We start from the raw sequence: 57,671 nt of genomic DNA, 5'->3' as shown, positions 1-57,671 counted from the left end.
CTTACAAGGACTACTTTATGTTGTCATAAGATACAAACAAACAAACGAGATTAAACAAGCTAACGGGTTTAAACGTTACACTTGCCAAATGGTAAAAAAGACGTCATACCGTCAATATAAAAATAATTTTAAAAGCTTGCAAATATTAATAAACATAGAAAATATATAAACTCAAAGCACTTGATAGCTTATAACAGGCGACAAGTGCTTTTTCGTATTTTCATATCCCGTACAATACTTCTCACAAAAAAGTCCTCTATTTCCATCGTCTATTCTTCCCTTTGTATATTAGTCCATGTATAAAATTTAACATATAGTAAACTAATTAAATAACTATAATCTTCTCAATTTATGGTATTTCTTTTAAAAAACAGGAAATGATCTATGTGGAAAGGGAATTAAAAGAGTTAATGCCCCTTGCTAGACATTCAACTAAATTCCATGCATGGCATTAACCACGTAACAGCTTCTGCTTTAATTGCAGAGATTGGGGGTTAGACGTTTTCTAAATACAAATAAATTAGCACGATTTGCGGGGATTGCGGCTGTTTACTTTGGGTCTGGCGGAAAGGTAAGGAACATAATAAAAGCAAGCAGGGAAATCGGGTGCTGCACGTTTTATTTTACAACTTGGCAGTACAACAAGTACAAGTAGCCAAAGGAAGCAAACTTCCAAGGAATTCAGTTTTCTATGCTTATTACCAAAGAAAACAGCATTCCAGAAGATCAGCTCGGCGATTCCAAAACGTTAGAAGATATATTCCCCGCAATAACAGTGATGGATGAATTTTTAGTAGGAGACATCATCACCATGGTAGAGAACCCTTCACCTGGACCCATTGCGGAGGCAGCGTTATTTACAGTTGTCAGACCAATTAAAATAATAGATAAGATTAATGATGGCTTCAAAGATAGGAAAAAGATAGAAAAGAATGATGGTAAGAGTATAGGAAAGGAGAACAAGCTAGAAACAAGGCACTAGAATTAGTTGGAGATTTAGGGCCAAACTCACAGCCATATACAAGTACGATAAAATCAAGTGATGCATATGGTCAAGTTGTTGGTAGGCAGTCTGCTGACGGAAAAGTAAGGTGGAGATTAGATTATGACCCTAATAAGGGGACGCATATAAATATTGAGGAATGAGATTGTACGTAAATTACCTGCCAATGATGTTGAAATTGAAGTAACAATTCAATTAATTTCAAACATATATTCGCTCAGGTAAATCAGAATTTAACTTAATTGGTCTAGATGCTAGTGAATATCCCAACAAAAGCGGATGACACAGTACAACAGTTGATTGAGTTCGATTAGGTGAATTTATTCAAGCGGCAAGTACGCTAAAGATTAATGGTCAGGGACAGGTTAGAAGTATATCTAACTTATCCAGGCATTTTACTGCTAACATTTTGCAAACAAAATTATTTCCTAAAGTTCTTGAAAATTCAGGAGTAAAAACTAAAAATGTTTGGCTTGAAAAATATGCCATAGAAATGACTCCCTTGGGATACATTAATACTATCCAACTAATTACAACTTCCTTATGATAAAATTGAACCAGGTAATTTCATGCATTGCAGGGTTTATTGTCCTAGTAAGGCTTTTTTATAATATGTTTATAATTTTGGTCGATATTGTCTTGATACTTCAGGATTAGCCAAAAATGAATGTCCCGTTATTAACTGGTAGCAAGATGATGAGGATGGGACAAATGAATATGAAAATTTCTGTACACTTTTATTAGAAAAGTTCTCCAAATAAAATTCTAAACTTTGACTGGGTGCTTGTTTCACTTGAGCCAGATCTAGCTGGATACATAAAGTAAGAGTTTCTAGAAGGATGCTGGAGCAGTACCTAACACTGATCGGCAACCTGACAGAAGCTCTCACGAGTGAGGTTAACAATATGATGGACAATATCAGTGATATCGTTGACTTGCCACATTGTGATGATAGTGCTAAAAATCATGTTTTTAATAACTCACATATAAAGGATGGCGGAGTTGGAAGATCTAATCCGGACTTCGAACTAGCTCAAGTATGGCAAAGATTGATATATGGGAAACAAGTAGATTCTGATATACAATTATTACATGACGAAATTTTCGAATCAAAATTTGAGAGTATATTCCAGATAATGATAGAACAGCTCAGGACAAACAATAAAATCTGGAAGGCCATAGAATTGGGAGAAAAACAATGAGGAGTGAAGATTCATGGCAGTTTTTATTTTAATGTTGAAGGAGTTTGAGGATGAAGAGAGGGTAGTATATCAATATGGACCGAATGAAGATTTAATGGGTCGAATTGAATATGATAAAAAAAATGAAGTAATCAACCAACTATCGCAAATTGATTCACAAGAGTTCGTTGATGAATTCTTCTTTAAGAGAGCAGGAAGACGTCTTTCAAGAATGATTATTAAAGAGAATCAAAATTTTGTTGATCGAACAACTATTGAATCTTGATACTTGCTTATGATTTTAGAAATTTTAGCAAGAAATATAGCACAGAGAAAGAAACTTGATTGGCTTTTGCCTTTTAAGGTTTTTACTTTTAGATATTTGGGATTAAAAGTAAAATGAGTTTTGAATCAAAAACGAAAGGTATTTTTATTTTTCTCATTTTTTTAGGTCAGTTCAATTGGCTAAAAACCTTTTAAGGTGGTTTATGATCTACTCCAGGTACCTAATAAATTGCTTATCTATACGAGGCTAATAGAACTCTTATAATCCCTATATATTGTATTATCAAATTATTTAGTACGTAAAACTTTAAAACGTATGACTATAAAGTATTCTAATCTCATAAATTAATTTTCATTCAGTTGTTCCGTCAGTTGAAGTCAAATACTCTTTGTACGGTCTGAAGGACATCAAACGAAACTTAAAAAAAGGTAGATTAGGGAGATGCTACGATAGCTTCTTGGATCGTCATGGTCTTGTGGGGGAGTCGCAAATAATTGCAACTTCCTTTACAGATTTACTTGAACGATTAATTAGTAATCAAGGTAAATATTGGTATTAGCTAAGAAATGATTTCGTTTATCTAGATGATGCTTGTGAGAACGTTGAGTAAACAATAATTACTATACAAAATAATTAGAACCCTGTTTAGCAAAAAGTACGTCAAGGTTACTTTTTGTGAGAGGCTCCCCAGTGCTGTATATCCTGCTCACAAATGCTAAATTAGATTTTATTTTTGTAATGCTACAAGATGTATTATCAAATAATAAAGTACGTACATTTCTTTCCTGGAGTAGACGGGAAAACGGAATTTGGAGGAAGTATGAAAAGAACATATTCTAATTTAGATCTACGAAAACTTGATGATAGGTTTGAAAATGAATTTTCTTTAACTTTTGAAATTGATACACTTCCTAAACAAGTAGAAGAAATGTGTTTAAAGGATTTTAATAGATTCGAAGAATTAATATACAGCAATAATTACAAATTAATAATATCTATTCCATGTATACCGGTTTTAAAGATATTGAAAAACTTGGAAATTATTGAAGAAAACAATTCTTTTAAACTAGTAAAAGTTACAAAACAAAATTTTAATATTGAAATTAAACAATTCCTCATTGAGAACGAATTTTCAGTTACATTTTTTTTACTGAAAGAGATGAATAAAATAAGTTTTGTTTTACCTAAAACAAGTGGGGAAAGAATCAAGTTACACGATATAAATAGAAATGTTATATATTATTTTCAGTTTGAATTTGAAGTATGTACTATAATTACATGGGAATAAGGGCTATTAAAGGAAGATGCATTGGTTGAAAGGTCTTATCATGGCCTTATAAACTTTTTATTTTGAAGAGAGATAAATATCCTTTTGTATTTTGTCATGAGAATCTTTGTGGTTGGAACAACATTTTTAAAGACAAGGAAAGGTAGAGAGGATTTTCGTTATATGAGAGATAAACAATTAAAAAAGCTGAGATACCTAAGTGGGGGAAATATTTACGGGGGAAATGGGTTGAATGTTTTGCAAACCACCTTTCAATAGAAGAACAAAAAGACATCTGGCTGGATAATTTTCTTTGGCATTTATGTAGTTGGGAAAAGGTTAAACATCTCGAAAAGGAAGAAGATTGGAATGGTGAATGGACTTTTATCATGACACATGAACCCGAATGAGGTCCCTACTTTATAAGTAAGAATTGAAGGTTATTTACACATAAACAGTTCAATGGTTTGTATACAAAAAATAAAAAATATAACTTTTATTAACCATGTCAACCCAAAAGTTAAAGAATACTATATGTAAAATATTTTTAATTCATATAATTTCATAATTTCAACTAGACAAGTTAGTTGAATAAAAAAACTACAGCTACCCCAAGCTTTAAGGGTTTGCTGTAGTTTTTATTTTTCCCCCAAAATTAGTCAATTGCTATTAAATCAAGATATTTCCAATTACCATCTGAATCTTTTTCCAGCAAATAAGTAAAACTATATGCAATGCTTTCCTCTTGGTATGTTTCAACTTCATCATGAGTGACAAGTGCTATACCATCAATTATAAAATGAGTTTCAATACCTAGCGTCTCATACCGTAAGTCAAAGTCAATGAATGTACTTTCTATTTCTTTTTTGAGATTCAAGTAATCAGGATAATCTTTGCTATATAGACCAAATAGCAGCTCAACATTTTCTGCATTTGTATATTCTGTAGATGTTTTAAAAAACTCTGTTATTTCTTTTTCTTGTGATAAGAAGTTTGAGTCCTTTCTAATTATTTCATAATAAATTGTATAAAGGTCCCCAGCAATTTCTTCATTTTTTATCATATCCTGCAGGCTGAAAAATGTAGCAACATTTGACTCTATTTTATATTGAGGAGCTTTATTAGCAATCAAGCTCTCTAAATTATTTAAATGAATCTTTGTAGAAATTACATATTTCGATGTTTGAAGAGCTTTTACACCTGGCTGTTTATATTTTGTAAGTATCGCCTCTCGTGTTGATTTTCCGTAAACATGATAAAGAATCTGAGCTTGTTTACGAATTTCCGTTGATAAATCATGGTATTTTTGTACAGTTACGTTAGATGTCGGGTCTGAAGAATATAGGTTGTTGTATTGATCTGTTAACCGCTCTATTTTCTTTCCAGAAGTAATGGCATCAATATATGAAGTAGCTCGGGAAAAGTGAATACCAGTATTATTGTGTAAGCGATTTTCAAATTTCTCTTTGTCTTTTCCATTATACTTCTCAATTTCAAAATAAGCTTTCCAGTAAGCATTTTTCGTTAAGTTAAAAACTTTCATATCTGGATTTTTAATTTCCTTCGTAAATTCATATGAAGTTTGCCACTTTAATTCACCTGCATGTTTCTCTGCAGTCTTCAACAAAGATTCAATTTTAGATACTGAAGTAGCTTCCGCATTGGCAAAAGGTACTTGTGTACTAGCGAAAATAATAATTGCTACTACAATAGATAATAATTTTTTCATAATATTCTCCAATTTTGATAAATAGTCTTATATTATATGTATAAGCTTTATAAAGTATATTATATAAAAATAATATTTACTATATTTACAATAAATATAATTTTTTAAGTATAAAGTATCCTGGTGATATAACCAGGAAATAATACCTAAATTTATAAGTGTATTTAGAAAAACCTTAGCTTAAAGAGAAAGAATATACACTATTAATCCAGGGATTAATTTAATAAAATCTATTCGTAGAGTTTGGAAAATAGCTATTGAGCAGAGGTTTAAGTTATTTTTAAAAAGGGTTTTTATATAAAAGCTAGTATTTCAAATGTTTTTTTAGGGTATGATGGAGGATATAAATGAATTCTACAAAGAATGAAAGTTCCATAAAATGAAAGTTTATAGAAAGTGTTATATATTATTTTTTGAATAACATTTATTTTGTTTAGATGGTTTTTTTAATCATGCAATAATAGAGGAATACCGGGACTTAGGTATACTTGGGTTTATTTCATGTTTATATGCGTTTCCTTTATTTCTACAAATATTAAAATGTCGTATGAATCTGTTTATCCACCTAATCAGTTGGATAATAAGTTTGTTAGTTTTGGTACTTATTTTTTATATAGTTACGTGAAATATAACCTTTAATGAGGAATGGAGAATTTTATAATATAAACAAGGGGTATCAAAGAAGAGTATTTCGTATATCTTAAATCAGCTTCAAACATGTTAATACGAGTAAGATAAGTATAGAGATAGGGGATCAATATGTACACCGATTCAGAAATAAAACGATTATTTACAACAGGAGAATTCGCAAAACTTTGTCATGTGAAGAAACAGACGTTATTTCATTATGATGACATTGGGTTACTTTCTCCTGAGGTGAAATTGAATAACGGTTATCGTTACTATTCATATGATCAATTTGAGTTATTTCATATAATTAATTTATTTAAGGAATTAGATATTCCACTTAGTGAAATTAAAACGCTTGTACATCAAAAAAATCCTAAAGAAACTGTTAATGTCTTAAAAAATAAATCAATAGAGATTGAGGACAAAATAAAACAACTAACATACTTACAAAAGATACTTGAAGTGAAAATCAATCTTGCAGAGCAGGCGCTTGAAAAAGATTTAGTCAGTATCACTATTCAATACCTTGATGAAGAGCGCTATATGTTAAGTGAAAATATACTGAATTTAAGTGAACGTAAATTCATTGCGAAATTATCGGAATTTATCCATCACATACAATCCAAGCATTTAGATTTGGGCTACCCTCTAGGCGCAATTTTGCAAAAGCAACAGATTTTAGAGAAAGATTTTTATCATTATAGTCATGTCTATATGAAAGTGAGTGAATATACAAAAGAGGACAATATTCATAAACGGCCAGGTGGCTATTATGTGATTGGATATCAGATTGGTGATACAGCTGAAGAAACTTATGCAGGCTTAAAAGAAGCTGCTGAGCAAAATGGCTATGATATAGGGTCTAATGCATATGAGGAATACGTATTTGATGGCATATTTTTCGGTGAGAAAAAAGTGCAGGTGACTAAAATATGTTTACAATTAATAGAAAAACAAAAACAAAATTAGCAGGTGTCTTGTTGTGAATTCAACAGGACACCTTTTGTTTAAGTGGAAAATATAAGAGTTTCCTTGACTATACGGTTACCGAATAGTTTAAGTTTAAGGGGAAGGCAATATAAAAGAAGGGTTTTGACATTATGTTCACAGAAATTCGTGACATTACAGATTCAAATAAGCAAGAAATTTTAGGTTTACACATAGCAGATGAACAGGAAGGATTTATTGAAACGGTAGTTCAATGCTTAAATGAAGCAAAAGAGGATCCGAGGTTTGTTCCAGTCGGTTTATATAAAGAAAATGTCCCAATAGGATTTGCGATGTATGGTCCATTTCAATACCCAGATGGTATGAGAGTATGGCTAGACCGCTTTTTTATCGATGAACATTATCAAGGAAAGGGCTATGGCCGCTATTACTTCAAGTTACTCATTTCATTTCTAGCCGATAAATATTCATGTGAGCGAATTTATTTAAGTGTTTATGAAAATAACCTTGTAGCAATTAAAATGTATGAAAAGTTTGGTTTTAAATTTAATGGAGAACTTGATGTACAAGGAGAAAAAGTAATGGTATTGAATTTGAAAAATATGCAATGGTAATTCCTCGATTCACTTCTCTAAGAAGAATTACTTTAGAAAATGCTCACCAGTCACAGTTATGACTGTTGAGCATTTTTGGATCGTGTTTGTGACATATCCCTCTTTTCTTCGTAATATAAGTAAATGAAAAATAATACGGAGGGTTTTAATGATGAAGAAGGTACTAATATTTACTGATATGGGAATCGATGATTCTATTGCATTATATTACGCTCATTTAAATAAGGATATTGAAATTATTGGTGTAGTTGTAGATTATGGTAATGTATCCAGACAAAAAGCGTTAATAAACAGTCAGTATTTATTTCAAGTTTTTAATCTTTCCAAGGATATCCCTATCATTCGTGGAGCGGAATTCCCTTTGACCGGGGAACAGCCATCTTACTATCCTGAAATACACGGTCCGCATGGTCTTGGTCCCATAACGCCAAATCAAGTTCAAGGAATTTCTGTAGGTCAATTTTTAGAAATAGAGCAGTTGATAGAAAAATATGAAAATGAGTTAATAATCGTTAATATGGGACGCCTTACTTCACTTGCTACGTTGTTTATTCTTAACAATTGCCTAATGAAGAAAGTGAAGGAATACTATATAATGGGTGGCGCATTTTATGTTCCGGGTAATGTAACATCTTACGCAGAGGCTAATTTTCATGCTGATCCTTTAGCTGTAGAAATCGTTCTTTCTAATGCTCAAAACACTACGGTGCTCCCATTAAACGCAACTAGTAAAGCTATCATAACGCCACAAATGATTAATTATATAGACTACTTTGATAAAAGCAGAGTTCTCAAACCACTTTTGAAGTTCTATAACAGGGTTTATATGACGCGAGATCCTCATCTTAAAGGAAGTCCCGTACATGACGTATTGACCCTTATGGCATTCACACACCCAGAATTTTTTTCGTTTTTCTCGTATTCAATACAAATTGAAAAACGTTTAGAAATTGCTTCAAGAGGACAAAGTATATTGGATACAAGCTTTAGTGACAAAAGAAAACATCGCGTAGCACTAGATTTAAACTATCGAAACTTTTTTAATCACTTTCTCTTAATCATGTCAGGTAAACAAGAAGAGTATAATACAATTTGAATTAAATTGTTCATTTATTCGAATACGCCATTTCTCACTAGTTTAAAATCAACTTTTACATTTACTTTCATAGTTTTAAACAACTCATGCCACTTTTCAGGGGTAAGCTTGGAATTTCTTACTGAGCTTCTATACGATTCACCAAATCCAAAAACATCGGATTCATATTTTTGTCCGATAGAAATTACTCTTGATATTTCTTTTTTTAGGTTCTTACTAATACCTTTTTCAAGCTCTTCTACTATTTTGGGGTTGCCTACATCGATGTCTGATCGAAGCTCCAATAACCTTCCCTTAATGGTAATGTTTAAGTCGAATTCAGGAGTTGTCGAATTGACTAATTTCAATTTTCTGTCGGTCTTTACGGTATCAAATGCTAAAGGAATCTCATCAAAAGAATTTTTCATTAATGAAGGGGAGATATCTTCTTCTTTTAGCTTGGTTTGAAAGTTTCCATGCTTATAATTATCTCTGATTATTTTTACAAAAAAACTATCTTCAGCGGAAAGCCTGCCTGACATATTACCATCTTTGAAAAAGGCAATGCCAGATATTTCAACAAATTCTTCATCTCTTTTAATAATTGGCATAACAATGTTTCTGCCAGCCGAGTAATAATCACGCGCTACTACATGAAGGGTTGATGAAATCATGTATTCAGATTCAATGTTTTGTTCTAATAACCTGTATATATGTTGTCCAATATCTTCAATGTTTTCATATTTATATTCAAGTAAGGATGACATTGGCCCTTCAACAACTGCCATGTAGACCCCATTGCTAACACTAGCGTTTTCTAAATGGGCATCAATAAAGTAATGAATATCATCCTTAGCTATCTCTTCGCTGAAAAGAATAACTCTCATCTGTCCTACCATAATTTTTTTAGAGAGCTTTCGATTTGTTTTTACACGAGCGCCTTTACTTGTTGCTTCCTCTGCCGTGACAACCTCCACATTACTTTGAAATTCTGGACTCACTTCACGAATAACTGCTGTAGTTTTAATATTTTCTTCTTCACTACCGATATCATAGCCAACTAAAGTGGTTAATCCGATTCTATCAAGAATATTTGTCTCTGCACACCCGGCCAAAATAATGCATAGAAAAAGTGTTATTAAATAGAAGCTCAACTTTTTCATTCTTCCTGCTCCTTTTTAGTTGTGAATTTCTTTTTCACCACAGCGATTAAGTATAAGAAAATAGGATAGACAAAGACAATATAAAAAGCATATTTGGCAAATTCGTTGTTAAAGGTATTGATTTGAGTTCTGCTTTGAACAACTAAAGTACCTATTAAAGCAACAAAAGAGAATAGCCATACGAATTTATTCCCGCTAATTTTTACTATTCGTGTTGTCGCTCTATAAGCTGCCCAAACGTAAAAACATAGGTTTGGTATAATAATCAGCATCCAGTAACAAACAGCAACATACTCAAACCTTTCAACAAACGGAAAACTTATGAAGCTAAATAAGGTTAAAGTCGCCCAAACTGTTTTAAGTAACTTTCCTTCACTATAATAAGTAATCGAAATCAACATAATAGAAAGATACACCAATGTAGTAGCTAATAAAGCCAGGTGGGCATGCTTCTTCACCTTTTCTTTTTCCTTTATGTAAGGGTAAATACTATAAAGAATTTCGAAGCCAATAATAGTGAAAGTCATAGAATGAGCTCCTTTTAAAATAGAGCTTATTTTAGTTTCTAAAATAGGCAAGAGGTTAGCAGCTGTTGAATATTCAAGAGGAATTGTTAAAATTGGAAGTAGCCACAAAGACAATATAACGCTAAAAAAAGAAACCCCCACAATTACACGGAGCCCACCTGTAAAAGCATAAATCACGATTAACAACAATGAAGAAGAAATAAACCATGTACTTAAACCGGGGAATATCCATGTTTGGATTACTTCAATGTAGTTGCGTAATATAGAAAAGAAGGCAAAGCTACAATATATAAGATAGGTAGCATTCAATAAACTTCCTATCAATTTTCCATACACATCTTGATGGATACCATATAGGTCATCGGAACCGTATAACTCTAAAGTTTTTATCATAAAAAAAACAACAATATGTGTGGCAAGTCCTGCAATAATTATTGAGATCCAAGCGTCATGTTTAGCATCTTGATACACAACACGCTGAAATCCTTGTACCCCAACACCTATTTGAGCACTATGAATCACAAAGAAAAGTAAAAAAGCATTAAGCATTTCATTTTGGCTAATTTTTATGGAACTTTTCATTATTTCACCTTTTTTCAGGTTTTATAGGCTCTGTATCATATTTTTTCTTATTTTTTGCTTTAGTACTGGTAGGTCTTTTGCTTGTTAATGGTAAAGGCATTCTGATAATACTATTACTCCAGTCTTTTAGACGAGGAGGATAAAATGGAGCGGTATAAGGAGTCCCCATACTGGATTGTCTTAAAAGATGAATAAGGATAAAACAAAAAGCAAGCATAACGCCAAAAAATCCCCAGAATCCTGCTAAAATTATGATTGGAAATCTAAGGACTCTAATTACATTTCCCATCATGTAACTAGGAGTTGTAAAAGAGGCTAATGCACTTAAAGCAATAATAATTATTAATATATTGCTGGTAATTCCCGCTTGCACAGCTGCAGTTCCAATTACAATACCTCCAACGATACCAATAGTTTGGCCGATCTTTGTCGGCAATCGACCGCCGGCCTCTCGTAATAATTCAATAATGATTTCTAACAATAATGCTTCAAATACTGGGGGGAAGGGCACCAAAGCCCTTGATTCACTAAGTGGTACTAAAAATGCTTGCGGTATAACTTCATAATGAAAAGTCAATGCAGCAACGTATATGGGTGTCAAAAAAATAGATAATACAACAGCACTAAACCTTAATAATCGAAGAAAGGTTGCTATTTGCCATCTAAGATTTTGATCCTCTCTACTTTGAAAAAATTCTATAAACGATTGGGGACAAATGATTGCCATGGAACTACCATCAACAATTACTCCCACTTTTCCGTTTAATAGGGAATCGCAAAACCTATCAGGTCTCTCAGTAAGAAGAAACTGAGGAAAGATTGACATAGAGTTATCATCAATCATTTGTGTAAGAGCGGCACTATCTATCAATGCATCAAGTTTGAGGCTCGTAATTCTCTGTCTTAACGAGCTGACTATTTCTTCTGAGGCGATTCCGTTCATGTACAATAAAGTAACTGATGTGTTTGTTAGTTTGCCAACTTTGAATTTTTCTAAACTTAGATCGGGACTTATTATGTATCTACGTACAAGAGAAATATTTGTTGAAATGCTCTCATTGAACCCAACCTGAGAGCCAATTACTTGAGATTCGTTTTCCGGTGCCGACAAACTACGCGACTCATTTTTAGAGATGCTTGCTAGAACAACTTGAGAGTTCCCTTCCACATGAATCAATACTGTTCCATTTACCATTGATTGAATTGCTTCATCTAGGAGATCTGACAAGTCTATTTCAGGTATGGATAGATTAGCTTTAATGCACTCTGGAGAATCATAACTTTTTTGTTGCAACTCTCGCAGGATATGCTCATTTAAGGTCTGTCCATCCACAAGATTATCAATATAAATAATAACGAGATTAGGAGTAATGTCTCTTACAATCAAATCTGATGGATTGTTTGTTAACTCCCTTATTTCTTTTATAAATAAACTGTTTGAGGCAGAAATAGTTTTTTGCGTGGATTCTGTTTCTTTCCCTTTTTTGACTGAAGGAAGATTTTTAAAGAAAGACAGTTTAAATTTCATATCGTGTATTGTCCTCCTCCTATTCTAGACTTCATATTTAGAATAGGTTATAGAGGTATTATTTATACTTATGTGGTAATTTTCTTTAACTTTTAACTAAGTATTTATCTACTATCAAACCAAGATGTTATTTAAATTAGATAAAAGCCCACTTTCTCAATGTGAATTGAAGTTTAGTGGGGTAGGTTATCTATCTCCAGGCTATAGGAACGAGATTTGGGTATTTGGTAGTATTTGATGGTTGATATCGGAAGTCGGGAGTATAGATAAACTTGGACTAATGGGGTTAGAAGTGCAATGAATGGGGTTGAAGCTAATGGATAATTATGATAATCCGGTTAATAATATAATAAGTTATGAAAAACTCTTAGCTTTTTTAGAAGAGGGTAGAGAAATCGAATTTATTTACAAAGATAAAGAGTATTTTATTTCTCATTCTGCTAAAGAAGGTCGAGCGTTATGGTGTGGTAAAACAAGATTAAGTGAGTATTTTGCTATAAAAGATGTAAGTAAGTTGGAGGATATAAAAATAAAAGGTGAAAGTATAGCTGATTTACTTAAAAATAAAAGAGAAGAAATTAAGATTCAAACGATACTTTAATTAAAAAAATTAAAACCTTTGCGGATGTAGTGAGCCCATAATTTGGTTATGTGACATCTAAATCTAACTTGGGGTTTTTTTGCATTAAGAGTAAGTTAACCGAGGCATCAGAAATGATGCTTTTTTTATTTGCATGAAAGGTAGTATTAATAATTTGATCATATTACTACTCTTTTTAGAGACAAGGAGGGAATACAATGATAAATATGGAAAAGTATAGAAGTAGAATGTTAGTGGAAATCGCTGAGCTTCAGAAAATTATACATGAAGTCATTGATAGTATAGAAGTCGTCAAAATTTCTAGGCGGTTAGCTCATAAAATACTAAAACTACTTTAGAAATCATAAATATTATTAAGTAATTGGACTACTTGCGACAGTTTAACGAATATGATTTTCATATCTAATGAAAAAAAAGGGGGATTGATTTGAAAAGGTTGAAGAGTTTATCATATTGAATTTTAAAGTATAATATTTATTTTTAGTTCTGCATTTGGTTGGCAAGAAGATATTATTAGGAGGAAAGATGTGCAATGGATAATAAGTTAAGTTTTTCTAAAAAACACCCTATAAAAAGTATCATTCTGATTGAGGTCAGTTTTTTACTAGTGGTTTTTATAGCGGGTGCAATCGCAACAATAAAGCAATTAAGTTACAATTCTCCGATATTAATATCGTTTATACCAACAGCACTAGTGTTAATTATTTATTTTACATGGAAGAGAAAGTGGACTTATTTTGGTTTCAAACGAGAACTGACAAGAACAAATTGGATACCCTATTTACCACTACTTGTTATTTTGATCGTATTATGTTTACAAGGCTTTAGTTCTCAACCTCTTAAAACAATTATTTTCTATGTTGGCTTTGCTATTTTAGTTGGCTTTGTGGAAGAAAGTATTTACAGAGGAATAATGATTAAAATATTACTACCACTTGGTATCCTTCCAGCTATTCTGACTTCGAGTATCTTATTTTCTGTCACACACATGCTTAACTTGTTATCTGGACAGAGTATGGGGCAAACTGGACTTCAATTGGTATATTCTTTATTAATAGGTATTGTGCTAGCGCAATTATTTATTAGAACAAGAAATATTTATCCGTTAATTCTGTTTCATAGCCTTCATAATCTAATTCAATTTCTAGGTAGCGGAGGATCCAGTGCAATTCTTGATACGACAGTAATTATTATTTTAGTTGTAACTGCTATTTCGTTAGCATTATCTATGCGTAAAAAATTAGAAACAAAATTTGCCCTCATTAGTGAATGAATTATAAATAATATTTAGCACATACACTAATCTCTAAACTGAACCTCAAATAGTGGACACATGAAAAGTGGACCTTTCGGGGTTTTTGTGGTGTTTAGAAGGCAAATCTCGTTATACTATCATTAATAATTATGCGGTAACAGTATCTCAGGGTGGGCACTGCAAATACGCATTAAGTCCTAAACGACTTACACCTGGGTGATGAGGAGTACAATTTAGGACAATGCTAAAGAGAGAACAGTAGAAAACTTTGGAGCAATAACTTAGATTAAGGATAAAATACTATCTTCAAAAACTAAAGTAATAGAAATAACTGAAAAGACTGCCCCACGTCCAGTAAAACAATGAGACTTGATAATATTCAATATCATTATAAATAAAAATTCGTAGGCGAGCTTCTCTTATTTACTCAGATAACAAATGCTAGTGTTTAGGATTTAATATTGCATACATTTGATGGTCTTCCCAGCTTCCGTTTATTTCAACACTTTTTTTTGCTAATCCTTCATTGTGGAAACCAGCTTTTTCTAAAACACGAATAGAACCAATGTTGTCCGGCATTACACCAGCTTCTATTCGATGTAAGTTTAGTTTTTCAAAAGCGTATTCTATAACCAGATTAGTAGCTTCTGTAGTGTAACCTCTACCATTATGTTCTTGGTCTAAGGAATAGCCCAAAAGTGCGCTCTGACGTGGCCCACGGAAAACTTGAAATAATGAGATAGATCCAATAAGAACATCACCGTCGATTTTAAATATACCAAATTGATATCCGATATCCTTTTTTATATTTTCTGCCCATTTTTCAATTAATTCTTTTTGAGTTTCTATAGTCCAGTAATTTTCTGGAAGTGATACAGAATAGTTTTGTTGAAAAGCTCGATTTCTCTTTTCTAAATTTAGTAATTCTTCAGCATCTGAGAGTATAAATGGACGTATATATACATTTAAAGGTTTTGACATCTAATCTTCCTTTCTGTAAGAAATAAACAAAATAAATTATACCATAATGGAAAAAGAAGTAAGACTAATTAATTGATAAGCTTTTTTAGTTGTTATGAATTAGTCACTTAAATGTTTGGTTTAGTTGATTTATTTATAGGAGAATTAAAATCTTTAGCTGCTATAACAAAGCTAGAAAATGCGAATGAAGTAATTCAAAGACAGACTACGAGTATTTAAAGAGAGTCGCGATCCACCAATCTTATTAAATAAAGTAAATAAATTAGTTTATTTGTGCATGGAGTTAGTATGTAAAATATTTACTTACTTATATAAACTAATAATATAATGTGTTTAATAGAAGAGGTGTTTTTTTGAAATCCCACAAATTAATAATACTAATAATGTCTGTAATATCTATATTTTTAATATCTATATTTTTAATGTTTATATATTTATTATTCTTTTATGATGATTCACCAGACGAGTATAAAAAATATGATAGAGGAGTTACTATAGAGGTAAATAATATGAGTAATCAGACTTTGCCTGAACTTAATTTTTTATATACTGACGATATTGAAGTAGGAACAATAAAGGACTTAAAACCAGGGGAAACTATAAAATTGAGTGGGAGTAGTAAGGAGATAAAATTTAGTGATGTAAGTTTATATTTGAATTATTGTATTAATAATGGTGAAAAAAAAGTAGATAGTTTAGCATATATGTATTATAAAAAACCTTACAAAGTTGTTGTTATTATAAATGTTATTGGCATAGACAAAAATGGATTGTTAGAGTATGAGTGGAAAGGTTATAACGATTGGTCCAAATTCGGCCCGGAAATAATGAAGTAGAATGATAGTAACAAATAGTCCTGCTCACTTGAAACGTGGGTGGGGCTTTTTTTATATACTTTTTCATGTACAATAATATAAATGGTATAATTTTCTATTTAAAATAATGTGTCGTGTTTGCTGAAGAAGGTAAAATGTTTTTCTACAATGAAAATAAATAATTAGGAGAATTCAAATGAGAAGATTTTTTCTGTTATTGTTAGCGTCGGTAGTTCTTATGGGATGTACTCAAAATGCGGTAGATGAAGCAAGTTCAAGGTATTTAGAAGGAATAATAATATTTGATGATAAACACTATAATTTGATACATGGATACTATAATTACAAGGATGAAGAGGTAGAAATAAATAAATTGGACCCTTTTTCTCCAATGGAGGCAGCAGATCAATTTGATACTTTAGCTGTCGCTAAGGAGAGTAAAATAGAGATCTTACTTGAAGATAAAGCATCTCATATCACCGTTCATCAGTGGAATGAAAATGGGCTTATTGAGGAAGTCAAATTAAACGAGAATATATTGATGGTTCCAACAGAGGAAGGCTACTATATATATGAAGTAGTAGGAAAATGGAAAAATGGTGAAACTACTTTAGTTTTTGATATCGATGTTAAATAAAAAGTTGTGAAGTTTCTTAAAATCGATGTGCTTTTGTTAAGTATGACCAGCATTAATATTAAAATGCTTTAGTGCCTTAAGAAAATGGAAGGGAATGAACGTTGTGATTCACTTTGCAGAATTAGGAATTTTTTTAATCCAATACTCGCGATAATAATATGTGTATTCAAACCTTGCGGAGACGAGGATAAACATTGCAAAGATGGTTCTAACCTTGCGCAAAAGGAATCCAATGTTGCAGAGAATCCGTAGAAACTTGCAGACCTTGCGGAGACGAGCGTAAACCTTGCGGAGATTAGTTCAAACCTTGCACAAAAGGATTCCAAAGTTGCAGAGATTCGGCAGAACCTTGCCCAATCGTTTGGGATGAATTTGTATATCCACAATGCTAAATCCTTTATAAGATATTATGTTTCAAAAAGCTTTTATCTTTATTTTCGACAATGAATTACAAAGTCCAAGCAGTGCTATTTTTAATTTTAAAAGTTGGTGTACTTTATTCATTTAGTGAGTTGTGTACTAGTAGGAAGTCTTATAGTTTTGTTTAAAATAAGTTGTATTTCGTAAAATTTATGAAATCATTAAGTAAATTCATTTGATGTGTCAACATTATAGGAGGGATATTTAAATGAAAAAATTGTGCTTACTATTTATTAAATTATTAGTAGTTGGAGGATACTCAGATAAAGAGGAAATAGGTCAATTAACTAATAAATATGAGAACAGCTTGATGAGAATCAAAAGGTAATACAAGAGCAACAAAAAGCAATTAAGGATTTGAAAGACGAGATTTAGACATATAAACTAGTTCCACCCACTGACTATAGAACGACCTTACAGGAAACTGATCGTGAGGCTAGGAATATAATACGACTTATCTCAGAAGGCAAATTTGAAGAATTGAAGAGGGAATATAGTGTTGAATTTGAAATTAAAGATGATGCAATAGATTTTGGTGTTCCACAAAACAATCAACCATTTCCAATTGAATTGGCTTCAAATTACATGTATATTGCGAATTTTATTATAGGTACAGATGGAATGGATATAAGCTATTTTTATTTCTAGTCCATACAGTGATAGATACGTATTAATTCATATGTCATTTGAGAAAGACATGAAATTTAAATATATATTTGTAGGAGATGCCTAAATAATCTCACAGAGTTAGTAAATGAAACAGATAAATTGGGATTAACTGAAATAATCTCCTTAACTTCAATTGAAAAATTAAGATAGACTGGACATGATAGCTCTTATCTAGATGTATAACCACTTCGCGAAGTGTGGAATTTTTAAATTATAACTGCTCATATTAAACAATCATACCCAAGTACAGAACATCCACTAAACACCCATTCCTTCAAAATGGGTTTCCTCACCATTTTTAAAAACTTTCAGGTACTCATAGTCCCCTTTGAAATTCAATTTGTAAAACTTATATGTGCCTGCTTCCTCTTCAGAAATAGAACTGTCGTTCAGGTAAATGTTTATCGAATTTTCGTCCGTTTTGATATCTATATCTCCAAAACCTTTTCCATCATCCAAGAAATCTTGATTAAGATACAAAAAGCGTTTATTTTTAGAATCGTTGTATATATAAATACCAGTTCCTGTACCTTTTTCATCATAATCTACAATCTCAATAAAGTTTTTCACATTGTCATTAGTGTTTTCTAAATTAATTTCTGAAATAGTTACTTTATTCTCCCCGCATCCAGTTAAAATGCAGCAAACCATTAAAATTAGTAATAATATTCGCTTCAAACATCTCCAACTCCTTTAATTTTTTTACCGCAACCTTTTCAAAATCTTTTGAAAAACACCAACCAGTGATGGAAAGTGGTTATATTATTTTTATTAATCCTTCAATGTTTCATTCTGTTCATACCTGCTTGCAATTGTTTCTAAATCCAAGGTTTTATAATTTTCCCAATCAACCTCTGCGAAAGTATCAGCTTCAAATCTTATTGCTAATATTTGTTCAAAAGGTTTACTGCCGGATTGGTCATTAAAGGGTCGGGCATACCATTTAATTTCTACAGTATTCACTTCATCTAATTTGGATAATCCTGCTAACATTTCCCCAGTATCCTTTAATAAAGCGTTTTTCGAACCTTCATCAGCATCTTTGTCGTATATTTTAATTAAGTAAATACCCTCATCTTCATATATCTTAAATTCCTCTTTGGTAATGGATATAATAGTAGATTCAATAGCAGTAGGTTCATCACTTCCTTTACCACAAGCAGCTAAAAATAATATTGTTAATAAAACTAATAACTTTTTCAAACAAAAACCTCCTTGTATATATTAACCATAATGGTAATACACGGAAGAAGGGTTGTATAGTCATCTTTTTAATGCATGGGAATTATTGCTTCTGTAACAGTGGGATTTTGGGGGGAGCAAAGTACTGACTAGATGCAGAAATGGCTAAAGGATCTTCTTTTAGAAGTTCTAAAGAGTTGGGAGGCTAGTAGAAATAGCCTAATCTTACTTAAAGAAGAACATTTAAAGACATTAATGACCGCTGAAGGGTTAACTCACATATAAATCCCAGTCTATTAATCTGCTTCAAAGGTTTATGTTCGCTACAAGAAACTAGAGTTTTTAGCTGATTAAGCAAAAAAAGACAAATTCGTTTTCTTTTGAAATTACAAAATCTGCACTCTAAACTAGAAGAAGGGCCGGCTAGGATGACCAGCAGGTGAAACAGTTTCGTTTATCTCTTACGATTATTTATAGGAGGACTTTTCCTTTTATTGACGAATATTGTCATAGGAGGTGTAAAATGGTTGTTTCGGAAACAACATTAAATCCATTAAAAGAGATGATGGATCAAGTGGCCACGCAATTAATTTCTTTTATAATTGTTATGGCAATAGCTTACTTTATTCCTTTATTAATAATTAGGTTAATAAAAGTTCCCTGGTTTTTGGCACATATTATATCAGTTATCATTATGTGTATAGTTACATATTTTGCATTTATGAATATTTTTTTAATGAAATAAATATTAAATGGGTATTGGCGTGAATTGTAGGGGCTTTTTTTATTAATATAGGAATATATCTTTCAATAATGAATGCATAAAGCAAGGAGGAGAGGTTAAAAATGTTATTAGATTACTTACCTGCATTATTAGGAGCATTTGTAAATGCTCTGATTGTTATTTTAATTTTGGATATTTTCCTTAAACTATTGCTTAAGAAAGATAAAAAGACCACATTTTTTTATTCTTATTTGCTTTATATTATTTTAATTAGTCTAATGTCTAATACCGTGCTTTATATTAGTCCTTGGCCATATATAATATCTAGTACAGTTTTCTTTATAATATATATAACGTTTCAAAATTATAAAATGAAAAAGGAACCAAAAGAATTAAAAACTAAAATAAACAATTAATAGGCAAGGCATCCTTAAAACTAAGACAGAAGTTGAGAGTTTAGTTTATTTACCATCTAATAAACAAAGACGGTAGCACTTATTAGATGTGTTAAAGGTAATGGTTGTTTTAAAATACACATTAGGAACCAGTGCTAGCGCCTCTAATTGTATAGTGTTTTTCTTTTTTGAGATAGCTTAAGTACAAATTCATTCCTACCATCTATTCGGTAATGTTGTTTTGGCGTTGAAATTAATTTTGGTTATAATACAGTTAGTTAGAATTAAAAGGTGGTGCTTATAGTTGGAGAATCTAAAACGATTGTCTGATGCTTCATATACTCATGCAAAGCCAGTAGTTGGAAAGGCGATACTTTGCGTGGGGCGAGAAATTTCATCTTATCGCTAAGTTTTTCTAATCAATTGGCTTTGCCCCTTATTCCAATTTATAATAAGGAGCGAGCAAAATTGAAGTATGTAAATGCACAACAGGTCTTACCTGAAAAACTAATTGTAGAAATTCAAAAATATGTGCAGGGGGAGACATTGTATATCCCCAAGATGGAAAATGATTATCAAAAATGGGGAACAATTAGCGGCAGCAGGCAGCGTTTGGATAGCCGAAATACAGCAATTCGAAATGCTTTTGCTAGTGGTATTCGAATCGAGCAATTAGCTCAGGAATATCATCTTTCCGATGAAACGATAAAAAAAATTGTTTACTCACATAAGAAATAAAGTATACCCCATGTAGCTATTACATGGGGTGTTTGTATGTATAAAACGTTTCTAACCGATTCTTGGTCTATTAGTGAAGTCTTTTTTCTTTTAAAATAGATATAATCAACTGTGTAGGAGCGATTTAATATGATAGAAAAATTTATAAAAAATGAGCAGTTCAATTTTATTCGAAAGCAAGTAGCCTGGATTAAGGATAGTACGAAGCAACATTTACCACCGGGGGTACTAGCCTCTGTTTACGAGTTATCCAATGAAAAAATCTCTAACTGTGTGACAGCTTTGACGCCAGAGCAAAAAGAGCTAATGGATTTTTCAAGTTTTAAAACAGTAGAAGCATATGAGCAGGCACTGGAGCAATTACCTAATTATTTATTGGCATTCCCAACAATTAGCGAGCAACAATTGAAAAAGCTATTTCCGAAAAGTAAAAAATTAAAGCTCCCGGATCTTTCGAATATAGATTTACATCGCTTAACGTATTTAAGCTGGAACGATAGTCGGTCAAATAAAAAATATATATTGTATAAGCTAGATAGCCAATTGGTTGGAATCGAATGTTCATTTTCACCATCTACAAAGAAAAACATTTGCTCGATTTGTCATTGTCATGGGGAAGTCACACATTTTTCTACGATCACAAAAGCAAAAAAGGTCAACAATCCAGATTATTATAAGTCTATTGGTAATTTAATTTGTGTGAATAGTACCGAATGTAATAAAAATATTACGGATGTTAGTTATTTGGAAGAGTTTTTGCGAGAGTCATTGAAAAAATAAATAGTTTGTAAAGCTAAAAAGAGTTATACAAAGGGGGTTTTTATCATTTCTAACAAAGATAAACCTACGATTATGATATTAGGAACGTTTCATATGAGATATACACCAGATTTATATCGTATGGAGTTTGATGATTAATTTTCGAGCCGAGACTTTTTAAATCTATAGATGAAAAATATCGTTCCAATAATCTTACCAATATTGGAGATAAAAGTATTTATGAAGTCATTAAAGAATTAAACCAAAACCATAATGTAGAGAAACAGCAAGAAATGTATATGGCAGTTGCTAGGATTGGTAAGGGTGAGGAATATATAGGCATAGATTGGATCAGATGGTGGTATCAAAGGAATTTAATTATTTATTATAATTTAACGAAAATTACAAAGTTACCTTCGGATAAAACTCTGTTAGTCATTGGTTCTGCTCATGTTCATTTGATATCTCAATTTTTAAAAGAGAGTCGTTTGTACGAAGTACAAAATGTTAGTGATTATCTTTTATGAATTATAATTTGTAATTTCATGGTCTATTTATTTTAGAATAGTAAATCACTTACATTAATAAATTTTTATTAAATAGATTTACTTGCATATTATATTGTTTTACTTTAAAGGGGTATGCTTTTTCTAATTGAACTACAGAAGTAGTTTATTTAAAGAAGGTATCCCTTTTTTTGCACGTTGCTAAAACATGGAGAATCAAATAGCTAAATCATTACGGGATCCATTTTTACTAATATTATTTATATAACTTTGAATTTGATTTAAAAATTTTACTTTATACATACTATTTTTATTAATTTTGTTATCTTGCTATTACATTCTAAACATCTTATTTTTTCTATTTATGAGGTTAGAGTGTTTAAATTCAAAATGAATTAGAGAAGCGAGGATTTGCAAAGCTTCCAGCAATATTAACAAAAGAGGAATGCGACTTCATCATAAAACTTTATAGTGAAGAGAAGTCATACAGGACAACAATCAATATGACAAGATATCGTTTTGGGAAGGGGGAATACTACAAACATACCAGTCTGAGTATACTATGCTGAAGAATTGTAGTTTGATGTGGTTGTATCTTTCAACGAAGCAGCCTTAGATACGGTTGGCATAATTGCAAATATTTTTAATGTTAAAGACTTTTCTTTCAAAGCTAATATGATAACCGACAATAAAGACATGATGCATGATATTATAGTAGGCAGAGACTTTTCGATAGATTCGAAAGTTTGTAACAACATAAAAGATATCGAAATTTGGAGCTAAAGAGGTGGAGTCACGCATGAAATTAAATAATCAAATTAATACTTTGAAGTTAAATCGTTTTATGAAAACTGAAAATGAAATTCTGTTATTTGAAGAAGCATTAGAAGAAATAGGAAAAACAGATGATTATCATATAATTGCAAAGTTGATTGAAGTATTAGAGGATGACACAGAACATGAAGAAGTAATGTGGGGGCTTGTACACACAATAGAATATTTAAGTGAATTTTCTCCAAAAGAAGGTTTAAAATCACTAATAAATGCCATTCCAGATAACATTGAAAAATGTAGAGGGTGGTTAGAAATATTGCATTTTAGGATTTTAAACCATGATGAATATAGGAAACTATATGGACAAGCATTAAAAGAGATTGATGCTCAAAATCAGAAGATTGTATTGAACTTATTAAATGATATCAAGAACGAAGCCCCTGATAAATTTGGAGTCAAAGTTGAAGAGATAAAAATAATCTTGTTGTACTAACACTGCCCTTGATTTTAAAAGAATACTGCCCTGTTTGTTGAACTTATTAAACTAACTGGTGCTTTAGCTAAATATCTATTGTCTAGAACATCAAGAAAAGACATGCATTCATTTAAATCCTCTACTTTTTATTGATCTTTCGTTAAGTTATAAAATATTGTAATACTTATTATTCCCATGATACCCATCATTAAAGTTAAAACTATAGCAGGCAACCAACTACTAATAATCATAAAGATTCCAGCTGTACTAATCCCGATAATGGAGGATATTTCATAAAATGCTAGATAAGTACTACGTGATTCGTTTGGTACAAGATTAGCTAATAGAGTTTGTTTAATCGGCATATACATTATTTCACCAATGGAAGCAAGTAGCATTGCTAATATTAGTATAAATGGAGTTGTGTTAAAGCTAATCACAACATATCCTACAAAAAAGAAAAGAAGACCTATGAGGAGAATACTTCGATCCTTGAACTTTTGCATGACTTTACCGATAATAACTGTCAAAAATACAACAAGAAGGGTGTTTTCTGCTTTTAATAATCCTAAAAGATTCGCTCCATCAATTTCCCATGAAAAGTTAATAAAAAAAGGGACTGGATTCTTAATTTCTTTGGTAAGTCGAACGCCTATATAATTTGTCAATTGCTCTTCCACGGAGATTATAAAAAGGCTAGCGATGGAAAAAATGGTGAAGGCCCGTTGAGAAAATATAATTCTATAGGAATGAATAATTCTTTTAACACTAGAATTAGTTTTCTCATGGTTCGCTTCTATGTTAGGGGTATAAGTTTCCTGTATAAAGAAAAAGGTGATGAATACAGAGATTAAAGTACATAGTGCTACTCCCAAAAATAAATAAAATGGATAATCAAAAAATAAAAATGCGCCTATTAAACTACCAATAGCAATAGCAGTATTACGAATCCAATATGAATAAGTATAAACAGTTCTTCGATCTTCAGGAGAGGTTATATCGATGATTAAAGCTTGATATACTGGCAAAGATGATCCAGAGCTAAATTGAATAAATAGAAAAAACACAAAGGTGACGTAGGGTGATAAATACCAAGGTGAATTGGCAAATGCAACACCTATAAATCCTAAAAAAATTATAAGTTCAGCATAAAGAATAACTTTTTTTCGACCAATTCTGTCGGAAATGAATCCACCCAACAGTGAACCAATTACATTAGCAAACATAACAAATAAAAATAATATACCAGTAACCAAGGTACCTACCTGATGAGAAAGATAAATTATCAAATAAGGTATCACAGCCATGGTAGCTAAAGATGTAATAAATAATAGAAGCAAACGAATGCGAATTGTCAGATGAAATTTATTGAAGCTCATTTTTTTATCTCCTTTATTGTTGATTGATTAATCAATCGTTAATATGTTAAAAAGAATCTATTTGGAATTAACTCCAAATAGATGAATTGTTGAGGGTATAAAGCGATCCCACATAATGCTAGATACATTGTCTGTTGTATTTAAGCGAATACCGATTAAAAGACTAGTGTAAAGAGTAGCGACTATATAAGGATCTTGTTGTATAAATAGATTATTCTTTTGCCCGTTTTTGATTAATAGAATGACTTTTGCTTTAAATTCATCATGAAAGGCATCTAGTTTCTCAAATACTCTAGGGAATCGCTGATGCTGACCAACAACCTGAACAACCAATCCAAGATAGTTATTGATACCTGCATAGAGTCTAATATGAGTTTTTATCATATTTTCTAACTCATTTAAAAGGTCTTTTGCATCTGGATTAAATGCTAATACCTGGTTTGATAATTCCTCGAGTGGTTCTACAACAACAGTATAAAAGAGTTCTTCCTTATCTTTAAAATAAGTAAACACACTGCCAAAGCTAACCTTTGCAGCTTCAGCAACTTTTTTTATAGTTGTTCCCTCATATCCTTCCGTTGCAAAAAGGTAAGTAGCGGAATCTAATATTATTTGTCTTCTAGTCTGCATATTCAGTATTTGTTTTTCAGATAAAGGCATTATACTCCTCCTTAATGAATGATTAATCAATCGTCTGTTGTTAATATTATCTCTCTTTTTAATAGATGTAAAGTATTTTATTGCAAATTTTAACAAAGGTATTTGGATTGGAATATTTCTTAGTACCCATTTTCTTACTGAACGGACGGAACAGTTTAGTTCAACAAGAAGGTTGTGAATTTGAAAGGACATCGAAGTAGTTATAAGAAAAGTATTCAAGTAATGGGTTAATTGAATAAAAAGTTAAGGTCACCATCAAGTAAATCACTAGAGTGGAGTGTGGTTAATTGATTCTTGTGGTACCAACTTTAAGTGGAAAGTGATTTATTAATAGACTTAGGGTATGGTGAAAGAAACAGAATGATTTCTATTCACTCTGATTTTTATTAAAATGATGAAATGTTGCATTCTTTGGCAACACACTTTTAATCATTTTAATTTCATTTTCATTAGGATTCTCTATATTAATTTCAGAACCCCAATGTGAAGATTCAAAGAATAAATTGCCCTTAAATTTTAAAAGGATCGAAAACCATTTTACTTCTCCGTGATTATTTAAACTATCTTTTAAAATATAGTTAATTAGGTTATGATTTATATCCCCAACAAAACTAACCATTTTTAAACGGTCTAAACAAATTTTTTTTAGATCCGTTTTCAAACTTAATTCTTTAATAGTTTCAACTTCTTCGTTCCATAAATGAAATTCTATAGAGTCTGCAGATTTTATAAAATATTTAATGAAAGAAAACCAATATTTATAATCTTGCGTGCCATTTTCTTCTGAAAAATTTACATAGATAAAAAAATTATTCTCCATCTAATCCCACCTCATATTTTTAAGTTACTTAATGTACCATTCAATATCCTCTAGTTCCCTTTAGAGGTTGCTCCATAATCTGGCCATTAGTTTAATAATAAAGGCTCTAATTCTTCCATAGATTTATTTAAGTCAGCCAAGTTAATAATTGTTATCCAAGAGCATTAAAAATTTGGAACAATATCAATGGCAGTTAATTTCTTAACAAAAATATGACAATTTAACATAGCCAAATATTAAAAAAAAGTAAGATACAGCTTGCCCTGCCACTAAATGTAGTGGGCTTTTTTTATTTTCTAATTCATGTACAAAAATAATAAATGGTATAATTTACTATTATAGGAAACTAAAAGTTATAATTGAACATAATATAAAAAAAGCATTAAAAATTATTTGCACTTCTACCGATTTTTAATCTAAATGAAAGAGGATTGGTTTAATGCCTTTAGATGATAAAAAACTAAGACAGAAAATAATTCAAAGAAATTACAGAAAGGTTCTAAACCATAAAAGAAAGGTTAATCACAATAATAAAGGAGAAATACTAATTGTTTCAATCATTCTCTTCTTATACGTATTATATAACGTTGTAACAGGTCCCGGCTTATGAGTGATTGTTTAATACTGATATTGAATTTTATTTAAAGATGATGTAGACCTTTATGGGAAATATTTGTTTAATGAAAGGAGAAGATGAGTTACAGAAAAAAAAAGTTAAGCATGCCATCTCATTTAATAGACAACTCAAAGCGCTTTTAAAGTTAAATGCATGTAGGGAGGATATAATGAATAAGAATAATTTTCTAGAGATGATTGAACAATCAAATATTAATAATCATAAAAAGTATTTATCTCAAGTGTTGAGGCCAGCCTTTGATATAGTTAGGAATACAGATACTGAACTTCGAATGGGCGGCAGTCGTTTTGGAGGAGCACCTGATTTACCAATTGGTAGCGAATGGCCGATGTATGAGAAGAAACCGTATCGCTTCCTTGGCCAAATCAATTTTACAGAAATCACTTCAACTGAAAGAGGTCTGCCATCGAAAGGATTACTAAGTCTTTTTGTAGCAAATGACAATTATGAGGATGTTTATCTAGAAGCCTTTGAGGACGGATATATTCATGGTATCTATATTCCAGAAACAAACAATCTAGAGACGTTAATGCCTCCTCATTCAGATACTGGAAAGACCACAGTGATTGAGTTTTTTCCGACTATTGATATTCCTTATGATGAATACCAGATGAAGGACTGGCCTTTCGATGAAGTTGAGAGCGACATATACACTGAAATCCGGGATTCACTACATAAAAGTTCGGACTATCTTCTAGGTTACCCTTCTCATTATACACTAGCATATGATCCAACACCTGGGTCAGAATGGATCCCACTATTAACAGTTGATTCAGATGAAAGTCTTGAGTGGTGTTGGCATGACGGCGATAAATTAATGATATTTATTGAAAAAGAACGACTAAATAATTTAGACTTTAGTAGGCTAAAGTCAGATGCAGGCTAAAGAGAAATATATATGTAGATCTAGTGTCTTCTAATACTTTTGCTCTTTTTATAATATTTTTACACCTGTTGCTAAAAAATTATTCCAATTTATACTATTGACGGTTTAAATTAAACTTGTTATCATTCTCCTAATGTTTTTAAAAGAATAGATATACCTTGTATAATTTCAAGAATACGGCTTGAAAGTTTCTACCAGCTACCAATAAATAGCTTGTCTACAAGGAATGGGAAATTAATGATGTTTTTTATTCCATTTTTTGTAGAAAAGCTTTGGCCAATTAGTGGTCAAAGCTTTTTTTATATTAAGAGGATAATAAAATGATTTGGTTGGAAAACTAAATTCGAAGTCATTCCCTTTCAATTCTTAATTATAGGAAATAGGAGATTACAACAACATGAGAAACTTTTTTAAATTTACAGAACGGAACACTTCCTATAAGCAGGAATCACTCGCAGGGATAACGACCTTCCTATCTATCGCTTATATATTAGTCGTAAATCCTATTATTCTAAGCCAATCTGGGATGGATAGTGGAGCTGTATTCACGGCAACTGCTCTTACTGCAATCATCGGAACACTACTTATGGGTTTACTTGCTAACTATCCAATCGCAATTGCACCTAGTATGGGATTGAATTCATTTTTCACTTTTTCTGTCTGTATTGGGATGGGAATAGAATGGCAAGTCGCTTTGACTGGTGTTTTTGTTGCGGGAATCATTTTTATGCTATTGAGTTTAATGAAAATCCGTGAGAAAATCATCAATATCATTCCACTGGATTTAAAATATGCAATAGCTTCTGGAATTGGTTTCTTCATCACATTTATTGGGCTAAAAAATGGAGGAATTATTACTGGCAATCCAGATACATTTGTTTCCATCGGAGATTTAACTTCACCTATGACCCTACTAGCAATTATTAGTCTTATCCTTACTATTGTTATGTTAGTTCGTGGAATAAGGGGCGGAATTTTCTACGGGATGGTCATTACAACGATTATTGGTATGATTTTTGGATTAATTGATGTTCCTTCATCCATCGTTGGAAGTATACCGAGCATTAAACCGACATTTGGGGTTGTATTTTATCATTTAGATGAGATTTTTACACCAGAAATACTGACAGTTATTTTCACTTTTTTAATCGTTGCCTTTTTTGATACAGCTGGCGCATTAATTGCACTTACTAGTCAAGCAGGAATGATGAAAGGTAACACGATTCCAAATATCGGAAAAGGTCTACTTGCTGATTCTTCTGCTGGTGCAATTGGCGCTATTTTAGGTACATCGACACCTGCTACGAGTGTTGAATCTTCCGCTGGTATTGCTGTCGGAGGAAGAACAGGCTTTACGTCTGTCGTGATTGCAGCTTGTTTTGTAATTGCTTTATTCTTTTCACCACTAGTTGCAGTTATTTCAGTCGAGGTTACAGCAGCTGCATTAATTATTGTAGGCGCATTAATGGCAATGGAGATCAGTAAAATAAACTGGACTAAATTAGAAGTTGTCATTCCATCATTTTTAACAATTATTATGATGCCTCTTACTTCTAGTGTGGCAATTGGAATCGGATTGGGTTTTGTTCTTTATCCAATTTGTTTAGTAGCACAAAAGCGTTATAAAGAAGTTCATCCAATTATGTATATACTTTGTTTATTATTCATTTTATACTTTGCTTTTATCGTATAGGAAGAGAATTAGAGGACTGTGAGAATACAGTATCTGGGTAATTAAATTAAAAGAGACATAGATTAGTTCAGCTAATTTATGTCTTTTTTATCTCATAAAATACTTAGGTACCTTACTATATGAACATAGCGTCCATATTTTGCTCACACACTACTTTCGATACATCACGAACTCTAGTCACACTTAAACCTTGTATTTAGTAGAATAGATGTTATTGTATTATAAATACTAAAACTAATGCCTCGATAAATATTTACAATTTAAAGATTAAGGAGAATCACATGAGCTGGAGCAAATTGAAGAAAAAATTGGAGAGTTATCTCTGTCCTGCATTATATGGAAGGGTTGAATACAGTGCAAGCAGCTACCGTTATTTACCTGATAAATCCGGACTTTGTTATATTACGGTAGATAGAAAGAATGTACTGAATATGAGTGATAAAACTAACATAATCAAATGGTATCTGAATGAGCAGGAAATTAAAAATGATTCAACTATCCAAATACCTATCAACATTGAGGAAATTGAAACGGTAAAAAAAGAAAGCAATGGTATAATTCCGGAAGATCGTTTACAAGTAATTGCAAGGGGTAGAAAATTATCAGAATATGCAAAGGAGCTTTTGTCAGCGCAGTCATCATTAAGCAAATCAAATTTTGTAATTGTAGCTAATAAGTTTTTATCCACTTCTATAGAGGAAAGCATAGAGAGTAATGATATATTATTGAATGTTCTTGCTTTGGTAGACAGACGGCTTGGCAAAAAACGAATTTTAAACATGTCGGAGAAGATGAAGTTAAAACACCCAATTGTGCAGTATTTTTATGAATTACGGCTCAGTACGTTATAGATAAATAACGTGAAAGTATGCCACAATCAAATGGAATAAACCAAAACCAAGAAAAATATGCTTACATTAAAGAGTTTCTTACCTTATTGAGTAAGAAACTCTTTAATGTTTTTGCGTCGTACTATGGTTTAAGCTCCGAATACCCACTACGAACTTAGTAAAACCTTATTTCACTTATGGGCTTCTGCACATTTCAGACAAACTACCTGCTGAAATACAGTAAATCTTAAAATTTACTATTATCAATAGGCTAACAATAATGTTAGTCTATACTAGTTCCGAAATTTTTAGAATGAACAATATGAAACTATAATAGGAGAGTCCTAAAGTGAAAAAGAAAATGAAATATTTAATTATACTTTTAACGGCCATCTTAATGGTTGGTTGTACAAACGTAGAAGACGCAGCCATTTCAGATGTAACAATTCCTCAAGACATACCCACAGAATCAAATATAAATAGTGAAAAAGAAGAAACTACCCCTACTGTTGTGGAACCAGTAATTGAAGAAATATCAACACAACCAAAAGAGAATCTTTTTTCAGGATACAAACTTATCGAAGTTGATGGGGGGGATTTGTCCGGACATCGTGAATCTTACGTGGTCGTTGACATTGGTTACGGGGAACGTGAATATTGGGCATTTACGAATGAACACGGGCAGCTAGTACGTGTCATTGCTGAAGAAATCACTCTACAAGATGACAGTATCGAGCCTGTATTATCGTCTGGCAGATACTACTCTGATGAGGCTAAGGTGCCGGGTGTAGAAAGTGACTTTTTAGATGAAGGACATATCATTGCTGATTCTCTCGGAGGGGTATCTAATGCTTATAATATTACCCCACAAGAAAGTACACTTAACCGACATGGTGATCAAGCGTATATGGAAGATGCAATTCGTAAAGCGGGTGGAGCTACTAATTTTGTAGCAATTATCACATATCCTAATACAGAAACGCAGATTCCCTCAAGCTATCAGTATACCTATACGATAATGGGTAACGAGATCGTTGATACATTTGACAATGTGAACCCTGATGAAGTAAATGCATCCCTTGGTTTAACAGAGAGTGAACCTTCCAGTTCAACCAGTTCCAACACAAACGAAGATATTACCAGTGTGGATACAAACGGTAATGGACAGGTAACCATTAAAGAAGCAAAAGCAGCAGGGTTTAGTATGCCAATCACCAGTGATCATTGGTTATACCCATATATGCATGATAATGATAAGGACGGTATGGTAGGTGAGTAAGTTCTTAGAGCTAAAATAGTGACTCATGTGTTTTAATGTAAAAATATAAAAGAGCACTATATTTTTATAAGTGCCCTAAGTGTTAAATTTTATAGAAATGGCTTTCTTTATTGAACACAGAAGATTTAAGCAAAAGCGCAGGTATTTTTCTACTTCTGTTTTTGGATAGAAACTTCGCATAGAAATTATTAAGCGAATGAAGTGCTTTATATATTCAATAAAGATTAGATACTGTTCCATTGTTCACTCTAAATTAGCAATTAACATTCGACTTTGTGAAAAAAAATTATAAAGTAATGGGTACTCTAGCAAAGCATGGCCATCTTTCAATGTCAAAAATGCTTAGATGCAGAGGGTTTTATTAAAATGAAATCATAACTTATAATCATTTATGGAGCTCTAAACTTAAGAAACTTTAACTAAGTTTAAAACATGGGGAAATTTCTCATGGTTTTTATAATAGGAGTGTCGACTAAACACCTACATATTGGATCAAGTAGAGTTACTATTGACATTGAGTGGTTATATATTTTCAAGTTTTTTTCTTAAAATCTTTTGAACCAAATTAATAGGGATTTAGAATGTGGGTCGGAAATCATCTGGAGAGGGTAAAGCATGAAACCTGATATAAAAGAAATTACCATTCAATTAGAATGGCACCAAATTTGGATTGAAACTCTTGGGGAACTAGGAGAGAAACTGGGTATAGATGAGGTTGATTTACGGAGTATGAATTTGTCCCATTACCCGCTAGACCAAGCAAATATAACAGATTGTATCTTTGATGGCATAGATTTAAATAACAAGGATCTCTCATCATCTTCACTATGTTCATCAACTTTTATATCTACAAATTTAGAGGGAGCAGATTTTGGTAAATCTAATGTCTCGTATGCAGACTTCACAAATGCCAATATTAAAGCTGCTAGACTTGCTGATAGTGAATGTATTAAAACAGTGTTTATTAAAGCAGATCTGTCAGACGCTAATTTAGTAGCAGGGCTTTTTGACGAAACGGATTTTCGTAATGCAGTTTTATTAAATGCGGATATACGATTAGCAACGTTTGAAAGCGTATTGCTAAACGGAGCTATATTAACTGGAATTCGTGGAATAGAAGAGGCTTTTATAAAAAGTATCAATATAGGAAGCCCAGAACATCCAATAATTCTAACGGATGAAAAAGCTAGGATATGGTTGCGAAATAAAAGTATGAACAATGAGTAAAATTTAAGGAAAGCAATATGTGCGGAGCAGGAATTGACACTTATTGTCCAACTTACCGCTAGTCTAACAGACGTAGCAAATAGTATCATGGATAGGTGATTGACATTGTAGCTCTGCACCATCTAGCCGATAACTAAACACAAGACAAAGTTATTGTAAATCAAGAAGGCGATGTGATCACTGTTATACCCAAATAATTAATAAAAGGGTGAATACAAATGTTTATAAAGTATGATGAATATGATCTAGTAGAGCTTTTTCAAAGTGAGCCAGTCAGTATAACGGGCAATATAGATGATGGAGAATTAATTTATACTTACAGGGATGAACAAAATTTCAAGTTAATTTTAACTTTAGATGTATATAAACAAACGAGTAGTTTAAGCATTACATTTAATGATTCTATAGTATTTACAGGTGATTTTAATAATGTAACAAGTATTAAAAAAGATGATAAAGCTTTTGTAATGTATGGAGGTGAAGAAGAGAGAATAAAAGTTAAATTACATAAACAAATTGGAGTAGAATTACTTTAATATAGGCTTATTTTGATATTTTACCGATAATCAGTAGCATCAATGATTAGAAAAAAAGAACATTACATATTAGTTAAGTAAAATATGTAAAGCCCTAATACATTCATTAGACTCCAACATTTTATAAATAGAAAGTACCCTCAATCAAAGACGATTTAGTAATGATATTAGTAATGAAATTTTATATTCGTCTCTAGCTATTTAACCGTTGTTTTATTTCGTCAGTAGTGAAAGAGTATCAGGATATTTTATGTATACTAATACGTAAGGTTTAATTTCGCGATTATTTTAACTTATCCCTTTACCTCTTCGTGCGAAAATGGAATATTATAACTATTGATAGTTTGCTAGAGGGGGAGAAGAATGTTCACCTATGGGGCATTATTGTATACTAAAGGATATAATGAAATGAGTTTTTCTAAACATGTGATGAGGACAAACCTATGAAGGTATTGGATGTAGACTTATTACAAGATGGGCTACAGCGAAACATTACAATGCTAGAAAGATTAAATACTGAAATAAAAACAATCCAACGTGGAGTCGAAGGACTAGTTCAGATGAAGGAACAATTAAAAGGAGAAGGAGCAGGTGCCATTCGCTCCTTTTATGAGGAATGTCATTTACCATTTCTTCAGTTTTTTCAATTGTTTTCCTTCGATGCTCAACAAGTGCTTTATCAAATTGGCAAAGCTCTTAACTCTCTTGAACCAGACCTATCAGGTTACATATTAGAAGAATTTTTAGAGGGAGAACTGGAGCAGGGATTGACACTTATTGGCCAACTTACCGCTAGTCTAACAGACGAAACAAATAGCATCATGGATCAGGTGAGTGACATTGTAGCACTACCCCATCTAGATGATAGTGCAGTGCAGGAGGGAGTTATTAGTTCTAAGAGAAAACGTGATGATACCCTCTCGCAACTGTATGAATTTGATGCAACACAGACGACTGCTTTAAACACCATGGAACAGGATATTCGGACAATGGGAATATGGCTCTCTGATATAGAAGGAATGTTTAAAAGTGGCCTAACGGATGTTCATTTCCAAGCAGATAACTGGGGAACATTGACTGCTAAAAATAATTTGAAGACAGAATTGGCTTATCGTACATCTCCAATTTCTCAACTTTCCTCCATGTTAAATAGAGAAAATCAGTTGACCACTATGCTCCAGGCATTTATAGCTGGTAATGGTCCCATACGATTTGGCTATGGTGGTTTAATTAACATCCACCATCCTTTTGTGGCAACTGATATGATTGCCTTATCATGTGCTAGACCAGAGGGCAATGGGACGGAACAAGAAAATATTGATCAAAATCTATTCGTAAAATCCTTCCACAGTTTCAAGGGCATTGCTGAAGACTTTTGGAATGGGGTAGGTATAAGACGTGATAAGGCGCTAGATTCTCCATATGATTTTGTAAACTTTTGGACTTTTGGGGTTTCAGATGGAATTTTGTCAGGAGCGAATGAAAGAAGTGCCAAGATGTTCGACTCGAAACTTGATTTATTAAATTATGCTACATTTGGTTTTAGTGGAATGGTAAAAGAAGCAATTTTTCCAGATGAACCTTTGTCCAAAGAACATTGGCAAAATAGCTTTGGATTTGTAGGAAGCTTACTTGGACTCAAATGGGCAACATCCACGGCGTCCCCTGTTAAGACACCTGGGAATGCTACAGTGAATGGTAAGGTAAGAGATGAAGGTAAAAACTTATCTGAAAATGCAATTGTAGGTGAGACTAATAAGTTTAATTTTGTTGACAATGCAAAGAATCATCTAAAAAATGTTGAAAATGTGAATACAAAAAAAGGTGTTGTTGGTGGCCATAATATGGATGAATTTAATAAAGCTTTGAAAAATCAAGGTTTTAAACCAGATGATTTAATTGTATCTAAAAAAGCACATCCAACAATTGAAGGTATTTTTGAGGTTGAGTATAAAATACCTAGAAAAGATATTTCGGGTAATATTGCCGAACCAGTATCGTATAAAAATATTAAGGAACCTAAAACAGTCTATGACCCCTCTAAGATTAGTGATGAGAAAATTTATCAATGGGGCCAGGAAGCGATGCAGAACGGACAAGTAAATGGGAGACTTGTGGAGGGAACTGCTTCAAACGGTTTAAAATATAGAGGGTATCTTAATGAGGCTGGTGAAATAACAAACTTTTTCCCCGTTATTGATTAACTAAAAATATTATTTGATTGGAGTACGAAAATGTGTAGAGAAAATCATGTAAATGAAAGTAAAGCTGAAATTGATAAATTAATGTTAACATATTTTGATTTCATAAATGGAAAGTATCTAGAAAAGGCATTAGAAAGCTTTGCCGAAAGAGAAGGTTATGGACAAGAGATAGTATTTGCTTTTTTTCAATCTGATTTAGATGAATATGATATTGCACAACTACCTAGACCTTTAGACGAAAAACATGTTTTGATAGAAATAGGTTATCCAGCGGTTGAAATTGAACAAATGGCTTATTTAGATTTTAAAACGTTTTATTATTATTTGGAAGAAAATGTAAAAAAAGAAGTGGGAAAAAATCCAGCAAATACTCAGTTAACAGATTTATTGGTTAAAGTGAAACATAGTTTGAATATATAATACTGTATAATAATGTTAAAAATCATCTTACCTCTTAGAGACTATATTAGGTAAGATGATTTTTTATCTAATTTTATTTTCTTCAGTCCAGGGGCAAATTATAAATCTTTGTCTTCAGTCTTACGTTAGTATTTATTTGTATAACACCATACATTAGATATAAATAGAAATTTGGTTTCAGTTAATATTATTTCCAAAATGTAAAACTATCTAGGCTTTCGGGGTAAAAATGCTTGGAAAAATAGTTGATTGAATTAACCTAGGATTTCTAAAGAACATTTGATACTACTTAAAAGTAATTTTGTGTTGGAAAGTAAAATCTGAATCAACTATTCATATAAATAAATAGAAGATATTGATCAAAATCTATTCGTAAAATCCTACCACAGTTTGAAAAAAGGCATTGCTGAAGGCTTTTGGGATGGTGTACGTATACGACGTGAAAAAGCACTAGACTCTCCATATAATTTGTACAAGCAATACTGGTTAAGGCTTCTCCAAGGGTACGAGTAAAATTCCTTGAGGAGTTGCCGCCACAAAATCTTGGAAAGTACCTGGCTCATTTGCGGTTACAGGTACAAAAAATTTCGAAATGCCACATCCTAATCCAAATATCAAGAAACAATAAGCCTGGAATGAATCCTTTGAAACACTTCGATTTTTATAAAGATTTATTATAGAGAGCAATCTTTTCGATATCTACTCCATAGTGGTCAAGTCCCAAGGTCGTTGAGTAAATCATTTCAGCAAAATAAAAACGGTACGGAAAATTAATTATGCGGACAAAAGAGTAAACAGGTGGTCTGTATTACTCTTTTAATGAAAGAGGCTACTACAGGTTCGGTAATGACTAATCGTTAAAATGATTTAATTGTTACACAGTTAGAATGTGTTATCTTATAAAATACTCTCTAAGTATATAACAACATACATTCATTAGAATCGACATTCTATAAATATAAAGTACTTTATTAAAAGTAAATTTATTAATGACAATAGTAATGAAAATTTATATACATCGCAAACTCTTTAATTACTATTTTCTTTAGTTAATGGTGAAAGAGTATCAGGATTTTGTAGGTATACTAATACTTAAGGATTATTTTCGCGATTGTTTTAACTTCTACCTTTACCTTTTTGCTAGAAAATGGAATATTATAACTATTGATAGTTTGCGAGGGGGAGAAGAATGTTCACTTGTGAGGTATTATTGTATAATAAAGAATATTGTAAAGTGGCTATTTGTAGATGCTCAATGAGGCAAAATCTATGAAAGTATTGGATGTAGATTTATTTCGAGAAGGGTTGCAGAGCAACATTATTATGTTAGACAGGCTGAGCAGTGAAATGGAAGCTATCAACGATGCAGTGAAGGGTCTAGTTCAGATGGAGGAACAATTAAAGGGAGCAGGGGGTAATGCCATACGCTCTTTTTATCAGGAATGCCATTTACCACTTCTGTATTTTTTCCAGTCGTTTTCTGAACAGTTTAAACAAGTCCTTAGCCAGATGGAGGCAGCACTTCATTCACTGGAACCTGATTCCTCTGGTTACATACTCGAAAATTTCCTAGAGGAGAGCTAGAACAGGGAGTTACGCTTATTAGCAAACTCACTGCTAGATTAACAGATGAGGCAAATAGTATCATGGATCAAGTGAGTGATATTGTTGCCCTGCCTCATTTAGACGATAGCGGAGTGCAAGAGGGAGTGATTAGTTCTAAGAGAAAACGTGATGATACTTTAAACCAACTTTATGAATTCGATGCTACCCAGACATACGCACTGAATCCAATTGAACAAGATTTGCAGATGATGGACACGTGGTTGACAGAAATCTCTGGTCTATTCCAAGCAGGGGTCAAGGATATAAACTTCTTGCCAAGTCAATGGAATGTAATTACGTTTAGAAGTGAGATAAGAACAGCATTGTTCCCAAAAGTATATTTAAATCCAAATGACTTATGGATAAAAGAACAGGAACAGCTGATTGGTACAGAAATTACCCCGGGAACTTTTCGTGCACTCGAGGGTAAAAAGACCAAAACAATCAAGAGAGATGCCTATGGAAGCTTTACCCTATTAAGTTTCCATCTGTACGAAAATGGTCTAATAGTAAAAGAATACCAGCTCGGGACAATAAATCCAATTCAATATGAAGTGGTCGACAAAGTAGATGAGGAATTCGATGATGGTGGTTTTCGCGAGCTCGATGGGTACTTTGAGGGTACAAAACTTGCATTTGTTGATTATCTAAGACCGCACGCGATTGTCAAAAAAGGGGTCAAGCTAGCTTTTTCCTCGGGGTCCAAACTATTTAAAAACAAGTCTAAGGATAGTGTGAAGGGTAGCAAAGAGGCTGGAAATCCTAAAGATGTTCCTTCAGGAGGTGCATATAAGGATGTTCCAAGTAATGGTGGAGAAGTCCATCATATGCCAGCTAATTCTGTTAGTCCGATAAGTAGAGGTAATGGTCCTGGTGTAAGAATGGAAACCATAGACCATAGACAAACAGCGAGTTGGGGTAACTCAAGAGAAGCAAGAGCATATAGAGCACAGCAAAAATCTTTAATAGAACAAGGGAAATTAAATGAGGCTCAAAATATGGACATTAATGATTTAAGAAATAAGTTTGGAAATAAATATGATGAAGGTATTAGACAAATGTTAGAATATACTAAAAGATTAAACAAATCTAGGGGTGGGGTAAAAAATGAATGAACTTATAATAACTCCTAATAAGGGAGTAGGTCCAATTAGTTTTGGCATGACAAGAGATGAGGTTAGAAATGTTTTAGGAGGAAATGTAGTAGAATTTAAAAAAACGCCTATGTCTGATACTTTTACAGATGCATTTAATGACCATGGAATACACATATATTACGATAGTAACGATACGTGTGAAGCAATTGAAATGGCACTACCAGCAGACCCTAAATTTACACATAAACACATGATTGGAAGACCTTTTAGAGAACTGAAGTCAACTATTGTTTCACAAGATAGTGATATTGAATTGGATGAAACAGGCTTATTATCTTTCACACTAGGTATTGGACTTTTTGTTCCTGAACTTGAGGATTCTGAAGATAGTCTTGTTGAAAGTGTAATTGTTTTTAGAGAGGGCTATTACGATTAATAGTGGAGGACAGTAGATTTAAACCTGCTGTCCTTTTTATATGTTTATATTTAACTTTAAGGTCAAATGACTTACTAACCCTTATGATTTTGAGGGAGAGTGCCTAATTCGCAAAACAAAAAGCGAATCTTTAACGCTGACTAGGAGGTGCCGAATAAGAAAACGGAAGAGAAAGAGTGAATCGACTCCCTTATCGAATTACACTACGTAGGCTACTGATTCGCTACAATATCGGCAAGTTTAGAGCTATAAGTGAACAAAGACATTTTAATACAAAGAAGATAAATGTAGTGCTTTATGAAAGTGGTTACGCATTTACAAAGCAGTAGGAGATCGGCTACCGAGTGCCTGCACGTTGGCTTACTGAAGAAGAAGTAGAAGAATATCTGAGAGGTACGGCTAAATAACGTGAATATCAAATATCATTAATGTTGGACTATTTTTTCTGATATTTAGTATAACTACTGCTATAATTATATTTAAAAATAATGTTGAGGGCGTGCTTACACTTATGGCAGGATGGAGAAGTACTAGAAATGTGTCAAAAGATGAGCAAAAAATGTGGGGTTTTATTATTCTCTTTGCTATTATCTTTATATTTTTTTCAACCGTGGGAAACGGATTTTTTATTACTCTGATAGTTTCATTAGTGATGTTCTTGTTTGTTATTATGATTATCATGAAATTGATAAAATGGGCTGAAAAAGAAAATAGGAAAACATAAGATTTGTTGAATAAATAAAACTTGCCTAATAAATAAAAGAGAGCACACCCAAAATAACGTATTTAAGAACGCCCATGACGGACGTTCTTTTTTATTTCCAAAACTAACTATAGAGGGGATTATGAAATGACAAACTTACAAACATTCGAGGAATAAATTTACGGAGACATTCAACGCTATAGAACAGCGGCAAACTTCGCTACTGGTACAGACGAGGAAAAACGGCAAAACAAAGGGAAGCATTTGAGGTATTAGAAAGCAAAGTAACCGCTACAGACGAGGATTACGAGCAATATCGTACTGGTGCTGGGTATTCATACGAAGCGGGCAACCGCATTGATGAAATTATCGAGAAAACATTTGATGTATTAAATGAATGCGTTAGTAACTGTGAATCATATTGTTATAAATGTTTAAGAAACTAACAAAACCAGATGAAACATAAGCATTTACATCGTTTTTTGATTGGTTAAAAACTAAACAAAAAAATTAAATATTTGTGGTGAAGAATCCTTATAAAAATAGAAGAAAGTGAACAAGTTGGTATTAGACCACTTGTTTACTTTTTATTGTGCAAAATTGATTTGGAGGTAAGTAATAATTGGCGCACATTAGAAAAAGAGGCAAAACCTATTCTTATGCTATTGATATAGGTAGTGACCCCTTAACAGGGAAGCGTAAACAGATAAGTAAAGGCGGATTTATTAAAAAGAAAGATGCTGAGGCAGCTGCAAGGAAAATTGAATTATCGTTAGATGAAAATCGATATATAGAGCTTAGTAAAGAAATCTTTTCAGATTATATTTTAAAATGGTTCAACGACCATTACAGTAATAGAATTAAACAAACATCCGCGATGAACAGTAGGTACATTTTAGAGAAACACCTCTTAAAAAAGAATTTGTTTGCAAATAAAGAAATAGCTAAAGTTACTACATCGGATATTGATTTGTTTTATAATCAAAAGTTACAAGAAAACTATAGTACGAGTTACATTCGGAAAATGCATCAACTATTATATCAAGCGTTCAGCCAAGCAGTTAAATGGAAGAAAATAATATTCAATCCAGTGGGGGATGCAGATCCGCCATCAGTGAAATACGAAGAAATGTCTATATGGTCACTTAAAGATATACAGGAGTTTCTTGGTCAGTGTAAAGAAGAGCGACACTATTTAACTTTTTTACTTGCCATCTATACTGGCATGCGGAGAGGAGAGATATTAGGGCTGTATTGGAGTGATATAGACTTGGAACAAAAAGTAATTCATGTGAAAAGATCATTAGCACATGTCCCTAAAAAGGGTTATGTTTTCACCTCATTGAAAACGAAAAATTCCAAGAGACAAATCCCTATTCCAGAGTTTATTGTCAATGAATTATTTTTGCAAAAAAAACGAATAGAAGAATGGAAGGAAAAGGTGGGAACTTTATTTGCAGATAAAGACCTAGTCATTTGCACAAGTACAGGGAGCCCACAAGATCCGCGCAATGTTGTTCGAGTAATGAAACGTATTGTCAAGACCGCCAAGGTACCAAACATTCGTTTCCACGATATTCGACACACACATGCATCCATTCTTATTTCTACCGGTATAGATATCGTTAAAATTTCTAAGCGATTGGGTCATGCAAATCCGAAGATAACATTAGAATTCTATGCACATTTATTACCAAATACTGACAATGACATTGCTGATACGTTTCATCAGACTATTCAAAGTCAAACAAACTAATACAGTAAAATCCTGCGGACAAATTGCGGACAAACTTTAAAATTTGAGGCATATGTATAGGAAATCTGAACAAAGAAAAAGCCTATAAACATTGATAAATCAACGTTAATTAGGCTTTTGAATAGGATGGTCCCGACTGGTCTCGAACCAGCGACCCCCACCTTGTCGAAGTGGATTAATAGTAAAGGAATGTTGTAAGAGAGGCTTTTATTGTGGTGTTAATTATCATCATTTATATTAATTATCATTGTTTAATCCCAATTTTAACCCCAATTTAACCCCAATCATTTATTAATGGATTTAGGTTGAAAAAGACTTTCAAAGGTATCTGCGGCAGCTTGATCGGCAGAACGTAAAGCATGGCCGTATGTGTCCATGGTGATTTTAATATTAGCATGTCCAAGTCGTTCTGATATTATTTTAGCATGTACACCTTGTGCAATTAAAAGACTGGCTGAAGTATGACGGAGATCATGCAGGCGAATATAACGTATGCTCAATTTTTTAGCGAATTTGTTCCACCAGTGAGTTGCAGAAGAAGGATGCACATAAGTTCCGTTTCGTTGATGGAATAACCATTCACGTTCTGTTTCCGTCCAATTTTTTGCTTTTAACTTTTCTTGTGCCCAATAAACACGATATTTTCTCAGCTCTTCTACAACAGATGTTGGGAGCGATACAAGACGATTAGAAGAATCAGTTTTAGTGTCTTTTATTTCTGTTTTTCCATCGGCTGATACTATACTTTGATGTATATCTATTCGACTATTCTCGAAATCAATATCTGACCATTCAAGCGCTAAGTTTTCTCCACGTCTAATACCGGCAGTAATCGCAAGCATAGCAAATATCCGCCACTTAAAAAGTTCGTCATTCAAAGCCTTAAATATAACCGCAACTTCTTCTTCGTCATATGCACTAACTTCTTTTTTGTTTCTATTCTTAGGTTTGGTAACTCCTTCTAAAGGATTTTTCACAAGGACCTTCCATTGGACTGCATATTTAAAAATACTTCGTAATGTTCTATAGACATCAAACTTCGTGTAAAAAGAGAGTTCTACGGCACTACCATCTTTTCTTCTCAATCCATCCATAAGTGATTGCAACATCATTGTGTTGATTTCATCCATTCGCACATGACCAATTACAGGTAAGATGTTAGTCATTAACTTTGATTCATAATTAACAAAAGTCGTGCTGGAAAGTTCTTTCCTTGCAAATTTTTCTAGCCACTCATTAGCAAATGCTGAAAATAACATTTTTTCTGGTAATACATAGCTCCCAGATAGCACTTCATCTTTGAATTTTAGATATTCACGATCTAAATACTCCTTTAGTTGCTTGGGCGTGTATTTTCCTTCCACAGTAATTGCCTTTCTTTTTTTCGGATACTTTCCATCGGCATTTTTTGGCAAGTACACTGTAAAACGATATGAATTTTCTCCACGCTTTTCAATATTAGCCATGGTATTTCTCCTTTCGATGGTATAAGAAAAGAGCAGCAAATGAGCTACTCTTATACTGTTAAATTGCTAACGTTAGAAATTTATTATGCTGTTACTATATATACTACAACCTTGCCTACAATCTGAACCAAATCCTTTTGCTCTTCTTCAATTACAATGTCTGTAAATGTTTCATCATTTGATTCCGGTCTGAAGATCAATTTGTTTGCTCTTTCATTTTTCATAAATCTTTTTACGGAATACTCATTGTCGTAATTAAAGACAACAATGTCTTTGTCATTCAACTCAGACAAGGAAATCATTTTAATACCAATTAAAGCATCGTTCGGAAAGATCTTATTCATAGAATCACCGTTAACCTTTAGGAAGAATACATCCTTATTTCTAGCCCATTTCCCCATCACATTATCCGGTAACGCAATTCTTTCACATTCATAATCCGCTACAGTATCGACTGTTATAGGTAATCCAGCAGAGATTGAACTAGGAATATACTTATAGTTAAACAAAGGTATTACATTCTCATCCTTTAAGCCAAGTAAATAATCTGCTGAGATATTAAACAAAGTACAAAGCATCTTAATTTCTTTTCCTCTAGGATGATTTTCATTGACTTCCCATTTTGAAACAGTGGTGTATGATTTTAAATCTAGTAATTCAGCGAGCCGTTGTTTGGATAAACCGTGTGCTTCTCTTAGCTCTTTAATGATTTCACCTGTCGTTCTCATGATTTTTACCTCCTTTCTTGTATTAATTATATTTAATATGTGATTTAAAATCAATAATATTCTATAGTAACTTAATATTATTTTATAAAAATAAGATTATAAATCATATAAAACTCTTGATATATGATTTAAAATCTTGTATAGTTTATTACATAAAGTGACAAAGGAGGTGATTATTATGTTGAATATTGCCGAATTGCGAGCGCGTCATGGAAAAATGACACAAAAGCAACTCGCTGAAAAAATCGGCTCGTCTCAAACTAGTATTAGTTTATGGGAAAAAGATATTAATACTATTTCTATGCCTTATTTAATTAAGCTTTGTAAGTATTTCGGTGTAAGTGCAGATGATATTCTAGGATTACGTGACATTTCATAGTCTCACCATGATTTTAAATCATAACTAGGAGGTGTTAGATTGGAAAAAATCACATTAACAGTGAACGAGGTTGCAGAATTAATTGGTGTTTCTACTGGAACTATCTACACAATGGCTCGTTTAGGAGAAATTCCACATAAAAAGATTCGTGGACGTGTTTTATTCCATAGAGAAACTATTGAAAAATGGTTTGTTGGTAATAATTCCTAACTCAAAACTAGCAATCTATCTTTGAAGGGAGAAAACAATGAAAATCAAACCAATTGAATGGTTAGCAATGCCAATCGAACAACGTCTTGTGTTGATTAGTAATGCAATAAAGAAATCGAAAGGAGTAAACCAATGAGTACTATTAAGGGGTTAAGTGAAAAGAATCGTAATTTGCTATTTGAATTAGTTAAGGAAATTAAAGCAGAAGGATATGCTGAAGGTTTTGAAGCGGGGAAGTCCTCATTAGGAAGAGTGGAAGAAAAATCCCCACAAGTTGCTGGAACAACGAGTGGGGAACAACAAAAAAAAGTATTAAATACCTTAGCAGATTGGATAATACGAACCGTAAATAAAAATGACTTAGCAACTCCCGAAGAGATTGAGGCTCTTCCGAAAGTTGCCGAAGTGTACTTTAGAAATTATTCTTCAGTTTCTTTTTCACCAGTAAGACGAAGATAGACTTCTTCAATAAAATAATTGACGTTTTCTGGGTGAACCCATTCTTTAGTAGATTCTAAGTTAACCTTAGCTAGTTCGACAGCTGTCTTCATTGCATATTCTTTATTTGCTTTAAACATATGTATCACCTACCTTTCTAAAAATATTTTAACAGAAAAAATTGTAATTGATTGGTAAATAATAAAATTTTGAAAGGAGCAAGGCATGAAAGAATATATTTGGGAAGTGACATCATCCATGGGTCAAAAATGGAGAATAGCCACTGAAGGATTTATGGTTGATGAAGCACTAACGGAATTTCGAAGAGCACATGGATATGAACCAGTTATTTATTCCATTGTCTACTTTATAAAGGTTGGTGAAATGAATGGACCATCCACAGATTGAAAGAACAATGCTTACAGGATACCCGACAAAGGAACATTTGGACTTTGAAAAAGAAGACCATCCCATTGAGGATTTCTCAGGTACCGAACTTCAAACTGGTGACCGTTATTTTCAAATAGATGATGACATTATCTATGAAGAGAATGTGGAAGATTACTTGATTGAGAGATTAGGTGCTCGAGCTTACGTAGCAAAATAACGAAGGGAGGCGAGTAAGTGAAAACAACAGCTAAAGAATGGTTGTCTAGACCATCTATTGAACGTTTCATGTTAATACATCAAGCATTTGTCAAAACACAAACGAAAGGTAAGTGAAATCATGGATATAAATATTCCAACACCACAGTTTCTAGCGGAAATATCCGAAAAGGGGACTAGAGATTTTGAACAAGAGATTCTTAACGGACCGATATTAAAAAGGTTTATTCGATCAATTGAAGATTCTGCATTGGAAGGTTACACGGGATATCGACACAAGGTATATCCAGGGGAGGACATTAGGGCCTTGAAAGTTGTACGAAAAGCTTTGAAAGCAGCTGGTTACAGTTGTGAGTTTGAGGAGGTTGAGAAAAAGGGTTTAATTACTAATTACTTCGAACGTTATCTAGTTATTAACTGGGACAAATAAAAAAGACCCCTTTGCCGAGAGGTCCTTATCTTTACTATATTCGAGAACATTATATCACAGGAGGAAAACCATGCCTACTCTTTATGAATTACAAGGATCGTATGCACAGATACAGCAAATGATTGTGGATGGTGCCGGTGGACTGGAGGAAACTCTAGAATCTATCGAAGGTGCTATCGAAGAAAAGCTTGAAGCTTATGTAATGGTTATTCGAAATCTTGAAGCTGATGTGATTGCTTATGATACAGAAGAAAAACGTTTTAAAGAACGCAAAGCTATTGCTAAAAAAGGTATTAATCGCATGAAGCAAGCGATAGAAGAAACCATGAAATTAAGTAATCGGGATGAAGTCAAAACAGAAAAATTTAATATTAAATTCCGTAATAACGCTCCATCTGTCCACATTCTAGATGAATCATTAATTCCAAAGGAATTCATTAAGATTGAACGTACCATCAGTAAAGCTGAACTAGCGAAACGATTAAAAGAATCTGAAATTCCAGGCGTAAAATTGGTTGTAAATAAATCATTACAAATTAAATAAAAGGGGATATTCAAATGTCAAAAGTTCAACTAAACCAAAAGGAACAACATTACGCTGATACTCGTGAGCAAGCAGAGGAGATTGTATCAGCTGCTAAAGAAAATGAAAACCTTCAAATGCACAAAATCACTGAGAAATATAACAAGTATGGTCAGTATTTCTTAATCGATTTAACATACGCTTATCAAACTCCAAAAGAAGTAATGGAGAGCCGTCCACAAGATGATGCTGCAGAAGGTCAATTGACAATTGATGAAGTGGAATCAAATGAGAGTGTGGAAGAACAAACTGATGATGGGGCACCATTTTAATAGAAAAGAGGAGAAGGCATGAACATTTCAAATGCAAAAGATATTAAAACAGATTCATCAACTTTTCTTATATACAGTCCACCTGGTATGGGGAAAACTAGCACCATCAAGTATTTAGAAGGTAAAACATTGTATATCCCTTTAGATAAAACACACAGTGTATTAAAAGGTCAGGAGAACATAGATATTGTGGAATTCAACTCCCACCAGGCTTGGGAAGAGTGGAATGCATTAATGAGAGATTTAGGACGAGCTGATTTATCTAAATATGACAATCTCGTATTCGATAATATTTCAGAGCTTACTAGATCCATGCTTGCCAATTTAGGACGCGACGGGAAAAATAACCGTGTTCCTTCAATGGCAAACTATCAACAAATTGATTTTTTCATTATCGATAGCGTTCGTTTTATTCAAACGTTAGGAAAGCGTGTTGTATTTACTGCTTGGGAAACAACAGATAAATGGGAGCTACCATCTGGACAAGCTGTAAACAGAGCTTACCCAGACATGCGTGATAAAATCCTAAATAATTTTATGGGTTTATGTCATGTAGTTGGTAAGTTGGTCATTAATCCGGAAACGCAAAAAAGGGGTTTCTTGTTAGAGCCAACTGATTATTTATTTGCTAAAAATCAATTAGATAGTCGCAAAGCATGTGCTCAAGAAGATATTTTCAAGGTTGGTCATGTGCCTTCCACAATTAAAGAAGAAAAAGGAGAGAAAAAATAATGTCGTTTTTTAAAATGGATGAAGTTGAAGAAGTAAAAGGATTTAGTCCAATTGAGAAAGGTGAATATGAAGTAACTGTTTTAAATGCAATTGGAAGTGTTGCAAAAAGTAGTGGTAAACCAAAATTGGAAGTTGATTTTGAAATCCGTTCAGATGTGCCACAGAATCATCAAGGAGCAAAAATTCAATACAATACATTTACTTTTGAACACCCAACTGCAAAAGGAATCGCTAAATCATTTTTCAAAGCATGCGGAATGCCTGACAATTATGCACCTGCAAGTGTTGAGCAAATGGCTAAAGATGTTATAGGGAAAACTTTAGTTATCTATGTAACACAAAAGAAACAAGATGATGGTCGTGAATTTCCTAAAGCATCCAGTTACAAGGCTTCTAATGTGAATCCACCACAACAAACACATGCCCCTGTTACTGTAGGTGACGATCAGCTACCATTCTAATGAAAATTTAATAGAGAGGTCCTTTTCTGGACTTCTCTTTTTTATACCCAAAATGAGGTGAAAAACCATGAGTGCAATAGAAATTTGCCATAACTGTGGCTCAAATAAGGTGAAGAAAGAAAGCAATTCTATCATATATGGTCGTGAATATGGTAATGGCAAATGTTATTACTGTCACGATTGTAAAGCGAATGTTGGTACACATGACAGCGGTAAACCACTTGGAACACTAGCGACAAAAGATGTTCAAATATTACGTAAAGCCTGCCATGACATATTCGATAAATTATGGAGATATGAAAAGGTCAAAAGCCGCGGTGGTTTATATCAATCATTAGCACAACAAATGGATATACCACAAAGCGAATGCCATTTTGGTATGTTTCAGCGTGAACGCTGCTTACAAGCACTCAAAATTATTACTCAAGAAAGATGGTGGTCGAATAATGCTTAATTGTAATTCTAAAACAAATGAAGTTTTCTTAGTGGCCAATGTAAATAGTGAAGGTGAAGTCATTAATTTCCCAATGGGAGGAGGAAGTAGTACACGTCCTTCAATTAAAGCTCATGATAATTTAACAAGTGCTAAACGTGCTCAAAGATTCTTTAAAAATTCTGTTGTAGTTAAGGCAATTGCTTTTGAAGTAGTAGAGAAGTAGGTGAGTAACATGAAAGAAAATCCATACAATTTTAATGAAATACCATCCGAACTTAGGTTATTACCCCAATGGATATTGTGGAAGGCGGAAGAAAAAGGCGGACGTTATACAAAAATTCCATATCAAATAGATGGGAATGAAGCACGTTCAAACGATCGTCGGACATGGTCGACATTTGCAACTGCAGCTAAGTTTTACACAGAATCAGATGCTGATGGCATAGGCTTTGTATTCAGTAGACAAGACAATTTTATCGGTATTGATATTGATCAATGTGTTTCATACAGCGCTGATGAAACTGAAAAGGTTAATCCTATAATTAATACTTTTGCCCAGGGAATTATAGATACATTAGACAGTTATACAGAATTTAGTGTCAGCGGAACAGGCATTCACATCATTATCAAGGGCAACCTTCCACAATCAGTAGTGGGAACTGGACGTAAAAGTGCAAAACATGGTTTAGAAATTTATCAATACGGACGTTACTTCACGATGACAGGAAACCGTGAAAATGCCAATGGGATTTACGACAGAACAGAAGAGCTAGCCGAGGTATTTGAAAAATATTTTGATGACAGCGATGTGCAAGGAAGAGTTAATCTAGCAGACTTTGAAAAGGATGAAATCAAAATTTCGAACGATGCTCTGTGGGAGCGAATGTTCCGTAGCAAAAATGGTGATGAAATCCGTTCATTGTATAACGGTAATTTACTAAAAGACGACCATTCAGGGAGTGATTTAGCATTAGCAAATCATCTTGCTTTTTGGACAGGTAAAAGTGCATCACGAATGGATAGCATGTTTCGTGAAACGTCTCTTATGCGTGATAAATGGGACAGAATCCATTTTAGTGATACAGGTGAAACATACGGTGAAAGAACAATTGCAACGGCTATTTCATCAACCACAACAACTATTTTGGACCGCAAACACGAGAAAGAATATGCAGAATTTGATGTGGCTTCAAACGTTGAAGCTGTAGCGGTTGATGAAGGGGAAAAGCCAAAAAAGAAATTCCGTCTTAATGAATTAGGTAATGCAGAACGGATCGCTTATGAGTATGGCCATGCGATTCGATACGTTTCTGAAATGGGTTGGATGCTATGGGACGGCAAACGGTGGAAGGTTGATAATAAGCTTCAAATTGAACGTATTGCAAATAAGGTTTTGCGTGAATTAGAAAAATCAGAGGATGAAATAGAACGTTCGTGGGCTCGTAAATGTGGCAAACGAAATATACGTATGAATAGTATCAAGGATTTAATGCCATTAGTTCCAGCTGAACGTGAAGAATTTGACCGCCATAAATTTTTATTCAACTGTGCCAATGGTGTTCTGAATTTAAAAGATGGAAAGTTGCAGCCACATGACAGAGATTTGCGATTATCAAAATTATCAAATGTAGAATTTAATGAAAATGCAAAATGCCCTGTTTGGTTAAATTTCCTTCAACAAATTTTTAAAGGTGACAATGATCTTATTGATTACATGCAGCGTTTAGTTGGCTACAGCATGACTGGTGATATCAGTGAGCAAGGTATGTATTTCCTTGTAGGTGGTGGTAGTAATGGTAAATCGACATTTATTAATATCATCAAAGCGCTCATGGGTGATTATGGACTTCAAACTAAGTCAGATACTTTTATCAAAAAGAAGAACGAAGGAGCAAATAATGACATTGCAAGACTAGCCAGTGCAAGATTTGTGTCAGCAGTCGAGTCAGAAGAAGGAGAAAAATTACAGGAGTCTCTTGTTAAAACTATTACAGGTGGAGAGCCACTTTTAGCACGTTTCTTACGACAAGAATATTTTGAGTTTATTCCAGAGTTTAAAGTATTTTTCACAACTAATCATAAACCAGTAATTGGCGGTGTAGATGATGGTATTTGGAGACGAGTAAAAATTATTCCATTCACATTAAGTCTGAAACCACATCAACGAGATAAGAAACTCGAAGAAAAGTTGTCATTGGAAATGTCAGGGATATTGAATTGGGCGGTTGAAGGTTGTTTAAAGTGGCAGCGATCGGGATTAAAAGAACCGAGAATAGTGGTGGATGCAACTGGTCAATACAAGGAGGACATGGATATTTTAGCTCCTTTCTTGAATGAAGCTTGCTATATTGATGAGCCCAAAAATGAAGCTATCAAAATCGAAGCGAAAGAATTATATAACATATATGACAGTTGGTGCTATAAATCGGGTGAACGTGTTTTAGGAAACCGATCGTTTTATCGAATGTTGGAAACGAAAGGTTTTGGGAAAGTAAAAGGCGCTGGAAATAAAGCTTTTTTAACAGGTATTACCATAAAAGAACGTGCGCCAGTTACTAAAGGGGTTATCGAAAATGAATCAGAGGGCTTTTTTAAGCTCACTCAGTAACTAAAAATTCGTTCAGTAACTTTCGATAACTTTTGAAGAAGTCAGTATTACCAAGACTTCTATATACTATATATTTATTTTTGTTATTTAAGTTATCAATAAAAACAATAAGTAATAAAACTAACTTCTAATAATAGCTCCCTTAAGAGCCTAAAACGATTTTTCCGATAACGATAATAACAAAAATGCGTCAAACGATTGTGACTGTAAGGTTTAGTCGTGTTTCCGTTTAATAACTTTCGTTAACTATGAGTGTTTTAGTTAACTGTTCGATAACTATTTAATAACGAGGTGAAAAAAGTGGATGAATTTATAAGAACTTGCATTGTAAAAGAAGAGGATTCGAAAGTATCGCAAAAAGTGATGTATGAAAATTATTTAATATACTGCCAAAAAGTAAATGAAAAACCGCGGTCTAAAATTTGGTTCGGAAGAGAAATGAAAATGTTTGGGTATGGATCCACGTTAAACAGTAAAGGTGAATTAGAACATTTGGGGATGCGATTAATATGCAAGTATTAAAAATTCTATCAGACATTTGGAAAAGTGGCGCTGAAATGAAAGTAGACTCAGCAGGACAAATTGAATTGAAAAAACATCAATTGGTGCCAGCTGAAACAATGAAGGCTGCTGAAAGTATTTTCCTAGAAATCGAAAAATGGTTTCAATCATGGAAATCTGAAAGCAATGAAAATATAACACTCATGAAGATGGTCCATCATATCTGTGGATGGCAGCATAACGAAAAACTGAATGAATGGTTATGTGCTGATATTGATTCGCTCATGATGTTTGATGAATGGATGACTTCGCTAGCTAAAGATGGTTGGAATGATATTTATGAGGATTTTCGACAATATGCGAATGCTGAATCTATAAAATTGGGACAAGAATTATATAAGCGTGCGGTGATGTATGCGAAGAAAAGGGGCATGAAATGATTTCCTATCATTACACAGATACCGAGTTAAATAAAATACTTAAAACACTCACGATTGTTGTAGATACTCGTGAGAATGTAAATGGTCATATCCTTGATTATTTGCACCAAAAAGAAATACCGGTAAAAATTCAAAAATTAGTTACTGGCGATTATGGTTGCATGATTCCTAGAAATGAAGAATTAGGACTATCACGAGACATTTATTTAAGTAGTCGAGTGGAACGTAAAGCACATATGGACGAAATCACAGGCAACTTACAAAAGGATACGCAAACAGCATTTGAAAATGAATTGATTCGTTCTAAAGATATTCCTTTTACTTTGATTGTGGAGGACCTGAACGGATATGAAAAAATGCTAAAAGGTGAATATCGTTCGAAGTACAATCCATTAGCTTTGCTCGGGCGATTAAATACATTTAAAGCAAAATACAATTTTGAAATCGTTTATCTTGATAAAAAATTCACGGGCAACTGGATTTATCATCATTTTTATTATCAGGCAAAGCATTATTTAAAATCCGGTGCCTTCTAAGGAGTGGTCTAAGTGCAACAGATATTCAGAAATCGAAAAATAGAAAAGGCACATACTCGCAGGGAGTTAGAAAAAACAATTGCAGAAAATGAAAAACGCGGCTGGAAGCAAATAAGTGAAATCAGAGAGGACTATGGAAATTACCAAGTGTTGATGAAGTTTACTAATATTCGGTAAGACACACTAGAACAATAAAGTGACGCAAGGAGGAAATCAAAGTTGGCGAAAATTGAAATTGAAGTAAAAAAAGTAGGTTCAGAAATCACTTGGAAGGAAGAATACGTTATTGATGGTGTTAATCCTTTTGATTGGGCAAAAGCCACTATTGATAATTTTAACGCGACTCTAAGAGCTGATGAATCTCCAAGAGAACTCGTAGGAGTTACGGTACTAGACGAATCCGAGAAAAACACTCAACACAAGTGGACTAAAACAAATCTACTTACTATAGTCCGTGGTTCAAGTGTATATGACACGATGAAGTGTGAAAAGTGCGGGATTACAGGCAAAAGACATGGACTGGACAATAGAATAATGATTGATTCTAAATACAAAGCGAAAAAGTAGGCCACATGCAACAACTGAATAATAGACATTACGACCACAAAGTGAAGGACAGAAACCAAATTGCTAAAAGAAAAAAGAAAGAGTTGTTACCCTTCCTTTTTAATATTCGCTAGTACGTCCAGTTTATTTGAAATTTCTTTAAGTAAGACATTGCGTTCTTTTTGAGATTGAATTATCCATATAACTAACCAAATTATAAATGCAAAAACGGCCAAGTAAACAACAAATGTAAGCATAGGTAAAATGTAAAATAAATCCACTATGAAACTCTCCTTTCTAAGAAGAGCATAACACAAATGGAAAGTATTATATTTGTTGTGTGGGTCACAGTTCTAGATAGTACGTCGCAATAGAAAAAGGACCTTCTTAAGAAGATCCTTAAAACAACTGGGATTCAGAAATGGAGTTGTAAGCAAACAAATATCCCAGCTGTAACTATAGTATTTACAAATTGAAAATTATTATGTATTAAATATGATTTTAGTGAAATAAAAAGGACCCTTGGATCAGAGGACCTTTTTACTGAGAATCAAGGTAAGAAAAATTTAATCAGTATCACTGATCTCTTATAACATATGTATAGTGAAAATAAGTGACAGGGCAGATGACAGTATCAACCTCTTAATTGCGATATTCCTTTACAAATAAATAATAAATAAAGGTGCTGTATAAAAGAGTAATTGCAGCTATTATTAAAAATACTTTCATGAGTTCAACCTCGTTTTAAATAAAAAAACAAATGACTATTTAAGAGCCTAGATCGGCATAATCAACAGGCTTCCTAGGACTGCTTTTCGGCTCTGGTTACATTCTAAACAAAAATAAATAATTTCATACATTTTTATAAGTAAAACGTCAAAAAGGTAGGTGTAACATATGTATGAATGGTTAAATGACTTTCGGAAACTTGAAGATGAAATTGCTTATTTAGAATTTAATCTTGAACGTTCTGAAAATGAGTTAAAACGATGGACAAGTGGCGACTTATTAGGAGTTAAATTAACTGCTGATTCTAATGGTGCGAAATTAGAAGAATCTATTGAAGCAATCAAAACAGAGCTTGAATACAAAAGAATTGATTTAGAAAGACTTGTAAAACTAATTGGCACATTCAGAGGTTTAGAAAACAATATTCTTTATAAAAAGTATGTGGAAGGCAAAACATTAGTTTCTATTGCAGACGAATTAGATAAAAGCCCAAACTATATCTACAACAAGCATGCTCAAATGATGAGGATGATAGAGTATGCACATGAAGTAAGGTTAACTTAATGTCAAGTTGTGTAGAAGCAATATGAACCCTTGTAAAAACCAATTATAGTAAGAGTATAAAGAACCGTGATTTAAGTTCTTGAATAGTTTTCTCCCTTTGAAAATGCATCTAGATTTAATTGTCTAGGTGCTTTTGTGATTTAAATAAAAATTCTAAAAATTTAGAAGGAATTTACCGAATAAAGTAGAATATAACAGATGTAACACAAATTATGTAATATATGGAGGATGGAGATTATGAAAAAGAAAAAGACAATATTGTCAGTTGCTGCTGGAGTTCTTATGCTTTTAACTTTATCTTTTGGTTCAGGAGCTAGTGCGATGAATGATCCTGGTCCAGGTGGCGGTACGGTTAAACCACCAACATGCACTAAGTATCCTTGTCCTATAAGACCGTAAATCCAAATAAAATATAACGAATAAAATTATCGAAAAGCTTTGAACTCACTCAAAGAATAATGTAAAAAGGTCACATCCAAAAGGACGTGGCTTTTTTCTTTTGTAAAACTGACTTTTAGATGGAGTATAAAGAACCCTGATAAAGTTCTTTTAAAATTTTCTCCCATAGGCAAAACACTTAGGTAATTGGTCTATGTGTTTTTTTAATTAACTTAGTGACAATCCTTTCCAGTTAATTTATGATAATAGACATAAGGGGGTTGTTTTTATGGAATACAATGAATTGGAAACAGCAAAAAAATTGGTGGAAGTTTTAGGGAATGAAAGAATTCAAAGCTTAATTTCACATTTTGAAAAGATGAAAAATCCTGATTACCTCAAAGATTACTTGAAGAAATTATCTGAAACAGAGAAGATTAATTCTTTTTTAAATAAATTTCATGAATTCTTATTGCTTACTGAGGATTATATTTCTACACAATTAGATTCAATAAATGAAGAGTATGAAATTTTTACTAGCACTAAGGAAGATTCACAGAGATTAACTTTAAGAGATATAGAATATATTGGCGAAAAAAATAAATTACAAGATGATTTCCCGAAAATTTTAAGAACATCTTTGGTTATTTCACTTTGTTCATACATCGAAGATATAGTTAAAAATAAAGGAATACAAAGTCAAAATCCCAACTTTATATTCAAACAAATTCCTAAAATGAGTATTTTTGAATCTTCAAGGGAAATTTTGAGGGATGAAATGGGTGTTAAGAATATTGAAAATTTAAATTGGGATTATTTTATTAATCTATTCAAAATTCGTAATGATCTTGTCCATTATGGTGGTAAAGTAAATAAGAGTAAAAATGTTGATTTAAAAACTTACAAAATATTTGAAGATAAGAATGAGTATTTAGTTTTAAGTAAAGAGTCATTAGAATCTATATTTCAGGAAGCTAAAGAGTTTGTTAGAAAATTTACCGATTCAGTAATAAGGAATTCATAACGGTCACATCCATTCGGGTGTGACTTTTAAGAAGGATAAGAATGGAGGTAACTAATTGAACAAAAATAATAAAGATAAACGAGATTGGATAGAAAAAAAGGATCTATTCTATTGGATATTAATAATACTCTTACTATGGCTATTGTCTTCAGACTATGGCAAAAATAATCCGTTAGTACTCGATAATTGGACCTTTACAGGCACAATTGTTTCAATAATTCTAGCTATCCTAGCAATTGTCTATACATATGCACAAAATTCTACTACTCTTATGACGACAAATAAATTGAGTGAATCAGCTGAAAAAATTGAAGAGGTTACAAAGAAAATAGAGGATACTTCGATCGATGTTTTATTTACACAGTTAGAATCTAAAGTTAATGAAATCATTAGTGTAATTGATACTTCATTAAAAGAAGAAATGGGTAAACATAAAGATTTTTTAAATGAATTCATGAAATCCCAAAATTTTAAAAGCCCTTTCGAAGATTCATTTGAGATTATGTCTGAAGAGCATTGGAATAAATATATTCAAGAAATTGATAAAAATAATTCTTTAATAAGTGAACTGCTATATCATATTTATATAAAATATAAAAAAAATTTATCTTATAATTATTATCACTATGCTAATTGGATTGTTAATAATACTGAAGGGGTAAATGATAAGGAGGGATTTTCTTCATTTATTGCTACTCTTTTAGAGGGAGCTCAATATGTATTGGAATCATTAAATGTTTTTTCTACCGAAGATTTAGATGGTAAATTAACTGTAAAAGAAGTATCTCCTGCTCTCATGAGTTCTATAGAAAATAATTTAGATAAGTTTGGCTGTAAAACAAAGATCGATCGTTTCATAGAAGATTTATATAGGTAATAAATTGTTTAGTTTAATTCAATGACTTACAATTTATGAACTTAATTATTTAAGGTCACGTTCAAAATGGACGTGGCTTTTTATTATACATAAAAGGTGGTGATTTAATATCTTCGAGCTATCGGTTAAATAGTGAATATGATTGTGGAGGGATGATTCATTGGATATATTACAAGAGCGTTTACAAGAGCTCATAGCTATCATCAATACAGGTAATCATCTAGCATTCTATTCCACAAAAGAATGGAAGCATATTCGAAGTGAAGTACGCAAACGAGACAACAATGAATGTCAGGGATGTAAACGACAAGGGAAGGTATTCACAAATAAATCTGAGCCAGACAAACGAAAGAGATTAGATGTGGATCACATTAAAGAGCTGGAAGATTATCCGGAACTTTGTCTATCAATAGATAACCTTGAGACACTTTGCTTACGTTGTCACAATATAAAACACAATCGTTATGTGAAGAAAGAAAACAAATGGAATGATGAACAATGGTAGAGTACCCCCACCCTAAAAGGTTTCAGGATTGTCGGGGGAACTGTCAACGGTAAGGGGTATCTACTGTCCAAAAAAATTAAAAAATCCATCGTTATATTAGGGGGTTGAAAAATAGAGGGGGGTGTTTGAGTGAGTGGGATGGTAAAAGTCACAGATTTAGAAAAGCAAATGTTGGGGAGAGTAGATCCATTTGATATGTTGGAAATAAGTAAGGTTAAGCGTTACATCTCTATCGAAAAGCAAATTAGAAAGTTGCAACAATCCATAAATAAAGATGGTGTGATGGTAACAACAGTTAACGCTTCCCAAGAATTTATCAAAGCAAATCCTGCTTTAAATGAGCTAAATAAGCTCACAAAAACACTAATCGCTCTAGAAAATTCTATTAAATTCACTGGTCTTCCCGAACCGCTCAAGAAGGAAAATGATTTAGACTCGAAGGATAATGACGAACCAAAAGTCAGTGATCTATATTGATTCATCAAAAATACGTTGATCTTTATATTAATTCATGGAGGAAAGGATTATTTATTTTCAACCAGGAGCGTATTGACCTGGTTAGACAATTAGAAAGTGAAGTCCTGATTCGT

The 57,671-nt window shown here is 32.7% G+C and carries 67 protein-coding genes, 7 pseudogenes and 1 riboswitch; of the genes and pseudogenes, 60 read left to right on the top strand and 14 right to left on the bottom strand.

Features of this window, described 5'->3' with window-relative positions; all coding sequences use genetic code 11:
• Window positions 1–356: 356 nt before the first annotated feature.
• The 8 genes and pseudogenes from H9650_RS00350 to H9650_RS00325 all read left to right on the top strand — a co-directional run.
• A pseudogene (locus H9650_RS00350) lies at window positions 357–711 on the top strand (transposase); the annotation flags it as partial.
• Window positions 692–982: a hypothetical protein gene (locus H9650_RS00345; RefSeq protein ID WP_151110376.1), complete on the top strand. Its 291-nt coding sequence runs from the start codon at window positions 692–694 to the stop codon at window positions 980–982. The pseudogene H9650_RS00350 and the gene H9650_RS00345, both read left to right, overlap by 20 nt.
• Window positions 983–1,141: 159 nt before the next feature.
• Window positions 1,142–1,271, top strand: a pseudogene (locus H9650_RS20335) (DNA polymerase III subunit beta); the annotation flags it as partial.
• Between the two features lie 637 nt (window positions 1,272–1,908).
• Window positions 1,909–2,205 (top strand): hypothetical protein, encoded by a 297-nt coding sequence (locus H9650_RS00340; RefSeq protein WP_225215843.1) that lies wholly within the window; start codon window positions 1,909–1,911, stop codon window positions 2,203–2,205.
• 13 nt (window positions 2,206–2,218) lie between these two features.
• Window positions 2,219–2,470: a hypothetical protein gene (locus H9650_RS00335; protein ID WP_151110374.1), complete on the top strand. Its 252-nt coding sequence runs from the start codon at window positions 2,219–2,221 to the stop codon at window positions 2,468–2,470.
• 415 nt (window positions 2,471–2,885) lie between these two features.
• A pseudogene (locus tag H9650_RS20330) lies at window positions 2,886–3,029 on the top strand (SMI1/KNR4 family protein); the annotation flags it as partial.
• A gap of 261 nt (window positions 3,030–3,290) precedes the next feature.
• Window positions 3,291–3,758: a hypothetical protein gene (locus H9650_RS00330; protein WP_191696328.1), complete on the top strand. Its 468-nt coding sequence runs from the start codon at window positions 3,291–3,293 to the stop codon at window positions 3,756–3,758.
• A gap of 176 nt (window positions 3,759–3,934) precedes the next feature.
• Window positions 3,935–4,147 (top strand): DUF4275 family protein, encoded by a 213-nt coding sequence (locus tag H9650_RS00325; protein ID WP_191696679.1) that lies wholly within the window; start codon window positions 3,935–3,937, stop codon window positions 4,145–4,147.
• Window positions 4,148–4,392: 245 nt separating this feature from the next.
• Here the strand turns inward: H9650_RS00325 and H9650_RS00320 are convergent, their stop codons facing one another.
• The gene (locus tag H9650_RS00320) at window positions 4,393–5,466 is read right to left on the bottom strand and encodes a hypothetical protein (protein WP_191696327.1); all 1,074 of its coding nucleotides are present in this window, start codon (window positions 5,464–5,466) and stop codon (window positions 4,393–4,395) included.
• Window positions 5,467–6,225: 759 nt separating this feature from the next.
• Here H9650_RS00320 and H9650_RS00315 point away from each other — a divergent pair.
• The 3 genes from H9650_RS00315 (at window position 6,226) to H9650_RS00305 (ending at window position 8,754) form a co-directional block, all read left to right on the top strand.
• On the top strand, window positions 6,226–7,065 hold the full coding sequence (locus tag H9650_RS00315) for a MerR family transcriptional regulator (protein ID WP_191696326.1): 840 nt from the start codon (window positions 6,226–6,228) through the stop codon (window positions 7,063–7,065).
• Window positions 7,066–7,196: 131 nt separating this feature from the next.
• A complete protein-coding gene (locus H9650_RS00310) occupies window positions 7,197–7,658 on the top strand; it encodes a GNAT family N-acetyltransferase (RefSeq protein WP_191696325.1) in 462 nt (153 codons plus the stop codon).
• A gap of 151 nt (window positions 7,659–7,809) precedes the next feature.
• The gene (locus tag H9650_RS00305) at window positions 7,810–8,754 is read left to right on the top strand and encodes a nucleoside hydrolase (protein WP_225215842.1); all 945 of its coding nucleotides are present in this window, start codon (window positions 7,810–7,812) and stop codon (window positions 8,752–8,754) included.
• Between the two features lie 14 nt (window positions 8,755–8,768).
• Here the strand turns inward: H9650_RS00305 and H9650_RS00300 are convergent, their stop codons facing one another.
• From H9650_RS00300 to H9650_RS00290, 3 genes are read right to left on the bottom strand one after another with little or no spacing between them, the layout of a single operon-like run.
• Window positions 8,769–9,896: a Ger(x)C family spore germination protein gene (locus tag H9650_RS00300; protein WP_191696323.1), complete on the bottom strand. Its 1,128-nt coding sequence runs from the start codon at window positions 9,894–9,896 to the stop codon at window positions 8,769–8,771.
• Window positions 9,893–11,005 (bottom strand): GerAB/ArcD/ProY family transporter, encoded by a 1,113-nt coding sequence (locus H9650_RS00295; RefSeq protein WP_144538193.1) that lies wholly within the window; start codon window positions 11,003–11,005, stop codon window positions 9,893–9,895. Before H9650_RS00295 ends, H9650_RS00300 begins: the two co-directional genes overlap by 4 nt.
• Window positions 11,006–11,009: 4 nt before the next feature.
• Window positions 11,010–12,533, bottom strand: coding sequence for a spore germination protein (locus H9650_RS00290; RefSeq protein ID WP_144538194.1), 1,524 nt, complete (start codon window positions 12,531–12,533; stop codon window positions 11,010–11,012).
• Between the two features lie 316 nt (window positions 12,534–12,849).
• Between H9650_RS00290 and H9650_RS00285 the strand changes: the two genes are divergently transcribed.
• The 3 genes from H9650_RS00285 (at window position 12,850) to H9650_RS00275 (ending at window position 14,407) form a co-directional block, all read left to right on the top strand.
• Window positions 12,850–13,134 carry a hypothetical protein gene (locus H9650_RS00285; protein ID WP_191696322.1) on the top strand — a complete coding sequence of 95 codons (285 nt, stop codon included), beginning with the start codon at window positions 12,850–12,852 and terminating at the stop codon, window positions 13,132–13,134.
• 197 nt (window positions 13,135–13,331) lie between these two features.
• On the top strand, window positions 13,332–13,472 hold the full coding sequence (locus H9650_RS00280) for a hypothetical protein (RefSeq protein WP_186318140.1): 141 nt from the start codon (window positions 13,332–13,334) through the stop codon (window positions 13,470–13,472).
• A gap of 194 nt (window positions 13,473–13,666) precedes the next feature.
• Window positions 13,667–14,407, top strand: coding sequence for a CPBP family intramembrane glutamic endopeptidase (locus H9650_RS00275; protein ID WP_144538196.1), 741 nt, complete (start codon window positions 13,667–13,669; stop codon window positions 14,405–14,407).
• 423 nt (window positions 14,408–14,830) lie between these two features.
• Here the strand turns inward: H9650_RS00275 and H9650_RS00270 are convergent, their stop codons facing one another.
• A complete protein-coding gene (locus H9650_RS00270; RefSeq protein WP_191696321.1) occupies window positions 14,831–15,370 on the bottom strand; it encodes a GNAT family N-acetyltransferase in 540 nt (179 codons plus the stop codon).
• 353 nt (window positions 15,371–15,723) lie between these two features.
• Here H9650_RS00270 and H9650_RS00265 point away from each other — a divergent pair, with 353 nt between their 5' ends.
• Window positions 15,724–16,206, top strand: coding sequence for a hypothetical protein (locus tag H9650_RS00265; protein ID WP_191696320.1), 483 nt, complete (start codon window positions 15,724–15,726; stop codon window positions 16,204–16,206).
• Window positions 16,207–16,381: 175 nt separating this feature from the next.
• Window positions 16,382–16,822, top strand: a complete 441-nt coding sequence (locus tag H9650_RS00260; RefSeq protein WP_144538199.1) for a hypothetical protein — start codon at window positions 16,382–16,384, stop codon at window positions 16,820–16,822.
• Window positions 16,823–18,169: 1,347 nt separating this feature from the next.
• Here H9650_RS00260 and H9650_RS00255 read toward each other — a convergent pair.
• Both H9650_RS00255 and H9650_RS00250 read right to left on the bottom strand, forming a co-directional pair.
• A complete protein-coding gene (locus H9650_RS00255) occupies window positions 18,170–18,589 on the bottom strand; it encodes a hypothetical protein (protein ID WP_191696319.1) in 420 nt (139 codons plus the stop codon).
• Window positions 18,590–18,682: 93 nt separating this feature from the next.
• Window positions 18,683–19,114, bottom strand: coding sequence for a hypothetical protein (locus H9650_RS00250; protein ID WP_191696318.1), 432 nt, complete (start codon window positions 19,112–19,114; stop codon window positions 18,683–18,685).
• Window positions 19,115–19,616: 502 nt separating this feature from the next.
• Here H9650_RS00250 and H9650_RS00245 point away from each other — a divergent pair.
• The 7 genes and pseudogenes from H9650_RS00245 (at window position 19,617) to H9650_RS00220 (ending at window position 23,482) form a co-directional block, all read left to right on the top strand.
• A complete protein-coding gene (locus H9650_RS00245) occupies window positions 19,617–19,838 on the top strand; it encodes a hypothetical protein (protein ID WP_191696317.1) in 222 nt (73 codons plus the stop codon).
• A gap of 101 nt (window positions 19,839–19,939) precedes the next feature.
• The gene (locus H9650_RS00240) at window positions 19,940–20,233 is read left to right on the top strand and encodes a hypothetical protein (RefSeq protein WP_191696316.1); all 294 of its coding nucleotides are present in this window, start codon (window positions 19,940–19,942) and stop codon (window positions 20,231–20,233) included.
• A gap of 447 nt (window positions 20,234–20,680) precedes the next feature.
• Complete coding sequence (locus tag H9650_RS00235) at window positions 20,681–20,950, top strand: CD3324 family protein (RefSeq protein WP_154311023.1); 270 nt, start codon at window positions 20,681–20,683, stop codon at window positions 20,948–20,950.
• Window positions 20,951–21,079: 129 nt separating this feature from the next.
• Complete coding sequence (locus H9650_RS00230; protein WP_191696315.1) at window positions 21,080–21,730, top strand: FusB/FusC family EF-G-binding protein; 651 nt, start codon at window positions 21,080–21,082, stop codon at window positions 21,728–21,730.
• 137 nt (window positions 21,731–21,867) lie between these two features.
• Window positions 21,868–22,236, top strand: a complete 369-nt coding sequence (locus H9650_RS00225) for a DUF5694 domain-containing protein (protein ID WP_318245387.1) — start codon at window positions 21,868–21,870, stop codon at window positions 22,234–22,236.
• A 510-nt stretch (window positions 22,237–22,746) separates the two neighbouring features.
• A pseudogene (locus tag H9650_RS20325) lies at window positions 22,747–22,983 on the top strand (ATP-grasp domain-containing protein); the annotation flags it as partial.
• Between the two features lie 31 nt (window positions 22,984–23,014).
• Complete coding sequence (locus H9650_RS00220) at window positions 23,015–23,482, top strand: Imm30 family immunity protein (RefSeq protein WP_144538206.1); 468 nt, start codon at window positions 23,015–23,017, stop codon at window positions 23,480–23,482.
• A 128-nt stretch (window positions 23,483–23,610) separates the two neighbouring features.
• On the opposite strand, the gene H9650_RS00215 is transcribed toward H9650_RS00220, so the two are convergent.
• From H9650_RS00215 to H9650_RS00205, 3 genes are all read right to left on the bottom strand, one after another.
• Window positions 23,611–24,843, bottom strand: a complete 1,233-nt coding sequence (locus H9650_RS00215; RefSeq protein ID WP_191696314.1) for an MFS transporter — start codon at window positions 24,841–24,843, stop codon at window positions 23,611–23,613.
• Window positions 24,844–24,900: 57 nt separating this feature from the next.
• Complete coding sequence (locus tag H9650_RS00210; protein ID WP_191696313.1) at window positions 24,901–25,503, bottom strand: TetR/AcrR family transcriptional regulator; 603 nt, start codon at window positions 25,501–25,503, stop codon at window positions 24,901–24,903.
• Between the two features lie 367 nt (window positions 25,504–25,870).
• On the bottom strand, window positions 25,871–26,323 hold the full coding sequence (locus H9650_RS00205) for a hypothetical protein (protein ID WP_191696312.1): 453 nt from the start codon (window positions 26,321–26,323) through the stop codon (window positions 25,871–25,873).
• A gap of 785 nt (window positions 26,324–27,108) precedes the next feature.
• Here H9650_RS00205 and H9650_RS00200 point away from each other — a divergent pair.
• From H9650_RS00200 to H9650_RS00140, 13 genes and pseudogenes are all read left to right on the top strand, one after another.
• Window positions 27,109–27,846, top strand: coding sequence for a YwqG family protein (locus tag H9650_RS00200; protein ID WP_225215841.1), 738 nt, complete (start codon window positions 27,109–27,111; stop codon window positions 27,844–27,846).
• Between the two features lie 138 nt (window positions 27,847–27,984).
• Window positions 27,985–28,086: riboswitch (purine riboswitch) on the top strand.
• Between the two features lie 157 nt (window positions 28,087–28,243).
• Window positions 28,244–29,539: an NCS2 family permease gene (locus H9650_RS00195; RefSeq protein WP_191696311.1), complete on the top strand. Its 1,296-nt coding sequence runs from the start codon at window positions 28,244–28,246 to the stop codon at window positions 29,537–29,539.
• A gap of 281 nt (window positions 29,540–29,820) precedes the next feature.
• Entirely contained in the window at window positions 29,821–30,390 is a 570-nt protein-coding gene (locus tag H9650_RS00190; protein ID WP_191696310.1) for an SF0329 family protein, read from the top strand.
• 328 nt (window positions 30,391–30,718) lie between these two features.
• Window positions 30,719–31,648: a DNA/RNA non-specific endonuclease gene (locus H9650_RS00185; protein ID WP_229654100.1), complete on the top strand. Its 930-nt coding sequence runs from the start codon at window positions 30,719–30,721 to the stop codon at window positions 31,646–31,648.
• Between the two features lie 615 nt (window positions 31,649–32,263).
• A complete protein-coding gene (locus H9650_RS00180) occupies window positions 32,264–32,875 on the top strand; it encodes a pentapeptide repeat-containing protein (RefSeq protein ID WP_191696309.1) in 612 nt (203 codons plus the stop codon).
• A gap of 218 nt (window positions 32,876–33,093) precedes the next feature.
• Window positions 33,094–33,411, top strand: coding sequence for a hypothetical protein (locus H9650_RS00175; protein WP_191696308.1), 318 nt, complete (start codon window positions 33,094–33,096; stop codon window positions 33,409–33,411).
• A 443-nt stretch (window positions 33,412–33,854) separates the two neighbouring features.
• Window positions 33,855–34,433 (top strand): annotated as a pseudogene (locus H9650_RS20855) (T7SS effector LXG polymorphic toxin); the annotation flags it as partial.
• Window positions 34,434–35,150: 717 nt separating this feature from the next.
• Window positions 35,151–35,615 carry a CdiA family toxin C-terminal domain-containing protein gene (locus tag H9650_RS20850; RefSeq protein WP_404814871.1) on the top strand — a complete coding sequence of 155 codons (465 nt, stop codon included), beginning with the start codon at window positions 35,151–35,153 and terminating at the stop codon, window positions 35,613–35,615.
• Between the two features lie 30 nt (window positions 35,616–35,645).
• On the top strand, window positions 35,646–36,035 hold the full coding sequence (locus tag H9650_RS00165; protein WP_191696306.1) for a hypothetical protein: 390 nt from the start codon (window positions 35,646–35,648) through the stop codon (window positions 36,033–36,035).
• A 1,248-nt stretch (window positions 36,036–37,283) separates the two neighbouring features.
• Window positions 37,284–38,755: pseudogene (locus H9650_RS20320) on the top strand (ribonuclease YeeF family protein).
• A complete protein-coding gene (locus H9650_RS00150) occupies window positions 38,748–39,173 on the top strand; it encodes an ABC transporter ATP-binding protein (RefSeq protein WP_191696304.1) in 426 nt (141 codons plus the stop codon). The pseudogene H9650_RS20320 and the gene H9650_RS00150 overlap by 8 nt, the downstream one beginning before the upstream one ends.
• 1,020 nt (window positions 39,174–40,193) lie before the next feature.
• Window positions 40,194–40,322: pseudogene (locus H9650_RS20845) on the top strand (DUF1998 domain-containing protein); the annotation flags it as partial.
• Between the two features lie 176 nt (window positions 40,323–40,498).
• Window positions 40,499–41,632, top strand: a complete 1,134-nt coding sequence (locus H9650_RS00140; protein WP_191696303.1) for a site-specific integrase — start codon at window positions 40,499–40,501, stop codon at window positions 41,630–41,632.
• A 284-nt stretch (window positions 41,633–41,916) separates the two neighbouring features.
• Here H9650_RS00140 and H9650_RS00135 read toward each other — a convergent pair whose 3' ends face one another.
• Both H9650_RS00135 and H9650_RS00130 read right to left on the bottom strand, forming a co-directional pair.
• On the bottom strand, window positions 41,917–43,098 hold the full coding sequence (locus tag H9650_RS00135) for a site-specific integrase (RefSeq protein ID WP_191696302.1): 1,182 nt from the start codon (window positions 43,096–43,098) through the stop codon (window positions 41,917–41,919).
• A gap of 83 nt (window positions 43,099–43,181) precedes the next feature.
• Window positions 43,182–43,826, bottom strand: a complete 645-nt coding sequence (locus tag H9650_RS00130; RefSeq protein WP_191696301.1) for a LexA family protein — start codon at window positions 43,824–43,826, stop codon at window positions 43,182–43,184.
• 178 nt (window positions 43,827–44,004) lie between these two features.
• On the opposite strand from H9650_RS00130, the gene H9650_RS00125 reads away from it, so the two are divergent.
• The 3 genes from H9650_RS00125 (at window position 44,005) to H9650_RS00115 (ending at window position 44,874) form a co-directional block, all read left to right on the top strand.
• Window positions 44,005–44,205, top strand: coding sequence for a helix-turn-helix transcriptional regulator (locus H9650_RS00125; RefSeq protein ID WP_191696300.1), 201 nt, complete (start codon window positions 44,005–44,007; stop codon window positions 44,203–44,205).
• 39 nt (window positions 44,206–44,244) lie between these two features.
• A complete protein-coding gene (locus H9650_RS00120; protein ID WP_191696299.1) occupies window positions 44,245–44,415 on the top strand; it encodes a helix-turn-helix domain-containing protein in 171 nt (56 codons plus the stop codon).
• Window positions 44,416–44,547: 132 nt separating this feature from the next.
• On the top strand, window positions 44,548–44,874 hold the full coding sequence (locus H9650_RS00115) for a hypothetical protein (protein WP_191696298.1): 327 nt from the start codon (window positions 44,548–44,550) through the stop codon (window positions 44,872–44,874).
• Here H9650_RS00115 and H9650_RS00110 read toward each other — a convergent pair.
• On the bottom strand, window positions 44,835–44,993 hold the full coding sequence (locus H9650_RS00110) for a hypothetical protein (RefSeq protein ID WP_191696297.1): 159 nt from the start codon (window positions 44,991–44,993) through the stop codon (window positions 44,835–44,837). The genes H9650_RS00115 and H9650_RS00110 overlap by 40 nt on opposite strands.
• Window positions 44,994–45,078: 85 nt before the next feature.
• Here H9650_RS00110 and H9650_RS00105 point away from each other — a divergent pair, with 85 nt between their 5' ends.
• From H9650_RS00105 to H9650_RS00040, 15 genes are all read left to right on the top strand, one after another.
• Complete coding sequence (locus tag H9650_RS00105) at window positions 45,079–45,261, top strand: hypothetical protein (RefSeq protein WP_191696296.1); 183 nt, start codon at window positions 45,079–45,081, stop codon at window positions 45,259–45,261.
• On the top strand, window positions 45,242–45,460 hold the full coding sequence (locus H9650_RS00100; protein ID WP_191696295.1) for a YqaI family protein: 219 nt from the start codon (window positions 45,242–45,244) through the stop codon (window positions 45,458–45,460). Before H9650_RS00105 ends, H9650_RS00100 begins: the two co-directional genes overlap by 20 nt.
• Before the next feature lie 120 nt (window positions 45,461–45,580).
• Window positions 45,581–45,889, top strand: a complete 309-nt coding sequence (locus H9650_RS00095; protein WP_191696294.1) for a hypothetical protein — start codon at window positions 45,581–45,583, stop codon at window positions 45,887–45,889.
• Window positions 45,890–45,959: 70 nt separating this feature from the next.
• Complete coding sequence (locus tag H9650_RS00090; protein WP_191696293.1) at window positions 45,960–46,433, top strand: siphovirus Gp157 family protein; 474 nt, start codon at window positions 45,960–45,962, stop codon at window positions 46,431–46,433.
• 14 nt (window positions 46,434–46,447) lie between these two features.
• Entirely contained in the window at window positions 46,448–46,744 is a 297-nt protein-coding gene (locus H9650_RS00085; RefSeq protein ID WP_191696292.1) for a hypothetical protein, read from the top strand.
• A gap of 18 nt (window positions 46,745–46,762) precedes the next feature.
• Window positions 46,763–47,476 carry an AAA family ATPase gene (locus H9650_RS00080; protein ID WP_191696291.1) on the top strand — a complete coding sequence of 238 codons (714 nt, stop codon included), beginning with the start codon at window positions 46,763–46,765 and terminating at the stop codon, window positions 47,474–47,476.
• Window positions 47,476–47,937 (top strand): DUF669 domain-containing protein, encoded by a 462-nt coding sequence (locus tag H9650_RS00075; RefSeq protein ID WP_191696290.1) that lies wholly within the window; start codon window positions 47,476–47,478, stop codon window positions 47,935–47,937. Before H9650_RS00080 ends, H9650_RS00075 begins: the two co-directional genes overlap by 1 nt.
• A gap of 67 nt (window positions 47,938–48,004) precedes the next feature.
• Window positions 48,005–48,391: a zinc-finger-containing protein gene (locus H9650_RS00070; protein WP_191696289.1), complete on the top strand. Its 387-nt coding sequence runs from the start codon at window positions 48,005–48,007 to the stop codon at window positions 48,389–48,391.
• Window positions 48,384–48,596, top strand: a complete 213-nt coding sequence (locus H9650_RS00065; RefSeq protein WP_191696288.1) for a hypothetical protein — start codon at window positions 48,384–48,386, stop codon at window positions 48,594–48,596. Before H9650_RS00070 ends, H9650_RS00065 begins: the two co-directional genes overlap by 8 nt.
• A 9-nt stretch (window positions 48,597–48,605) precedes the next feature.
• Window positions 48,606–50,981: a phage/plasmid primase, P4 family gene (locus H9650_RS00060; protein WP_191696677.1), complete on the top strand. Its 2,376-nt coding sequence runs from the start codon at window positions 48,606–48,608 to the stop codon at window positions 50,979–50,981.
• A gap of 291 nt (window positions 50,982–51,272) precedes the next feature.
• Window positions 51,273–51,503 carry a primase-like DNA-binding domain-containing protein gene (locus H9650_RS20840; protein ID WP_404814862.1) on the top strand — a complete coding sequence of 77 codons (231 nt, stop codon included), beginning with the start codon at window positions 51,273–51,275 and terminating at the stop codon, window positions 51,501–51,503.
• A complete protein-coding gene (locus H9650_RS00055) occupies window positions 51,491–51,922 on the top strand; it encodes a hypothetical protein (RefSeq protein WP_191696287.1) in 432 nt (143 codons plus the stop codon). The genes H9650_RS20840 and H9650_RS00055 overlap by 13 nt, the downstream gene beginning before the upstream one ends.
• The gene (locus H9650_RS00050; RefSeq protein ID WP_191696286.1) at window positions 51,919–52,458 is read left to right on the top strand and encodes an ERCC4 domain-containing protein; all 540 of its coding nucleotides are present in this window, start codon (window positions 51,919–51,921) and stop codon (window positions 52,456–52,458) included. Before H9650_RS00055 ends, H9650_RS00050 begins: the two co-directional genes overlap by 4 nt.
• Window positions 52,459–52,470: 12 nt before the next feature.
• Complete coding sequence (locus H9650_RS00045; protein ID WP_191696285.1) at window positions 52,471–52,635, top strand: hypothetical protein; 165 nt, start codon at window positions 52,471–52,473, stop codon at window positions 52,633–52,635.
• 42 nt (window positions 52,636–52,677) lie between these two features.
• Window positions 52,678–53,025 (top strand): hypothetical protein, encoded by a 348-nt coding sequence (locus H9650_RS00040; protein WP_191696284.1) that lies wholly within the window; start codon window positions 52,678–52,680, stop codon window positions 53,023–53,025.
• Between the two features lie 86 nt (window positions 53,026–53,111).
• Here H9650_RS00040 and H9650_RS00035 read toward each other — a convergent pair whose 3' ends face one another.
• Window positions 53,112–53,285 carry a hypothetical protein gene (locus H9650_RS00035; protein WP_191696283.1) on the bottom strand — a complete coding sequence of 58 codons (174 nt, stop codon included), beginning with the start codon at window positions 53,283–53,285 and terminating at the stop codon, window positions 53,112–53,114.
• 616 nt (window positions 53,286–53,901) lie between these two features.
• Between H9650_RS00035 and H9650_RS00030 the strand changes: the two genes are divergently transcribed.
• From H9650_RS00030 to H9650_RS00005, 6 genes are all read left to right on the top strand, one after another.
• Complete coding sequence (locus H9650_RS00030; protein ID WP_191696282.1) at window positions 53,902–54,297, top strand: hypothetical protein; 396 nt, start codon at window positions 53,902–53,904, stop codon at window positions 54,295–54,297.
• A gap of 237 nt (window positions 54,298–54,534) precedes the next feature.
• A complete protein-coding gene (locus H9650_RS00025; protein ID WP_191696281.1) occupies window positions 54,535–54,696 on the top strand; it encodes a hypothetical protein in 162 nt (53 codons plus the stop codon).
• Window positions 54,697–54,964: 268 nt separating this feature from the next.
• Window positions 54,965–55,699: a hypothetical protein gene (locus H9650_RS00020; protein WP_191696280.1), complete on the top strand. Its 735-nt coding sequence runs from the start codon at window positions 54,965–54,967 to the stop codon at window positions 55,697–55,699.
• Between the two features lie 55 nt (window positions 55,700–55,754).
• Window positions 55,755–56,576, top strand: coding sequence for a hypothetical protein (locus tag H9650_RS00015; RefSeq protein ID WP_191696279.1), 822 nt, complete (start codon window positions 55,755–55,757; stop codon window positions 56,574–56,576).
• Between the two features lie 166 nt (window positions 56,577–56,742).
• A complete protein-coding gene (locus H9650_RS00010; protein WP_404814870.1) occupies window positions 56,743–57,081 on the top strand; it encodes an HNH endonuclease in 339 nt (112 codons plus the stop codon).
• Between the two features lie 138 nt (window positions 57,082–57,219).
• Window positions 57,220–57,558, top strand: a complete 339-nt coding sequence (locus H9650_RS00005) for a P27 family phage terminase small subunit (protein ID WP_225215892.1) — start codon at window positions 57,220–57,222, stop codon at window positions 57,556–57,558.
• Window positions 57,559–57,671: the final 113 nt, after the last annotated feature.

This window comes from Psychrobacillus faecigallinarum (assembly GCF_014836595.1).
Classification (GTDB): Bacteria; Bacillota; Bacilli; order Bacillales_A; family Planococcaceae; genus Psychrobacillus; species Psychrobacillus faecigallinarum.
This window is presented reverse-complemented; position numbering and strand designations above follow the sequence as displayed.

Excerpts from the sequence above, each read along its gene's own strand:
- H9650_RS00095 (WP_191696294.1), top strand. The coding sequence starts at position 45,581 with ATGGATATAAATATTCCAACACCACAGTTTCTAGCGGAAATATCCGAA.
- H9650_RS00330 (WP_191696328.1), top strand. The coding sequence starts at position 3,291 with ATGAAAAGAACATATTCTAATTTAGATCTACGAAAACTTGATGATAGG.
- H9650_RS00150 (WP_191696304.1), top strand. The coding sequence starts at position 38,748 with ATGAATGAACTTATAATAACTCCTAATAAGGGAGTAGGTCCAATTAGT.
- H9650_RS00205 (WP_191696312.1), bottom strand. The coding sequence starts at position 26,323 with ATGGAGAATAATTTTTTTATCTATGTAAATTTTTCAGAAGAAAATGGC.
- H9650_RS00345 (WP_151110376.1), top strand. The coding sequence starts at position 692 with ATGCTTATTACCAAAGAAAACAGCATTCCAGAAGATCAGCTCGGCGAT.
- H9650_RS00115 (WP_191696298.1), top strand. The coding sequence starts at position 44,548 with ATGAGTACTATTAAGGGGTTAAGTGAAAAGAATCGTAATTTGCTATTT.
- H9650_RS00055 (WP_191696287.1), top strand. The coding sequence starts at position 51,491 with ATGCAAGTATTAAAAATTCTATCAGACATTTGGAAAAGTGGCGCTGAA.
- H9650_RS00320 (WP_191696327.1), bottom strand. The coding sequence starts at position 5,466 with ATGAAAAAATTATTATCTATTGTAGTAGCAATTATTATTTTCGCTAGT.
- H9650_RS00130 (WP_191696301.1), bottom strand. The coding sequence starts at position 43,826 with ATGAGAACGACAGGTGAAATCATTAAAGAGCTAAGAGAAGCACACGGT.
- H9650_RS00300 (WP_191696323.1), bottom strand. The coding sequence starts at position 9,896 with ATGAAAAAGTTGAGCTTCTATTTAATAACACTTTTTCTATGCATTATT.
- H9650_RS00175 (WP_191696308.1), top strand. The coding sequence starts at position 33,094 with ATGTTTATAAAGTATGATGAATATGATCTAGTAGAGCTTTTTCAAAGT.
- H9650_RS00280 (WP_186318140.1), top strand. The coding sequence starts at position 13,332 with ATGATAAATATGGAAAAGTATAGAAGTAGAATGTTAGTGGAAATCGCT.
- H9650_RS00295 (WP_144538193.1), bottom strand. The coding sequence starts at position 11,005 with ATGAAAAGTTCCATAAAAATTAGCCAAAATGAAATGCTTAATGCTTTT.
- H9650_RS00070 (WP_191696289.1), top strand. The coding sequence starts at position 48,005 with ATGAGTGCAATAGAAATTTGCCATAACTGTGGCTCAAATAAGGTGAAG.
- H9650_RS00105 (WP_191696296.1), top strand. The coding sequence starts at position 45,079 with ATGAAAGAATATATTTGGGAAGTGACATCATCCATGGGTCAAAAATGG.
- H9650_RS00060 (WP_191696677.1), top strand. The coding sequence starts at position 48,606 with ATGAAAGAAAATCCATACAATTTTAATGAAATACCATCCGAACTTAGG.
- H9650_RS00260 (WP_144538199.1), top strand. The coding sequence starts at position 16,382 with ATGAGAAGATTTTTTCTGTTATTGTTAGCGTCGGTAGTTCTTATGGGA.
- H9650_RS00200 (WP_225215841.1), top strand. The coding sequence starts at position 27,109 with ATGAATAAGAATAATTTTCTAGAGATGATTGAACAATCAAATATTAAT.
- H9650_RS00065 (WP_191696288.1), top strand. The coding sequence starts at position 48,384 with ATGCTTAATTGTAATTCTAAAACAAATGAAGTTTTCTTAGTGGCCAAT.
- H9650_RS00215 (WP_191696314.1), bottom strand. The coding sequence starts at position 24,843 with ATGAGCTTCAATAAATTTCATCTGACAATTCGCATTCGTTTGCTTCTA.
- H9650_RS00030 (WP_191696282.1), top strand. The coding sequence starts at position 53,902 with ATGTATGAATGGTTAAATGACTTTCGGAAACTTGAAGATGAAATTGCT.
- H9650_RS00195 (WP_191696311.1), top strand. The coding sequence starts at position 28,244 with ATGAGAAACTTTTTTAAATTTACAGAACGGAACACTTCCTATAAGCAG.
- H9650_RS00335 (WP_151110374.1), top strand. The coding sequence starts at position 2,219 with ATGGCAGTTTTTATTTTAATGTTGAAGGAGTTTGAGGATGAAGAGAGG.
- H9650_RS00100 (WP_191696295.1), top strand. The coding sequence starts at position 45,242 with ATGGACCATCCACAGATTGAAAGAACAATGCTTACAGGATACCCGACA.
- H9650_RS00210 (WP_191696313.1), bottom strand. The coding sequence starts at position 25,503 with ATGCCTTTATCTGAAAAACAAATACTGAATATGCAGACTAGAAGACAA.
- H9650_RS00270 (WP_191696321.1), bottom strand. The coding sequence starts at position 15,370 with ATGTCAAAACCTTTAAATGTATATATACGTCCATTTATACTCTCAGAT.
- H9650_RS00110 (WP_191696297.1), bottom strand. The coding sequence starts at position 44,993 with ATGTTTAAAGCAAATAAAGAATATGCAATGAAGACAGCTGTCGAACTA.
- H9650_RS00240 (WP_191696316.1), top strand. The coding sequence starts at position 19,940 with ATGTTATTAGATTACTTACCTGCATTATTAGGAGCATTTGTAAATGCT.
- H9650_RS00340 (WP_225215843.1), top strand. The coding sequence starts at position 1,909 with ATGATGGACAATATCAGTGATATCGTTGACTTGCCACATTGTGATGAT.
- H9650_RS00135 (WP_191696302.1), bottom strand. The coding sequence starts at position 43,098 with ATGGCTAATATTGAAAAGCGTGGAGAAAATTCATATCGTTTTACAGTG.
- H9650_RS00285 (WP_191696322.1), top strand. The coding sequence starts at position 12,850 with ATGGATAATTATGATAATCCGGTTAATAATATAATAAGTTATGAAAAA.
- H9650_RS00315 (WP_191696326.1), top strand. The coding sequence starts at position 6,226 with ATGTACACCGATTCAGAAATAAAACGATTATTTACAACAGGAGAATTC.
- H9650_RS00230 (WP_191696315.1), top strand. The coding sequence starts at position 21,080 with ATGATAGAAAAATTTATAAAAAATGAGCAGTTCAATTTTATTCGAAAG.
- H9650_RS00025 (WP_191696281.1), top strand. The coding sequence starts at position 54,535 with ATGAAAAAGAAAAAGACAATATTGTCAGTTGCTGCTGGAGTTCTTATG.
- H9650_RS00305 (WP_225215842.1), top strand. The coding sequence starts at position 7,810 with ATGAAGAAGGTACTAATATTTACTGATATGGGAATCGATGATTCTATT.
- H9650_RS00075 (WP_191696290.1), top strand. The coding sequence starts at position 47,476 with ATGTCGTTTTTTAAAATGGATGAAGTTGAAGAAGTAAAAGGATTTAGT.
- H9650_RS00165 (WP_191696306.1), top strand. The coding sequence starts at position 35,646 with ATGTGTAGAGAAAATCATGTAAATGAAAGTAAAGCTGAAATTGATAAA.
- H9650_RS00125 (WP_191696300.1), top strand. The coding sequence starts at position 44,005 with ATGTTGAATATTGCCGAATTGCGAGCGCGTCATGGAAAAATGACACAA.
- H9650_RS00085 (WP_191696292.1), top strand. The coding sequence starts at position 46,448 with ATGTCAAAAGTTCAACTAAACCAAAAGGAACAACATTACGCTGATACT.
- H9650_RS00090 (WP_191696293.1), top strand. The coding sequence starts at position 45,960 with ATGCCTACTCTTTATGAATTACAAGGATCGTATGCACAGATACAGCAA.
- H9650_RS00005 (WP_225215892.1), top strand. The coding sequence starts at position 57,220 with ATGGTAAAAGTCACAGATTTAGAAAAGCAAATGTTGGGGAGAGTAGAT.
- H9650_RS00275 (WP_144538196.1), top strand. The coding sequence starts at position 13,667 with ATGGATAATAAGTTAAGTTTTTCTAAAAAACACCCTATAAAAAGTATC.
- H9650_RS00190 (WP_191696310.1), top strand. The coding sequence starts at position 29,821 with ATGAGCTGGAGCAAATTGAAGAAAAAATTGGAGAGTTATCTCTGTCCT.
- H9650_RS00080 (WP_191696291.1), top strand. The coding sequence starts at position 46,763 with ATGAACATTTCAAATGCAAAAGATATTAAAACAGATTCATCAACTTTT.
- H9650_RS00220 (WP_144538206.1), top strand. The coding sequence starts at position 23,015 with ATGAAATTAAATAATCAAATTAATACTTTGAAGTTAAATCGTTTTATG.
- H9650_RS00310 (WP_191696325.1), top strand. The coding sequence starts at position 7,197 with ATGTTCACAGAAATTCGTGACATTACAGATTCAAATAAGCAAGAAATT.
- H9650_RS00245 (WP_191696317.1), top strand. The coding sequence starts at position 19,617 with ATGGTTGTTTCGGAAACAACATTAAATCCATTAAAAGAGATGATGGAT.
- H9650_RS00020 (WP_191696280.1), top strand. The coding sequence starts at position 54,965 with ATGGAATACAATGAATTGGAAACAGCAAAAAAATTGGTGGAAGTTTTA.
- H9650_RS00180 (WP_191696309.1), top strand. The coding sequence starts at position 32,264 with ATGAAACCTGATATAAAAGAAATTACCATTCAATTAGAATGGCACCAA.
- H9650_RS00050 (WP_191696286.1), top strand. The coding sequence starts at position 51,919 with ATGATTTCCTATCATTACACAGATACCGAGTTAAATAAAATACTTAAA.
- H9650_RS00290 (WP_144538194.1), bottom strand. The coding sequence starts at position 12,533 with ATGAAATTTAAACTGTCTTTCTTTAAAAATCTTCCTTCAGTCAAAAAA.